The sequence below is a fragment of the Leptothrix sp. (in: b-proteobacteria) genome (assembly GCF_965250675.1).
Lineage (GTDB): Bacteria > Pseudomonadota > Gammaproteobacteria > Burkholderiales > Burkholderiaceae_C > Sphaerotilus.
Window position 1 is genome coordinate 1 of the sequence record NZ_CBDFPH010000010.1, and the last position, 55365, is coordinate 55365.

Sequence of the window (55365 nt, forward strand, 5' to 3'; positions counted from 1 at the left end):
AGCGCATCGCGCTCAAGCGCCTCGCCGCGCGCGTGCTCGAAGCCCAGAACGGCGCAGCCAATGCGCCGGTGATCATCTCGGCCGACAAGGGCGTCAAGTACGAGGCCGTGGTGCAGGTGATGGACACGCTGCAGCGCGCCGGCGTGCAACGCGTCGGCCTGTCGGTGCGCACCACCGGGAGCTGAGGCGGATGCCCATGCAAGACGTGATGCGCCGCCCGCCCGCGCCTGAAGGCATGCGCACCGGCGCCGTGCTGGCGCTGATCATTCACGCCGGTCTGGTGATCGCGCTCGCCTACGGCGTGGCCTGGCGCCGCCATGAGGTCACGACCGTCTCGGCCGAGCTGTGGGCTGCCGTGCCGCAAATCGCCGCACCCGCGCCCACCCCGGCAGAGCCGCCGCCACAGCCTCCCGTGCCTGTGAGCAAACCCGTGCCCGTGGTGCCGCCCAAGCCCGCCGCCGTGACGCCCAAACCGGTCACGCCGCCCGCACCACCGCCCAAACCCGCACCACCGCCAGCGCCCAAGCCAGCCCCCGCGCCCGAACCCGCCCGGCGCGATGCCGACATCGCCCTCGAAAAGGCCAAGAAGAAAGCCGACGAGAAAAAGCGCCAGGCCGAGGAAGACGCCGCCGAGCGCAAGGCCCTCGAAGAGCGCGAGGCCAAGAAGGCCGCCGCCAAGAAAGCCCAGGCCAGGGCCGAGGAAAAAGAGAAAGAACGCGCCAAGGAGAAGGCGGCCGAGAAGGCCAAGGAAAAAGCCGACCAGAAAAAGCTTGCCGACAAGAAGGACGCCGAGCGCAAGAAGGCCGAGCGCGATGCGGCGGACAAGGCCGCAGAGAAGGCCGCCGAAAGAGCCGCCGAGAAAGCCGAAAAGGCCGACAGCGCCCGCACCGCCCGCCAGCGCGAAGCCAATCTGGAGCGCCTCAAGGGCCAGCTGGGTGGCGCCGGCAGCGGCTCGGGCGAGGCCGCCGGCAACGGTCCGGCGCAGTCCAGCGGCCGCGCGGCGCAGTCGGCCGCGCCATCGGCGGGCTACGAAGGCCGCATCCGGGCGCGCATCCTGCCCAACATCGTCTACACCGGCCGCCTCAGCAGTTCGGCGGTGGCCGAGGTCGAGGTGCGCGTGGCCAACGACGGCACCATCGTCGGCAGCCGCCTGCTCAAGTCCAGCGGCACGGCCGACTGGGATCAGGCGGTGCTGCGCGCCATCGAGCGCACCGAAATCCTGCCGCGCGACATCGACGGCCGCGTGCCGGCGGTGATGGTGCTGAGCTTCGACCCCAGCAAACGCTGAGCAACTTGTCACACTTGCGCCCGGGCGACGGCGTCCAGGCGGGTGGCTCCGCCTGATCGGACTCAAGCCGGCAAAGTCGGCTCCGATATGACTTGCAAACCCGGCACACCGCCGGGTGTCTCTGCAAGCGAGTCCGATGAAGCACCCCGACAGCCCCCAGATGGCAATCGACGTTGACGCGTTGCGGCCGGGCATGTTCGTGCAACTGGAGCTGGGCTGGCTGCAACACCCGTTTGCGCGCAACCGCTTCAAGTTGGAGAACGCCCAGCAGATCGCCCGGCTGCGCCAGCTGGGCGTGCGCGAGGTAATGGTCTGGCCCGGCCTGAGCGATGTGCAGGCCTTCGAGCCCACCACCATTGCCGCCTTCGACGACATCGACCTCGCCTGCGAAGCCGAACTGCATCAGCCCGCCGCCGCTGAAGCCCCCCTTCCGCCAGCGCCGCCCCAGCTCACCCGCCGCGCCGCGCTGCTGGTCCAGCGCGACAGCTTTCAGCGCAGCGAACGCGCCCACGCCCACGCCACCCGCCAGTGGCTGAACGTGACGCGCGACGCCGTCAGCCAGCCCAAGCAGGCCTTTGCTGCCGCGCAGACGCTGGCCAGCAGCTTCGTGACTGAAATGCAGGGCGATGACGACGTGACCTTGCGTGTGCTGACCGAGGCTGCCGGCACCGCTGCATCACAGCACGCCGTCAACGTGACCGTGCTGGCGCTGATTGCTGGCGCGCAAGCTGCAATTGCCCCCTGAGCAGTTTCAGGCCGTGGCGGTGGGCGCGCTGATGCACGACATCGGCAAGCTGATGCTGACCGACCCTCTGCGCAACGTCGACCCTGCCAACAGCGCGCTGGTGCTGCGCGAGCGGCACGAGCACGTCACCCAGGGCGTGCGGCTCGGCATGAGCATGGGCATGGATGCGCAGGTGCTGCGCGTCATCGCCCAGCATCATGAGCTGCACGACGGCTCGGGCCTGCCGCGCGGCCTCAAGGGCGAAGAGATCACGCTACCGGCGCGTATCGTCTCGCTGGTCAACCTGTACGACCGGCTGTGCAACCCGCACCCCGGCCAACTCGCCCGCACGCCCCACGAGGCTCAGGCTTGGCTGTTTGCGCAACGGCGCGGCCAGTTCGACGCTACCGTCATGACCGCCTTCATCAAGCTGATGGGGGTGTATCCGCCCGGCTCGGTGGTGGAACTCAGCGACGGGCGCTACGCCCTGGTGGTGGCGGTCAACGGCGATCACGCCCTCAAGCCCAGTGTGCTGGTGCACGACCCGCGCGTGCCGCGCGAAGAGGCGCTGCTGCTGCATCTGCACCTGCAGACCACGCCCGGCATCCGGCGCAGCGTGCACGCCCAGCACCTGCCACGCGCCACGCTGGACTATCTGGCGCCCCGCGAACGCGTGCTGTGCTACTTCGCCCACGGCTTGCAGGGAGCGGCGCATGACCACGCCGCTTGAAACGCCCCTGATCACCGCGCTGCAGCCAATGCTGGACGCGCTGCTGGAGGCAGCCTGCCTGATCGAGGCACCCACGCTGCGCGTGCTGGCCGTCAACCCCGCCGCCTGCACGCTCTGGGGCCTCAGTGCGGTCGAATTGCTGAGCCGCAGCGCCGAAGACCTGGCTGCCACGCCCGAAGACCAGTTGTTCTGGTGGCAGGCGCACGACGCCGGGCTGCATTCGGACACGCTGATCCTGCACAGCGACGGCACGGTGCGCGAGGTCGAGCGCCGCATCAGCGCCCTCACCCTGACCAACGGCCAGCGCGCCTGGCTGCTCTGCCTCTCCAGCCTGGAGCCGCAGCGACGCGCCGAAGCCGAACTGCAGCGCCTGACCACCGAGCTGGGCGCCACGCTCGAATCGACCCACGACGCCATCCTGACCACCGACCTGAGCGGCGCCGTGCGCAGCTACAACGGCGCCTTTGCGCGGCTGTGGGAACTGGCACTGAACGATGGCACGGCAGCCCTGCCCGAAGCCGACATGCTGGAAACGCTGGCGCAGGCCATGGCCGATCCGGCCAATTACCGCAGCCAGCTCGGCCAACGCCAGGCCGAGTTGCAGCAATCGAGCATCGAATCCCATGCGGTGCGCCCCCATTCGCAGTGGCCCACACCGACCAAGCCACGCTTTGCCACCGACCGCCTGCAACTCGCTGACGGCCGCACGCTGGAGCGTCGCCTGGTGCCGCAGTACGGTCGCGGCGGCGCCGTGGGCTGGTTGCAGATCTGGCGCGACCTGACCGAGCAGTTGGCCGATCAGGCCCGGCTGCAGATCGCCGCCCAGGTGTTCGAGGCCAGCCTGGACGGCCTGATCGTCACCGACGCCCAGCACCGCATCGTCGCGGCCAACCCGGCTGCTGCGCGCCTGGCCGGCCGCAGCGCAGTGGCTCTGGCGAGTGAAACGCTGCAACACCTGCTGGCAGAAACCGACGCCTCCGGCCCCTGGCCGGAACTGCTGGTGCGCGTGCAGGAGGATGCCCACTGGCAAGGCCCGCTCACGCTGCAAGGCACCGAAGGCCCGACGCCGGTGCAGGCCACGCTGATCGAATCGCAGGGTGGCACCGCCGGCAGCGGCTGTATCGTGGTGCTGCGCGACCTGCGCGAGCGCATCGCCCAGCAGCAGCAGTTGCGGGAGTTCGCGCTCAAGGACACGCTCACGGGCCTGGCCAACCGGACCCGGCTCGAACAGGTGGTCAAGCAGCAGATCCAGCATGCGTCCGCCCACGGCCAAGGCCTGGGCGTGCTGCTGATCGGGCTGGACCGCTTCCGCAGCATCAACGACAGCCTGGGCCACGAAGGCGGCGATCAGGTGCTGATCGAAATGGCGCGCCGCCTGAACGCGACACTGCGCACTGGCGACACCCTGGCACGCGTGGGCGGCGACAGCTTCGTCGTGCTGCTGCAGGACGCCGAGGCCGAAACCGCCGAGCGCACCGTGCGCCGCCTGCTGACCGCACTCAACCAGACGCTGGACGTCTGCGGCGTGCGGCTCGACCTGAGCGCCAGCGCCGGCATCGCCCTCTACCCCGCCGACGGCCGTGACAGCGACGAACTGCTGATGAACGCCGGCCGCGCCATGCAACGCGTCAAGCAACGCAACGGCAGCGAGCTGCGCTTCTGCTTCTACCAGCCGCGCATGAGCGTGGACATGCTGTCGCGCCTCAAACTCGACCACGCCATGCGCCTGGCGCTGCGCCAGAACAGCTTCCGGCTGCACTATCAGCCACAGATCAACCTGAAAAGCGGGCGCGTGACTGGCGCCGAAGCGCTGTGCCGCTGGTATGACGCCGAGTTGGGCGAGATCTCGCCAAGCCGGTTCATTCCGCTGGCCGAGGAAACCGGCCTGATCGTCGAACTCGGCCACTGGGTGCTGGCCGAAGCCGTGCGGCAGGCCGCACAGTGGCGTGAGCAGGGACACCCTCTGCCGGTGTCGGTCAACGTGTCGATGCTGCAGTTCCAGCAGGGCGACTTTGTTGCACGGGTCGAATTGCAACTGCGCCAGCACCGCCTGCCGGCGCACCTGCTGGAGTTGGAGTTGACCGAGAGCATTCTGATCGGCGACCTGGACGAAATCCTGCTGCAGTTGCAGGAACTCGCCGCGATGGGCGTGCGGCTGGCGATCGATGATTTCGGCACCGGCTACTCCAGCCTGCGCTACCTCAAGCGTCTGCCCATCCACCGCCTCAAGATCGATCGCAGCTTCGTGCAACGCCTGCCCGAAGACCGCAGCGACGCCGCGATCACGCAAACCATCGTCGACCTGGCGCGCTCGCTTCAACTCACGGTCGTGGCCGAGGGCGTCGAGACGCCGGCACAGCACGAGCATCTGGCCGGTATCGGCTGCGACGAATTCCAGGGCTTCCTGTGCGCCCCCGCCCTGCCCGCCGCGCAGTTCAACGAATGGAGGGGCACGCAGTCGTGGCAGCAGATGCTGGCCTGAACCGATCTGCACATGACGCACCGCAGGGTATGTAAAAATACAGGTAGTGCGCCTGTGGCGAAATAGGTAGACGCAAGGGACTTAAAATCCCTCGACGCAAGTCGTACCGGTTCGATTCCGGTCGGGCGCACCAGCCCAGGCATTCACAACCCCCCACGACCACGCAAGCCCCTAGAGAAATCAACGCTCTAGGGGCTTTTTTTCGTTCACGTCCAGTCACGAAGCGCCACGACTGCGCGGCTTATCATGTGGGCAATCCGTAGGGCAAAACGCCTACCCTCAAGCCGAGCCGGGGGATACCCACATGCTGATCGATGCCGATTGCCGTAATGCCACCTGCCCACCCGAAAAGCGGTGCGTCCGCCTGACCGATTCCGGCGGGCTGTTCCTGGAAATCACGCCCAACGGATCGAAGCGCTGGTTCTGGCGCTACGTCATCGGCGGCAAGACCCGCGCCATGCCGCTGGGCAGCTACTGCAAGCCGGCCAGCAAGGACGTGGTGGTAAGCCTGAAGGCCGCCCGCACAGCCCGCGATGACGCCCGGAAGGTTCGCCAGTCCGGCACCGACCCGCTACAGCAACGCCAGGTCGAGAAGCTGGCCGCCAGCACCAGCAACGCCACCACCTTCGAGGCTGTCGCCCGCGAGTTCCACGGCACCAAGCGCAGCGCGTGGAGCGACAACCACGCCGCCCATTGGCTGCGCGCCGTCGAGAAAGACCTGTTCCCCTGGCTGGGCACGCTGCCGCTGTCGGACGTGTCGGCCCCCGTGCTGCTGGATGCCCTGCGCCGCGTCATCAAGCGGGGGGCCGTGCGCAGCGCCCACGACCTGCGCGAGTGCGCCGGGCAGGTGTTCCGCTATGGGATCGCCACGGGCCGGTGTGAGCGCAACCCGGCCACCGACCTGATTGGCGCCCTACCGCCGTTCGTCGAGAAGCACATGGCCGCCGTGCTGGAGCCGGTGCAGGCCGGCGCACTGCTGCGCGACATCGACGCCTACGCTGGCCAGCCCGTCACCCGCGCTGCGCTGGCGCTGTCTGCCCTGGTGTTCCAGCGGCCCGGCAACATCCGAGCGATGGAGTGGGCAGAGGTCGACACCCAGGCCGCGCTGTGGACCATTCCGGCCGACAAGATGAAGCGCACCGTCCACGGCAAGGTCAACGGCCGGCCGCACCTGGTGCCGCTGGCGCCGCAGGCCCTGGCGATCCTGGAAGACCTGCGCCCGCTGACCGGGCATGGCGTGTTCGTGTTCCCGTCCCTGCTGACCGGCGAGCGCTGCATGAGCGAGAACACCATTCGCGCCGCCCTGCGCCGCATGGGCTACACCAACGACGAGATGACCGCCCACGGCTTCCGGGCGATGGCGCGCACCCTGATCGTCGAGCGCCTGCCGGGCATCAGCTCCGACGTGATCGAAGCCCAGCTCGCGCACGGCAAGTCCGGCCCGCTTGGCATGGCCTACGACCGCGCCGAATTCATGGAGCAGCGCCGGCTGATGATGCAGACGTGGGCGGACTACCTCGACCGGCTGCGCGAGGGGGCCCAGGTGCTGCCGTTCAAGGAGAAGGCAGCGTGAGCGAGATCCCGAATCCCCCTGATTACCTCGCTCCACTGGCTGAGTGGGAGGCCTATCGGTCGCTGCTGATTGAGCAGTTCAAGAACGACCCTGGATTGACTGGCGCGCTGGCTGACGCGGATGGCGTAATCGAGAGCATCAAGGGTGCCTGACAATCCCCCCTGCCGCGCCTAGGCTGATCCCCGAACCCCAGGCGCCCCACCTGGCTGGCGCGGCATCTTCGGTGGGGTTGCATTGGGGAATGCATGGCGCCACCACACTTCACGACGAATCCACTCGCCGACGGCTGCGGGCGCTACTGGGCACATTCCGCGCACCTACCGATTGAGGAAGTGGTCACCTACTGGTGTGAGGCATCGGGCTTCACGTCGAACCACTGCCGTGCAGGCAAGCGCGCGGCGATTTGTGCTGCCATTGATGCGGGTCGAGTTGGCTTTGCGCGAACAGACGGGAAACCCTTTGCCGATCCTGCGCACGAACTGGCGGCGCGCGGGGTGTTGCTTGTGGAGCGGGCGTCGTTTGATGCGTGGGCCGCTGATGAGTTCGGCGAGGCATCGCCGGCACCACAGCCGGCCCGCGCCACCATCGAAGCCCAGGCCGCAGAGCTTGACCGCCTGCGCGCTGCGCTGGCCGCGACGAATGCCGAGCTGGAGGCGCTGAAGGCCGCCCAGGTGCTTGCTGCTGGTGACACGCCCGGCCGCCGATGGACTGTCGACGCCCTGGCTGAACTGGCGCAATACCGAGAGCAGCACGGCACGAAGGCCGCCGCCGAGTGGGCGGCCATCACCGAACAGCGCGTTCGTCAGTTGCTCCCGGGCGAGGCTGCGCGCCCCGCCGCGCCGACTGCGAATAACCCATTCCCCGCCCGCAACAGGTAGCGCAAGGGCTTGCGGCCCTCTTGCGCAAGCCCTTGCGCCATGGAGGCTCCGCCATAGAGCGCCCAGGCCGCAACCCCCCTATTGCGGTTGACCGCAACCCGGCTTGCGTCGTGACAGTGCCCCCACTTTCAACAAGTGGAGTCCGCACATGCACCCCGAAGCCGTCGCCACCGCGCCAGTCCGTCGCCTGCACATCCAACCTGCCGAGGCCATTCAAGACCCTGACGCGCTGTTGAACCTGCGCACCGCGTCGGCGTTGACCGGCCTGAGCGAATCCAGCCTGTACCGTCGCGCCACTGCCGGCGAGCTGAAGTTGATCCGGCTCGGTGCCCGCTGCACCCGTGTCCGCGCTGGCGAGCTGCGCCGCTTCCTGGCTTCGCTGGGCTGAGGTGCAGGCCATGCAGATCACCACCCCAGAAACAAGAAAGGGCCGCCGCGTTACCAGCGCGACGACCCCCATGCAGACCGACGACGATCCTATCCCGGATCGTGCCCCGCTGCACGTCACGCCGCGTCACCGCCGCCTGCTGCTGGCGCTGCTGGACGGCCCACAAGCCCGCGAAGACGTTGATGCCATCGTCGGTGCCAGTAACGGCCCGGACGAGGTGCTGCGCGCCCGCAAGCGGTTCGGCCTGACGATCCCATGCGAGCGCCGCGCCGGCTTCGACCGCGACCGCCACCGCGTCGAGTTCGGTATCTACAGCCTGACGACCACCGACCGTGCGAAGGTGCGGGAGCTGCTGGCGGGGGCCGCGCAATGAGCGAGCACACCCCCCGGCCTGTCGACCTGGTTGAACTGCGCGACCGCATCGCCATTGCCGCGATGCAGGCCATCCTGGCCGGCGAGCGGTATCCGATGCCCAGCCAAATGCAAGCGTGCGCGATGCTGGCCTATGAGGCTGCAGACGCCATGCTCAGGGAGAGGGCCGCGCATGAACACGCTTGACACCACTGCCTGCCTGCGTGGAAACTCGCGCTGCCGCTGCACATCAGCGGTGCGGGATTGGCGTCCCGGTGTCTGGCGCAGTAGCCGCGCCTCAACGCGGCTTTTTCACATCCTCTCGGACGTGCTGTGCAGCATGGTCAGCTTCTATGGCGGGCCGTGTGGGGGAGCCGCAAGGCTCGCCGGTCCAGACCCGGTACGCCAACCCTGCACGGTCCGCCACCCCCATTGGCGTGGGGGCGGCGGGTTCAAACCCTGTCGTCTGGAGCCCATCATGGCTGACACCCCCACCGCGCCCGCATCGGGCCGCGCGATCCTGCGCCTTCCCGCGCAACCTTCCCCCCGTCCTTCCGTCCCCAGCGAGTACGCCCGCGCCTTCATGCTGCGCCTGGCTCGCACGCTGGCAGAGCGCAACGCCACCCGCCGCGCCCTGCGCCGTGCCGAGCTGCGCGCCCGTGCCTATGCCGCCATCGCTGCTGATCGTCTGAATCGTGGGGGTGCAGCATGACCACCACCGAACGCGACCTGCTGGCCGAACTGAAGGCCGCCCACACCATCATCCGCAACGCCCTGGCCGTGATGACGACCGAGCAGAAAGTGCGCTGGGGCGTGCTCAACGACCGTGACGGCGTGAGCGGCGAGGGTGTCACCCGCGCCAATGAGCGCCTGGTGCTGATCGAGCGGATCGAGCAAGGCGGTGCAGCATGAGAAAGCACACCCCCCTGATGAAGACCCTGCGCCAGTGGCAGCCGCTCAACACCGAGTTGGCCAACCTGGCGGCTGACGGCTCGCTCGAGCTGATGACGCTCAGTGCCGCAGAGCTGGCCAGCGTGCGCGCTCAGGCGTTCGACCTAGTGCAGGCGTTGGACGCATGGAGCGCCACGCACCGCCCGCAGGCCGCAACCAGCGCCAGCAGCACCCCCACCCTGAATACCGAAAGCGTCTGACATGACCGACAAGAAACAGGCCGGGAACACCCCGGCCGAGGCCGCTGCATTGCCTGCCGCAGTCCAAAACCTGCGCAACACCATCATCGACATGGAGGCGATGGCGACAAGCGCCTTGGACGAAATCGCCGCGCTGGCCAACATGATGTTGGATCGCCTAGAAACGCCTGCTGGCTACCGTCATCCCGAGGTCATCGCCTTGGCGCTTGAAGCGATTTGGAGCCGCGCACAGATGGCCAGCAGCGCTGTCAACTATGAGGCCGAGCAAGCAGGCGCGAACGACACCAACACCCGCTTTCATCGCCGGCTCGATGCCCGATGCAAGTACCGCGAGGAAGAGGATGCGCAGGCGAAGAAGGCGGTGCAGGCATGAGCGCCACCGACAACGCCACGCAGGCCGCGCCGCCCACTGCCAAGCTCTGCAACTTCGGCATCGCCGCCGCCCTGTCCGTTGACACGACCGACACCACCGACAACTTGGTGTTCGATGCCATCTGCCTAATGAACGCCGGCATGGCCGCGCTCGATGCGCTGGTTGACGAAGTGGCAGCCGACAACCGCCCCTACGACTCGCTGATGTGGTCAGCGGTCTACCTGCTGCGGCAGGCGCACGCCATCATCAATGTGGCAGCGAGCACCAGCAGCACGAAGAAGGAGGTGCAGGCATGAGCGCCGCCTGCCAAGAGGCTGCGCGCCGCATCGTAGAGGCCAGCGAGAACCCAATGGCGCCGCTGGTGGCGTTGGTCGGCCCATCGCGCGCACGCCACATGATGTTCACCCGGATCGATGCCGAGGAGCACCTAGGCCGGATCGATGCCGACGAAGCCCGAGAGCAACGCGCACGCATTGATGAGCTGATCGCAGCGTTTGGGAAGGGGGGCCGAGCATGACCGCCCCCTACGCCCTGGCGCACGCCCTGGCCTACGCAGGTATGGGCCTGCCTGTGCTGCCACTCAAGCCCGGCGACAAGGCGCCAGCCACCGCGCACGGCTTCAAGGACGCCACCACCGACCCCGCCACCATCAGCGCCTGGTTCACAGCGGCGCCCAGCGCCGGCGTGGGCATCCACCCAGGCGGCGCTGGCCTGCTGGTGCTGGACGTCGACGACAAGGACGGCAAGGACGGGTCCGGCGAGCTGGTCAACATCGAGGCCATGCACGACGAGCTGCCGCCCACGCTGGTGCAGCGCACGCCATCCGGCGGCCGGCACCTGGTGTTCTGGTTGCCCGAGGGCCTGGCCATCAGCAACCGCAACCTGTCGCCATGCATCGACGTGCGCAGCGCGGCCGGCTACATCGCGGCGGAGCCCACCCGCCTGCCGCATGGCACGTACCTGTTCGACGACTGGGACGTGCTGGCCGGCGAGATGCCCGACATTGCCCAAGCGCCCGCGTGGCTGGTGGAACTGCTGACCGCTGGTGCTGGTGAACGTCAGCGCAGCGATGCGCCCGCGCCCGCCACCCAGACGCAGCAGGTCGACCCGCGCACGGTGGCCGAACTGCGCAGCGCGCTGAATGCGCTGGATGCGGACGACTATCAGGCCTGGATCGACAACGGACACCGCCTGAAGGGGCTGGGCAACGTGGGCCGCGAGCTGTGGATGACCTGGAGCCAGCAGAGCAGCAAGTACAGCCCCATCGAGGCCGCAGACAAGTGGCGCGGCTTCACTCCCAGCAGCACGGGCTATGCGGCCGTGTTCAAGGCCGCTCAGGCTGCGGGCTGGGTCAATCCGGCCAGCAAGGGCGGGCAGTTGGTGGCGGCTGATGAGGCCGGCGTCTACCGCCACCTGTACGCGGCGACTGCAGCGCGGCAAGCTGGCCAGCGTGACGCAATCCCCTACTACGCTGATGGCGGAGGCGTGGAGTACTTGCCAGAAGAAGGGCCGCACCCGCTGGCGCAGTTCGTTGACCTGGCCGCCGAACCCGCCGCGCCGCGCTGGGTGATCCCTGGATTCATCGGGCACGGCCTGGTCATCATTGCCGGCGCGCATGGTGCGGGCAAGACCACCGCGTTGTTGCCGTTGGCGCTGGTGGCTGCAGGGCTGCACCCGCCCGCTGATCCGCTGGCGCCGCTGCACTGGCGCCGCGTGGTCTACGTCACTGAGGACGTTGAGCAGGCCCGCCGCATCCTGGCTGGTGTCCTGAGCCACGGCCACCACTACAAGCCGCCGATTGACCTGGTGCGCGACCGCCTGCGCCTGGTCGAGGCCCGCCGCCTGCCGCCGCCCGATGTGGTCGAGGTGGCGCCGGCTTATGACGCGCTCGCCCGCATCGTCGACGGCGTGGACATCAAGCCGCTGGTGGTGCTGGACACGAAAAGCGCCGTGCTCGACCTGGACGAGGAGAACAGCAACAGCGAGGCCAGCGCCGCCGTGGCGCTGCTGAAACAGCAGTTCGCACAGATGCCGGTGTGGCTGGTGGGACACGTGGCCAAGGCCAGCTTGAGCCGCACGGAGGTCGTGAGCCTGTCGGCGCGCGGTGCGAGCGCGTGGGAGGCAGACGCCAATCAGGTGCTCTACCTGGTCACGGAGGGCGAGCAACGCTATCTGGTGCGCGGCAAGACCCGGTTTGAAGCGCGCTGGCCAGAACTGGAGATCAAGACCTTCACGGCCATGACGACCGCCCGCAACGAGTTCGGCGGCGTGGAGCCGGTGACGCTGCGCTGGACGCACCCGGCGCCGCCCGAGGTGCCGCGCTTCGAGGCCCGCGCAGAGGCGCAGGAACAGGCCCGCAAGGACGCTGCGGCAGAGCTGAGGGACGAGATACGCCACCACGTGCAAATCGCTTGGCAGGGCGGGAACCCGCTCAACCGAGCCGGCGTCAAGGCGAAGGTGAACCGCCGCGCCAGTGAGGTGGTGGACACCATCGAGAACCTGTTGTCGGAGATGTGGTTGTTCGAGGTGAGCGTGCCCCTGAAAGAGCGCGCCAACAGGAACCGCACCGCCTTCCTGGTCAACCTGACGACCGAGGAACACGACGCTGTGAGGGGTGGCGCACCCCTGCCGCCTGAGCTTCTGGTGATCCCGGCGACGTGGAAAAAGCAGCCTGTTGTTGACGTTCCCGAGCCGGGGCCGAAAACCGTCCCCGAGGTGGAAATTGACGCCGCCACCTGACCGCCACACATGGCGTTCCCGACATGGCGTTCCCCTTAAGGAAAAAAACATGGGAACGACCGGCGGGGGCTTTGATTGCCCCCCGCCGCTTCGTCCATTCCCGAGGGAGTGGGAACGCCCCGGAACGACCGGGAACGACCGGGAACGCCACCCCCAAACGGAGCGCCTGACATGACCCCCCACCGCCGCGACCTGGTGCAACTGCTGACCCGCCCCAAGAGCTGCGCCACCTGCGCCCACCGCACCCCGCACCAGACCTGCGGCGAGCCATCGGCGGCGGGCCTATGCCCACCTGACCGCTATCCGCTGTGCTGGTGCTGCCATGTGCCCGAGGGCGGCGCGCAGTGCCCGGCGTGGACGCTGAAGGCATCCCAAACAGACAAGCAAGGAATCCCATCATGACCAAGAACTTCGACTTCAACCCCGCCAGCATCGACCTGGTGAACGCCGCCGCGCGCGACATGCTCAACCTGGCAGAGCCTGACGGCGGCTTCTCTATGCCGGTCCTCGTATGGATGATGGTTCGCACCTGCACCACGGGCAAACAGGTGGGTGGCATCGTGCTGTACCCCGAAGAGCTGACCGAGACCCGCGAGCGGCTGGGCAAGCTGCTGGATGTGGCCACCGCAGGCGGCTGGCGCGGCATGGACTTGCTCGACACCCTGATGAGCAAGGGCGTGGCATCCGACCGCCTGGAAGCCCTGGCACGCAAGGCCGGCGCCTACTGCGACAACTGCCCCGAACTGCTGCACGAGCTGTTCACGGAGTTGTTCGGCCCGGACGCAGCGCAGCACGTGGAGCGACGCCCCAGCAACCGACCACAGCCTGAGGTGCTGCGACCCGTCAAGCCCGTGGTGACGCTGCGCAGGCCGATGGCCGGGCACTTCAAGAAGGCCATGGCAGACGACGGAGAAGAGCACTACGTCATGACCCCTGAGGCGACGCTGCTCACAGTCGCCCAGCACGGCTATGACCCTGCCGAGGCGCGCGACTGCCGCGACGGCGGCGACGCTGCCCGCAAGATGGTGTCAGCGGTGCTCAAGGCCGCAGACGAAGCCGGCTACAGCCGCACCAAGGCCCTGCGCATGATCTTGACCCAAGGCCCCTACGGTGTGGAGACGATGGCCGCTATCGAGCACCTGACGGGCGAATGCGGCGTGGATGTGATCGTGCGCGGTCTGCGGGCGGTGGGCGTCAAGTTCGGGGGGCTGTGAGCATGACCAGCCCCTTTGCCAGCTTCGGCGCGCTGCTGCTGGCCGCGCTTGAGTCCGAAGCCCAGTTCACGCCAGCCGAGTGCGCCCTGATCCGCCCCGTCCTGGCGCCCGACCGCTGGCACGGCATGTTGCACGCCCTGGCCGGCTCGCCTGACCCGCCTGAGCCTGTCAGCCCCGGCCCTGTGCTGCGGCACGTCTGGGCTGATGAACGACCTGAGATTTCAACCACCCACCCGGAAGCCCCCTATGAAAATGCACCACTTCACCAAGTCAACCACTCGCGGAGTCAGTGAGCTGCCACACGACAACATCATCAATATGAACGGCTTGATGCTCGACGACTTCAAGAAGATTCACGGCGGCGACTTCTGCGCGTTGCCGGACAAGTGGCACCCGGCGAAACCGGGCTTTAGGCCCTACCGGCTGGGCGATGGAACTATCGTGGGCGTGCGCGATGAATCGGCCTGAAACCCGCGCCGCTGCTGGGCTGGCGCCAGAGCCTGCCCCCCCCCTGAGAGCAGCGAAGTTACGGCCAAAGTTACGCGCGCAACCCGCACTGAGCCGACGTAACCAGTGATCCACCCCCATGCCCCAGCGCAGTGATGCACGGGGCTTTTCTCATTGGGCGACTGGGTTGCGGAACAACCGGAACACCTGCGGGCCGTTTCCGAACGCGGCGGTTTCTACGCAAAGTACGCACCCTGGCGACCTGGATGTGATCCGCTGAGAAATGCTGAGGTACGGGCCGCCGGGTTTCCGTAGTTTCCGAAGGGGTGCCGAGAACTTGTCAAAACTTGTCATCGCCGCCGCTGGGTTTCCGGCGTTTCCGACACCCTGGCGCCTGGTCACGAAAAGTCACGTCACAAAGTCCGCACCCTGCCGGATTGGTTCGCCAAAACGGGCGAGCGGATCTCGGCGACGCCTGCCCAGGTCGAGACCATGAGCGAGTTGTTCGCCCTGCACGACCAGCAGCGCCGGCTGTGCAGCCGGGTCGAGTACGTGCGGGCGAGGGAGTGGGCGCGGAGGGGGTAGCGCACCCGATCCTGTGGGTATTCCGTGGGGTAATTTCTAGCCATCCAGAACCGGACCCAGCATTTATGCGGGTTTCCGGCTGGTGTTCGATTCCGGTCGGGCACCAGAATCGCACAAGTCCCAAGTGAATCAAGCACTTGGGACTTTTTGTTGCCTGAACGCGCACAAGCGCAGCAGAAAACAAAAAAGCCACCCAAGCAAGTTGGGTGGCTTTTTATATGGAGCGGGATAAGAGACTCGAACTCTCGACCTATACCTTGGCAAGGTATCGCTCTACCAACTGAGCTAATCCCGCAGGAATATTTTTTTATCCTGAGTCAAACCACCAACGTAGTTTTTGGAGGCGCGGAGTGGAGTCGAACCACCCTAAACGGATTTGCAATCCGCTGCATAACCGCTTTGCTACCGCGCCACCGGTATTTCCGGCGATTCAATCAACAGAAAGCTTTGTCAAACTTTCTTCACTAAAACTGGAGCGGGATAAGAGACTCGAACTCTCGACCTATACCTTGGCAAGGTATCGCTCTACCAACTGAGCTAATCCCGCATTGACTCCTGCAGAAAGCAACTTGTAAATTGATTTTTTACCGAGAACAAGAGTATAGGCTACTTCCGTTCTCGTGCGCAAGTGTCAATCGCAATTTCAGTGCTTCGTCGCCTCGACCACGACCGGGGTCTCGACGGCTTTGGGCGCTTCAGGCTTGGGTTCCTCTTCGGGCAAGGGCTGCGGCGGACTCACCAGCGCGATCTCCAGCACCTTGTCGATCCACTTGACGGGAATGATCTCAAGGTGGCTTTTGACGTTCTCAGGAATGTCCTGCAAGTCCTTGGCGTTCTCTTCCGGGATCAGCACGGTCTTGATGCCACCCCGGTGCGCCGCCAGCAACTTCTCTTTCAGGCCACCGATTTCGGTAACCTGGCCGCGCAGGGTAATTTCGCCGGTCATGGCCACATCAGCACGCACGGGAATACCCGTCAGCGCCGACACGAACGCCGTGGTCATCGCCGCACCTGCGCTTGGACCGTCCTTGGGCGTGGCACCGTCAGGCACGTGGATGTGGATGTCGCGCTTCTCGAACATCTCGTCCTTGATGCCCAGGCGGGCCGCACGGCTGCGCACCACCGTACGGGCTGCCTCGACCGACTCCTTCATCACATCACCCAGCGAACCGGTGCGAATGATGTTGCCCTTGCCGGGCATCACGGTTGCTTCGATCGTGAGCAGGTCACCACCGACTTCGGTCCATGCCAACCCGTTAACTTGGCCAACTTGGTTCTGTTTCTCGGCCTCACCGTAGCTGTACTTGCGCACACCCAGGAAATCGTTGAGGTTCTCGGCCGAGATCACCACCTGGCCTTCGTACTTCTTGAGCGCCAAGCCCTTGACCACCTTGCGGCAGATCTTGGAGATCTCGCGCTCCAGCGAGCGCACACCCGCTTCGCGTGTGTAGTAGCGGATGATGCCGCGGATGGCGTCCTCGGTGACGTCCATCTCGCTGTCGAGCACGCCGTTGTTCTTGCGCTGCTTGGGCATCAGGTAGCGCTGCGCGATGGAGACCTTCTCGTCCTCGGTGTAGCCCGACAGGCGGATCACTTCCATACGGTCCAGCAGCGCCGGCGGAATGTTGAGCGAGTTCGATGTCGCCACGAACATCACGTCCGACAGGTCGAAATCGACCTCGGCATAGTGGTCGGCGAAGGTGTGGTTCTGCTCGGGGTCGAGCACCTCCAGCAGCGCCGATGACGGGTCGCCGCGGAAGTCCATGCCGAGCTTGTCGATCTCGTCGAGCAGAAACAGCGGGTTGCGCACGCCGACCTTGCTCAGGCTCTGCAGCACCTTGCCCGGCATCGAGCCGATGTAGGTGCGGCGGTGGCCGCGGATCTCGGCTTCGTCGCGCATGCCACCCAGCGCCATGCGCACGAACTTGCGGCCCGTGGCGCGCGCCATGCTCTGGCCGAGCGAGGTCTTGCCGACACCCGGAGGGCCGACCAGGCACAGGATCGGCGCCTTGACCTTGTCCACGCGCTGCTGCACCGCAAGATATTCAAGGATGCGTTCCTTGACCTTGTCGAGGCCGTAGTGGTCTTCGTTGAGCACCTCCTCGGCCAGCGGCAGGTCGTGCTTGACCTTGCTCTTCTTGGCCCAGGGCAGGTTGATCAGCGTGTCGATGTAGTTGCGCACCACCGTGGCTTCTGCCGACATCGGCGACATCAGCTTGAGCTTCTTGAGCTCGTTCTCGGCCTTCTTGCGCGCTTCCTTGGACATGCGGGCGCCGACGATCTTCTTCTCGAGGTCTTCGAGATCAGCACCCTCTTCGCCTTCGCCCAGCTCTTTCTGGATCGCCTTGACCTGCTCGTTGAGGTAGTACTCGCGCTGGCTCTTCTCCATCTGGCGCTTGACGCGACCACGGATGCGCTTCTCGACCTGCAGGATGTCGACTTCGTGCTCCAGCAACTCCAGCAGCTTTTCCAGCCGGGTCGCGATCGGCACCATGTCCAGGATCGCCTGCTTGCTCTCGAGCTTGAGCGGCAGGTGCGCGGCGATGGTGTCGGCCAGGCGGCCAGCATCATCGATGCCGGCGATCGAGGTCAGGATCTCGGGCGGAATCTTCTTGTTGAGCTTGACGTACTGGTCAAACTGCTGCGTCACGGCGCGGCGCAGGGCTTCGATCTCGGACGAAGCCACGTCGGGCAGCGGCACAGGCGAGACTTCGGCGGTGAAGAACTCGCCGCTGTCGTCGATGCTGCGCGTGTTGGCGCGCTGCAGACCTTCGACCAGCACCTTGACGGTGCCGTCAGGCAGCTTAAGCATCTGCAGGATGCTGGAGACGCAGCCGGTCTCGAACATGTCCTCAGGCTTGGGCTCGTCCTTGCCGGCGGCCTTCTGCGCCACCAGCATGATCTGGCGGCCGGCTTCCATGGCCGCTTCAAGCGCCTTGATGGACTTGGGCCGTCCCACGAACAGCGGGATGACCATGTGCGGAAACACCACCACGTCGCGCAAGGGCAACAGCGGCAGGGTGATCGGATCAGGGGGGAGGACGGGGTGACCGGACATCGGAAAACCTCTCTTTCTGCGCTCCATGTAGGAGCACGGTGCGGAAATGCAAGAGCAGCGACGCGCGTCAGATCAATCTAAGTCCTTCGGCGCGGCTGCCGGGCGGATGGTTTTGACACCATCCGCCGCCCGCACTCAGGCGCTGGCCTTGGCCTGCTCGCGGTAAACCAGCAGGGGCTTGGTGTTTTCTTCGATGGTGTGCTCGTCGACCACGACCTTGGCCACGCCGTCGAGCGTGGGCAGATCGAACATCGTGTCCATCAGCGCCTGCTCGACGATCGAGCGCAGACCGCGCGCGCCGGTCTTGCGCTTGAGCGCCTTGCGAGCAATCGCCGACAGCGCCGAAGGCCGCATCTCCAGCTCGACGCCGTCCATGCCCAGCAGCTTCTGGTACTGCTTGACCAGCGCGTTCTTGGGCTCGGTGAGGATCTGCACCATCGCGTCCTCGGTCAGCTCGCCCAGGGTAGCGACCACCGGCAGGCGGCCGACCAGCTCGGGGATGATGCCGAACTTGATCAGGTCTTCCGGCTCGATCTGGCGGAACACCTCGCCGATGCTGCGCTCCTGCTTGCTCTTGACCGAAGCGCCGAAACCGATGCCCGATTTCTCGGAGCGGTTGGCAATCACCTTCTCCAGGCCGTCGAACGCACCACCGCAGATGAACAGGATGTTGGTCGTATCGATCTGCAGGAAGTCCTGGTTCGGGTGCTTGCGCCCGCCCTGAGGCGGCACTGATGCCATCGTGCCTTCGACCAGTTTCAGCAGCGCCTGCTGCACGCCTTCGCCCGAGACGTCGCGGGTGATCGACGGGTTGTCGGCCTTGCGCGAGATCTTGTCGATCTCGTCGATGTAGACGATGCCGCGCTGAGCGCGCTCGACCTCGTAGTTGCAGTTCTGCAGCAGCTTCTGGATGATGTTCTCGACGTCCTCGCCCACGTAGCCGGCTTCGGTCAGCGTGGTGGCGTCGGCGATCACGAACGGCACGTTCAGCAGACGCGCCAGCGTCTGCGCCAGCAGCGTCTTGCCGGAGCCGGTCGGGCCGATCAGCAGGATGTTGCTCTTGGCCAGTTCCACGCCTTCGCCCTTGGGCGTGTCGCCGATGTGCTTGAGGCGCTTGTAGTGGTTGTAGACCGCCACCGCCAGCGTGCGCTTGGCGGTGTCCTGACCGATCACGTACTGGTCAAGAATGGTCTTGATCTCGGACGGGATCGGCAGATCACTGCGCGTGACCTTGGCGCCAGCGGCATCCACGGGCACTTCATCGCGAATGATGTCGTTGCACAGCTCGATGCATTCATCGCAGATGAAGACCGAGGGGCCGGCGATCAGCTTCTTGACCTCATGCTGGCTCTTGCCACAGAACGAGCAGTACAGAATCTTTTCGCCGGAAGAGCCTTTTTTCTCGGGCATGGGGTGCGACCTGGAATCAGAGAGAGAAATGTAAGTTCAGGACGCCGGCCAGACATTGCGCCAACGCCTGCCGGATCAGGAACGTTTGCTGATCACCTGGTCGATCAGGCCGTAGCTTTGCGCTTCGGTCGCCGACATGAAGTAATCGCGTTCGGTGTCGTTCTGGATTTTTTCGAGCGGCTGCTTGGTGCGCTCGGCCAGGATGCGGTTGAGCTGCTCGCGGGTCTTGAGGATCTCGCGGGCATGGATCTCGATGTCGGTCGCCTGGCCCTGCGTGCCGCCCAGCGGCTGGTGGATCATGATCTTGGAGTTGGGCAGCGAGAAGCGCTTGCCTTCGGCGCCTGCGGCCAGCAGGAATGCGCCCATGCTGGCGGCCAGGCCCATGCACAGCGTCGACACCTGCGGCTTGATGAACTGCATGGTGTCGTAGATCGACATGCCCGCGCTCACGCTGCCGCCCGGCGAGTTGATGTAGAACGAGATGTCCTTGTCCGGGTTCTCGCTTTCGAGGAACAGCAACTGCGCGACCACCAGATTGGCGGTGGCGTCATTGACCGGGCCGACGAGGAAGATCACCCGCTCGCGCAGCAGGCGCGAGTAGATGTCATAGGCGCGCTCACCGCGGCCGGATTGCTCGATGACGATGGGCACCATGCCCAGGTTTTGCGTGTCGAGTGCGCTCATGCGTGTAAGTCTTCTCTGGCTGATGGATCGGTATGGCGGCGGTCCCAGCCACAAAACCAGCGAGGACCTCCACTTCAAAGTGGTTCTGATTATGGCGCCTGCCCAAACCGGTGCATGCCCGCCAAATACACCCTGAATGTGACAAGGGGCGCCTTGTAGCGCCCCTTGCGTGATGTCGGCGATGCGCCCAGACCCGATTCGATCGGGCCTGCCGCGATCAGGCGCCCATCAGTTCGTCGAAAGGCAGCACCTTGTCGGTGACCTTGGCGCCGCCGAGCACGAACTCGGAAACGTTGTTCTCGATCACGACCGCCTCGACTTCGGCCAGACGCTGCTGGTCACCGAAGTACCAGCGCACCACCTCTTCCGGCTTCTCGTAGCTCTGGGCCAGTTCGTCGACGTGGGCCTTGAGCTGGTCCGGCGTAGCCGTCAGCGCGTTGGCACGCACCAGTTCAGCCATCGTCAGGCCCAGGCGCACGCGGCGCTCGGCTTGCGGCTGGAACACTTCGGTCGGGATCGGAGCCTTGTCGGCGTCCTTGATGCCGCGCTGCTTGAGGTCGTTGCGAGCGTTCTCGACCAGACGGCCGAGTTCGTTGTCCACCAGCGCCTTGGGCAGGTCGAAGGTGGCCAGCGTTTCCAGCGCGTTCATCACGGCCTGCTTGTTGCGGGCAGCGACGCGGAACTTGACTTCACGCTCGAGGTTCTTCTTGATGTCGGCGCGCAGGCCATCGACCGTCGCGTCAGCGATGCCAAGCGACTGGGCAAACGCCTCGTCGACTGCGGGCAGCGTCTGCGCTTCGATCTTGGTGAGCGTCACCAGGAAGTCGGCTTCCTTGCCGGCCACGTCAGCGCCGTGGTAGTCGTCAGGGAACTTGAGCGGGAAGGTCTTGGACTCGCCAGCCTTCATGCCGCGCACGGCGCGCTCGAACTCTTCGAGCATGCGGCCTTCGCCCAGGATGAACTGGAACGCTTCGGCCTTGCCGCCGGCGAAGGTTTCGCCGTCGATCTTGCCTTCGAAGTCGATGGTGACGCGGTCGTCGTCGACGGCGGCCTCGCCCTGGGCGCGGTCAGTAAACGTGCGACGCTGCTTGCGCAGGATGTCGAGCGTGCGGTCGATGGCAGCGTCGGTCACTTCGGTGGCCACGCGCTCGATCTCCAGGCCGCTCAGTTCACCCAGGCTCACGTCCGGGTAGACCTCGAAGGTCGCGTCGAAGTTGACCTGGCCTTCAGCCGAGCTCTCTTTTTCAGAGATGTTCGGCGTGCCGGCCACGCGCAGCTTGGCTTCCATGGCCGCCTGGGCAAATGCCTGGCCGACCTTGTCGTTCATGACTTCGTACTGAACCGAATAGCCGTAGCGCTGTGCGACCACGCCCATGGGCACCTTGCCGGGGCGGAAGCCGTCGGCCTTGGTGGTGCGAGCCAGCTTCTTCAGGCGTGCCTCGACTTCGTTCTTGATCTCATCGGCCGACAGCGTCAGCGTGATCCGGCGCTCGAGCTTGTCGAGGGTCTCCACAGTAACAGCCATTCTTGGTGCTCTTTCGGTTGCTTTGATCTGATGCGCCTCGGCTGAGGCGCGATGTTCTGGTGCGCGGGGCCGGACTCGAACCGGCACGCCCGTGAAGGCGTCAGGACCTAAACCTGGTGCGTCTACCAATTTCGCCACCCGCGCGGAAGTCCTGGGGCTGGGCCGTGAACGCACTGGGAAAGTGCATCCACGACAAGCCGTCAACCCAACATTCTAGCGGGCCGCCGCATTCGGCTCACGCCGAACCCGGAACCAAGCCGCATACATGGCCGGCAGCGCCAGCAGCGTGAGTGCCGTGGCTACGATCAGCCCGCCCATGATCGCCACCGCCATCGGCCCCCAGAACACGCTGCGCGACAGCGGCACCATGGCCAGCACGGCAGCCGCAGCCGTCAGCACGATGGGCCGGAAACGCCGCACTGCCGACTCGACGATCGCGTCCCACGCCGTCACGCCGCGCGCGCGTTCCTGCTCGATCTGGTCGATCAGGATCACCGAGTTGCGCATGATCATGCCCATCAGCGCGATCACGCCCAGCAGCGCCACGAAGCCGAACGGCCGGTTCAGCAACAGCAGCGCGCCCGCCACACCGGCAATGCCGAGCGGGCCGGTCAGGAACACCAGCAGCGAGCGGCTGAAGCTCTGCAGCTGCAGCATCAGCAGCGTGAAGATCAGGAACAGCATCACCGGCACGCCGGCGGCAATCGAGCCCTGGCCCTTGCTGCTCTCGGCCACCGCACCGGCAATCTCGATGTCGTAGCCCGGCGGCATGCGCTCGCGCAGCTTGGACAACGCGGGCCACACCTCCGCGGTGACGGTCGGGCCCTGCAGGCCTTCGGCCACGTCGCCCTGCACGGTGACCGCAAACTTGCGGCCCTCGCGCCACATCACGCCCGGCTCGAAGCGGTAGCCGATCCTGGCGATCTGCGTCAGTGGCACCGGCTTGCCGCTGGCCGTGGGCACGTAGGCCGAGCCGAGGTCGGTGATGGCGTCGCGCTCATTGGGCGGCTGGCGCAGCACGATGTCGATGAGCTTGTCGCCCTCGCGGTACTGGCCTATGTTGGTGCCGCTCAGCAGGGTGCGGCTGGCCTGGGCGATGCCCTGGCTCGTCACACCCAGCGCGCGAGCCTTGTCCTGGTCGATCTCCAGGCGCAGCACCTTGATGGACTCGTTCCAGTTGTCGTTCACGCCGCGCATGTTCGGGCTGGCGCGCAACAGGTCCTTGGCCTGGTCGGACCACTGCCGCACGATCTGCGCGTCCGGCCCGACCACGCGGAACTGCACCGGATACGGCACCGGCGGCCCGTTGGGCAGCAGCTTGACGCGGCCGCGCACCTCGGGGAACTCCTCGGCCAGCAGGGCCGGCAGGCGTTTGCGCAGGGTCTCGCGCTCGGCCAGCGACTTCGGCAGCACGATGGCCTGGCTGACGTTGCTCTGCGGGAAGATCTGGTCCAGCGGCAGGTAGAAGCGCGGCACACCCGAGCCGACCCAGATCGTCACGCTCTGCACGCCAGCCTCCTGCAGCAGGCGCGCCTCGAAGCGCTTGGCCGCCGCCTCGCTCTCCTGAATGGTCGAACCTTCGGGCAACCACAGTTCGACCAGCACCTCAGGCCGGCTCGAATCCGGGAAGAACTGCTGCTGAACCTTGCCCATGCCGGCCAGGCCGAGCACGAAGACGCCGATCGTCAGCCCGATGGTGATCCAGCGGTGCGCCACGCACCAGTTCACCATGCGCCGGAAGCGCTGGTAGAACGGCGTGTCGAACAGCTCGTGCGCCTGCCCGTCCGGGCCCACCGCATGCGGCTTGACGCGCAGGAACCGCGCGCCCAGGTACGGCACGAAGTAGACCGACACCACCCACGAGATCAACAGCGCCGCCGACGTCACGGCAAAGATCGCGAAGGTGTATTCCCCCACGGTCGACTTGGCCATGCCGATGGGCAGGAAGCCCGCTGCGGTGATTAGCGTGCCCGTCAGCATGGGCATGGCCGTCACGTCGTAGGCGTAGGTGGCGGCGTAGAGCTTGTCGTGGCCCTCTTCGAGCTTGCGCACCATCATCTCGACCGCAATGATGGCGTCGTCCACCAGCAGCCCCAGCGCGATGATCAGCGAGCCCAGCGAAATCTTGTGCAGCCCCACGCCCCAATACAGCATGGTGACGAAGGTGATGGCCAGCACCACCGGAATCGTGATGCCCACCACCAGGCCGGGCCAGATGTCGATGCGGAAGCCGAAGCGTCCGGGCCGGGTGTGCAGCCCCAGGCTGATGAAGCTCACCGCCAGCACCACCACCACCGCCTCGATCAGCACCTGCACGAACTCGCCGACCGACTTCTGCACCGCGTCCGGCTGGTTCTGGATCTGGCCCAGTTCCACGCCCACGGGCAGGTCGGCGCGGATCTTGGCGGCCTCCACCTGCAGTGCCTGGCCCAGCGCGATGATGTCGCCGCCCTTGCCCATCGACACGCCCAGCGCCAGCACCGGCTTGCCCTGATGGCGCACGGAAATGGCCGGCGGGTCGACGTAGCCGCGCCGGATCTGCGCGATGTCACCCAGCTTGAGCTGACTCGCCGCGCCCGTGGCCGGGTTGACCGCCCGGATCGGCAGCCGCGCCAACTCATCGACCGTGTTGAACTGCCCGCCCACGCGCAGTTGCAGGTTCTGGCTGCCGCCATTGAGCACGCCCGCGCCTTCGACCGCGTTCTGCGCGCCGATCTGCGCAATCACCTGGTTCAGGTCCAACCCGAGCGAGGCCAGCCGCTGGCCCGGAATCTCGATGAAGAGCTTTTCGGCCTGCGCGCCGAAGACCTCGACCTTGGCGACCGACGGCACGCGCAGCAGTCGGCCGCGCACGCTGTCAGCAAACTCGCGCAGCTCTTCCGGGCTGAAGCCGTCGGCCGACAGCGAGAAGATCGTGCCGTACACGTCGCCGAACTCGTCGTTGTAGAACGGCCCGATCACGCCGGCCGGCAGCGTGCTGCGCATATCACCAATCTTCTTGCGCACCTGGTACCAGACCTGCGCCACCTCGCCCGGCGGCGAACTGTCCCTGATCTGGAAAATCGTCACCGACTCGCCCGGCTTGGTGTAGCTGCGCACGATGTCGGCGTAGGGCACTTCCTGCAGGGTTTTCTCGATCTTGTCGGTCACCTGCTCGGCCATCTGCTGCGCCGTGGCGCCCGGCCACTGCGCCTGCACCACCATGGCGCGGAAGGTGAAAGGCGGGTCTTCGTCCTGGCCGAGCTGGAAGTAGGACACGAAGCCCAGCACCGTCAGCACGATCAGCAGATAGCGCGTCAGCGCCGGGTGTTCGAGCGCCCAGCGCGAGATGTTGAAGCCCGAGCGCGGCGCGGTGTCATGGGTGTGGATCTGCATGGCGGAGGCTCCTGCCGGCTCAGCGTGAAGCGGCCGGGGCCGTAGGCATCGTGGCCGCTGTGGCAGAAGCGCCCGGGCGCACCGGCTCCACATAGCGCTTGACCTTGAGGCCCGGCGTCAGCACGTGCAGGCCGGCGCTCACGACTTCCTGCCCCGGCTGCAGGCCGGCGCTGATGAGCACGCGATTGGCGTCGGCACCGCCCACCACCACCGGCTGTGGCTGCACCGTCATGGTGGCCGCGTCCAGCAGCCAGACCACGGCGCGCCCGCCCTGCTCGCCCACTGCCGCCAGCGGCAGCGCGATCTGCTCGCTGCGCGCTGCGCCGGGCAGCATCACCGTGGCGGTCTGGCCGAGGCGAACTTCAGCCTTGCCCAGATCGGCCTTGACCTGGAAGGTGCGCCCAGCCGGATCGGCTGCCGCAGCGACCTCGCGCACCGTGGCCGCGATGTCGCGCTCATCGCCCCACAGCCGCACCTTGATCGCGCCCGGCTTGCCTTGCAGCGCGCGCACCGCGGCCAGGCGGTCTTCGGGCACCTGGAACACCACGTCGCGCGGGCCATCGTGCGCCAGTCGCAGCACCGGCGTGCCGGAACTCAGCACCGCGCCCGGCTCGGCCTCGACCGCCGTGACCACGCCGGCCGCTTCGGCCAGCAACTGGCTGTACTGCGCCTGGTTGCCCTGCACACCAGCCTGCGCACGCGCCTGCGCCAGCGTGGCCTGCGCGGCTTTCTGGGCCGATTCGCGCCGCTCCAGTTCGGCCGCGCCGATGAAGCCTTGCTCGTGCAATTCGCGGTTGCGCTTCAGATCGGCGTTGGCCTGGTCGAGGTTGACCTGCGCGGCATTGACCGCCGCCTGCGCCGCATCGTTGCCCAGCCGCAGATCGGTGGCGTCCAGCTGCGCCAGCAACTGGCCAGCCTTGACGCTCTGGCCCACATCCACCAGCCGCTTGAGCAGCTTGCCACCGACCCGGAAACCAAGCCGCGACTCGGTGCGCGCCTTGATCTCCGCCGCGTACTCCTGCGTGCTGGCGCCCGCCTGGGCGCCCACGCTGAGCGTGCGCACCGCGCGCACCGGCTCCGGCGCAGGCTCGCTGCGGCTGCAGGCGACAAGCGCGACCAGCAGGCTGAGAGTGAGTGGGGCAAGTGCGCGCATGAGACCTCGGCTGAAAAATGAGAAATCAGATAATGACTGACCGGTCAGTAATATACGAGACCGCTTCCGCGCTTGTCAAACCCCAACGGGATAATCGCGCCCATGTCGGTTGATCACTACGAAAACTTCCCCGTCGCCTCGTGGCTCTGCCCGCCACGACTGCGTCCGGCCATTGCCGCCATCTACTGGTACGCCCGCACGGCGGATGACTTGGCCGATGAGGGCGACGCCCCGCCCGCCCAGCGCCTGCAGGACCTGGCCGACTTCCGCGCCGACCTGCTTGCGGTGGCGGGCGGCCAGCCGCCCTCGCCGCGCTGGCCGGGCGTGTTCGGCCCGCTGGCGCCGGTGCTGCGGCAGTACGCGCTGCCGCTGGATTTGCTGCTGGCGCTGCTGTCGGCCTTCGAGCAGGACGTCACCCGCCACCGCTACGCCGACCGCGCCGACCTGCTCGACTACTGCGCCCGCTCGGCCAGCCCGGTCGGCCGGCTGCTGCTGCACCTCTACGGCGTGCACGACGCCGCCGTGCTGGCGCAGTCGGACGCCATCTGCAGCGCGCTGCAGCTGATCAACTTCTGGCAGGACCTGAGCGTCGATCTGCCGCGCGACCGGCTCTACATCCCCTTGAGCGACTGCGCCGCCGCCGGCGTCGACCCGGCGCACCTGCTGGCCGGCCACGATACGCCCGCCGCCCGTTCGCTGGTGCTGCAGCAGGCGCGCTGGGCGCGCGAGCTGATGAACCAGGGCGCGCCGCTGGTGCACCGCCTGCCGGGCCGCATCGGCTGGGAACTGCGTCTGGTGGTGCAAGGCGGGCTGGGCGTGCTCGGGCAGATCGATGCGCTGCAGGGCGCATCCCTGATCCGGCGCCCGCGTCTGCGCAGTTGGCACGCCCCGGCGGTGCTTTGGCGCGCGCTGCGTATGTAAAGACAGGCTGCCTACCCACGACAATCACCCCATGACTCCAGAACAATATGTGCAGGAAAAAGCCGCCGGCAGCGGCTCGAGCTTCTACTACGCGTTTCTCTTTCTGCCGCCGCCGCGCCGGGCCGCCATCACCGCCTTCTACGCCTTCTGCCGCGAGGTCGATGACGTGGTCGACGAGGTCTCCGACGCCAGCATCGCCGCCACCAAGCTCGCCTGGTGGCGCGCCGAAGTCGGCCGCGCCTATGCCGGCCAGTCGCAGCACCCGGTGATGCAGGCGCTGATGCCGCACGCCGCCCTCTACGACATCCGCGCCGAGCACCTGCTGGCCGTGATCGAAGGCTGCGAGATGGACTTGCAGCAGAGCCGCTACCTCGACTTCGCGGGCCTCACGCGCTACTGCCACCTGGTGGCCGGCGTGGTGGGCGAAGTGGCGTCGGGCATCTTCGGCCGCAGCGATGCAAAAACCATCGCCTACGCCCACAAGCTCGGGCAGGCGCTGCAGCTCACCAACATCATCCGCGACGTGGGCGACGACGCCCGGCGCGGCCGCATCTACCTGCCTGTGAACGAGCTCAAGCAGTTCGACGTCAAGGCGCAGGAAGTGCTCAACCGCGGCTACAGCGAGCGCTTCACCGCGCTGATGCGCTTCCAGGCCGAGCGGGCGCACCAGGCGTACGACGAGGCGTTGGCGCTGCTGCCCGAGGCCGACCGCCGCGCCCAGAAACCCGGCCTGATGATGGCCAACATCTACCGCGCGCTGCTGCGCGAGGTCGAGGCCAGCAACTTCCAGGTGCTGCACCAGCGCATCTCGCTCACGCCGGTGCGCAAGCTCTGGATCGCGATGCAGACCAACTGGCGTGGCCGCTGAGGTGAGGTTAGCCGTCATCGGCGCCGGCTGGGCCGGGCTGGCGGCGGCGGTGCACGCCACCGAACGCGGCGCGCAGGTCACGCTGATCGACATGGCACCGCAGGCCGGTGGCCGGGCGCGCAGCCTGGGTTCGCCCGCTGAAGCGCATCGGCTCGACAACGGCCAGCACATCCTCATCGGCGCCTACACCGACACGCTGGCGCTGATGCGCCAGGTCGGCGCCAACCCCAACGCGCTACTGCAGCGCAGCCCGCTGGCGCTGCTCGACCAGAACGGCCTCGGCCTGCGCCTGCCCACCGGCCCGGCCATGCCGGCATTCGCACGCGGCGTACTGGCGCTGCGGCACTGGGCGCTGGGCGAGCGCCTCGCGCTGCTAACAGCAGCGGGCGGCTGGCTGCTGCGTGGCTTCAAATGCGATGCGGGCTGGAGCGTCGACCACCTCTGCCGCCGCCTGCCACTGCGCGTGCGGCGCGAGCTGATCGACCCGCTGTGCGTGGCAGCGCTCAACACGCCGGCCGCGGAGGCCAGCGCCAGCGTGTTTCTGCGCGTGCTGAAAGACGCGCTCTTTGCCGGCCCCGGCAGCAGTGACCTGCTGATTCCACGCGTGCCACTGGCCGAGCTGTTGCCCGAGCCGGCGATGCGCTGGCTGGCGGCGCACGGTGCGCAGGTTCAACTCGGGCGCCGCGTGCAGACCCTGCAGCGGCAAGGCCCAAACTGGCGGGTCGATGGCGAGTTGTTCGACCACGTCATCCTGGCCTGCAGCGCCCGCGAGGCGGCACGGCTGACGGCCACCGTCGCGCCGGACTGGTCGGCCCAGGCCGCTGCCTTGCGTTATGAGCCGATCGTGACCGCCTACGTGCACGCCCCCGGCGCCCGGCTGGCCGCGCCGATGGTGGCGCTGGCGGAAAGTGCGCAGTCACCGGAGCAGACACCGGCGCAATTCGCCTTCGACCACGGCGCGCTCGGCGGGCTGGACGGCCGCTTTGCGCTGGTCATCAGCGGCGCGGCCGACTGGGTCGAGCACGGCGCGGACATCACCGCGGCGGCCTTGCTGGCGCAGGCGCATGAAGTGCTGCGTTGGCCGGCTGGCGCTGCGCCGGCAGCCATCAAGCTTGAACAGCTGGTGACCGAAAAACGCGCCACCTTTGCCTGTACACCCAATTTGCAGCGGCCAGCCGCGCAGGTGGCGCCGCAGTTGGGAGCGGCGGGCGACTACATCGCCGGGCCGTATCCCGCCACGCTCGAAGGCGCGGTGCGCAGCGGGCGGGCCGCGTCAGGCCATCTGGTCGATCATCACCTGACCAAAACCCGAGCATGACACCTGGGTCGCGCCCTCCATCAGGCGGGCGAAGTCGTAGGTGACTTTCTTGCTGGCGATCGATTTCTCCAGCGAGCGGATGATCAGGTCGGCCGCCTCGACCCAGCCCATGTGGCGCAACATCATCTCGGCCGACAGGATCTCGGAGCCGGGGTTGACGTAGTCCTTGCCGGCGTACTTGGGCGCCGTGCCGTGGGTGGCTTCGAAGCAGGCGATCGAGTCGCTCAGGTTGGCGCCCGGGGCGATGCCGATGCCGCCCACCTGTGCGGCCAGCGCGTCGGAGATGTAGTCACCGTTGAGGTTGAGCGTGGCCACCACCGAGTACTCGGCCGGGCGCAGCAGGATCTGCTGCAGGAAAGCATCGGCGATGACGTCCTTGATGACGATGTCGCGGCCCGACTTGGGGCTCTTGAACCGGCACCACGGGCCGCCGTCGATCGGCTCGGCGCCGAACTCGCGCTGAGCCAGCGCGTAGGCCCAGTCGCGGAAGCCCCCTTCGGTGTACTTCATGATGTTGCCCTTGTGCACGATGGTCACGCTGGGCTTGTGGTTGTCGATGGCGTACTGGATCGCCTTGCGCATCAGGCGCTCGGTGCCCTCGATCGAGACCGGCTTGACGCCGATGCCCGAGGTCTCCGGGAAGCGGATCTTGGTGACGCCCATTTCCTCTTGCAGGAACTTGATCAGCTTGCGGGCCTTGTCACTCTTGGCCTCGTATTCGATGCCGGCGTAGATGTCCTCGGAGTTCTCGCGGAAGATGACCATATTGGTCTTCTCGGGCTCCTTCACCGGCGAGGGCACGCCCTTGAAATACTGCACCGGGCGCAGGCAGACGTAGAGGTCCAACTCCTGGCGCAGCGCAACGTTCAATGAGCGGATGCCGCCACCGACCGGCGTGGTCAGCGGGCCCTTGATCGACACGACGTAGTCCTTGAGCACCTGCAGCGTCTCGGCCGGCAGCCAGACGTCGGGGCCGTAGACCTGGGTGGCCTTCTCGCCGGCGAAGATTTCCATCCAGTGGATCTGGCGCTGGCCGGCGTAGGCCTTGGCCACGGCGGCGTCGACCACCTTGATCATCACCGGGGTGATGTCCAGGCCGATGCCGTCGCCCTCGATGTACGGAATGATCGGGTTGTGCGGCACGTTGAGCGAGAAGTCCGCATTGACGGTGATCTTCGCGCCGCCTGCTGGCACCTGGATATGCTGGTACATGGATCGAGCTCCGGACATCACATGGGTTTGGGGGAAACCTCTAATTTTAGGTGGCTGCCCCTGCCGCCTGGTTGACGCTGTTCAGCTGGCACACCAGGCGTACAGCGGCACACCAACCGAATGCCACAGCGTCCAGCCGACGATGGCGGCCATCGACGCCCCCGCCAGACGCAACGCCACGCCGTTGAAGGCGGCGCTCGTGCCAGCCGCATCAGCGCCCGCCAGGCGGGGCAACCAGCGCAGCCAGACGTAAGGGCCGATCAGCAGGCCCAGGCTGCTGGTGACGGCAAACGCCAGCATCACCGCGCCGCCCTGCACCGGGCCGGAGGCGACCGCCGCCACCAGCAAGGCCGCGTGCAGCAGGCCGCAGGGAATGGCGGGCCAGAGCAGGCCGATGCCGGCGGCCTTGAACTCGCCCGGCACGCGCCGCTTTACCACCTGCACCCGCGCCAGCCCCGCACCCAGTGGCGCCGGGCGACCCAGGCCTTCCAGCCACGCCTGCAACGCCAGCGGCAAGCGGCCACTGGCGAGCATCCACAGGCCGAGCCCGAGCAGGCCAAGTTGCAGCAGCAGCCAAAACGGCCGGATCCAGCCGGCGGCATCACCCATCCAGCGCAGCGCTTCCATCGCCGTCGCGACCACCGCCCCGGCCAGCGTGTAGCCCACCAGCCGCCCCAGCAGCAGCGCGGCCAGCGTGCGCCGGGGCTGGGCTGGCCCGCGGGTCGACGAATGGGCGCGCACCACCGCCGCGCAGCCGGCGCCGCACATGCCGGCGCAGTGCGGCAGGCCCGCCAGGCCCATGACGGCGGCGGTGAAAAGCAACGCGTTACTCATGGGTGCAGAAGGATTGCGGAGGCTGTGACGCGTCAGATGATGCGCGAAAACCGCTCGCGGGCCTGATCGGCGCGCAGGTGGCGGTCAAACACCATCGCCACCGAGCGCACGAAGTACCAGCCCAGCGGTGTGAGCGCAAAGCCGTCGTCGTTGAGGGTCAGCAGGCCGGATTCGGCCAAGTCCTGCAGCTCTTCCAGCTCGGCCGCGAAGTAGCGACGCACGTCGATCAGGTGCGCCAGCGACACCGACTCGAACGACAGCCGGCCGTGGCACATGATGGCCATGATCACCGCGCGGCGCACCACGTCGTCGCGCGTGAGGCTCAGGCCGCGCACCACCGGCAACTCGTCGCGCAGCAGCAGGTCGTAGTACTCGTCGAGCGTCTTGGCGTTCTGGCTGTAGGTGGCGCCGACGCGGCCGATGGCCGACACGCCCAGCGCCACCAGATCGCAGTCCGGCTGCGTGCTGTAGCCCTGGAAATTACGGTGCAACCGCCCCTGCCGCTTGGCCAGCGCCAGCGGATCGTCGGGCAGCGCGAAGTGGTCCATGCCGATGTACTGGTAGCCATGGCCGATGAAGCCGCTGATGGCCTGGCCCAGCATCGCGACGCGGTCGCCGCCCGAGGGCAACTGCTCGATCACGATGCGCCGCTGCGGCTTGAAGCGCTGCGGCAGGTGGGCATAGCCGTAGAGCGCGATGCGGTCGGGGCGGAGTGCCGCCACCTGCTCGACCGTGCGCGCAAAGCTCTCGGCCGTCTGCAGCGGCAGGCCGTAGATCAGGTCGACGTTGATGGACGCAAAGCCGAGTTCGCGCGCATCGGCCATCAGTGCCTGGACTTGCGCGAGCGGCTGTTCGCGGTGCACGGCGCGCTGCACGTCGGGATCGAAGTCCTGCACGCCGAAGGACACGCGGTTGAAGCCGATGTCGATCAGGTGCTGCAGGCGCGCGCGCGTCACGGTGCGCGGGTCGACCTCGACCGAGCATTCGGCCTGCGGCAACAGCTGGAAATGGCGGCGCAGATCCCGCATCAGGCGGTCGAGTTCCTCGTCGCTCAAAAAGGTGGGCGTGCCGCCGCCCAGGTGCAGCTGGGACACCGGCGTGTTCACGCCCAGATCGCGCGCGACCAGGCTCATCTCGCGGGACAGCGCATCCAGGTAGCCGGTGGCGCGGTCATGGTCGCGCGTGACGACCTTGTTGCAGGCACAGTAGTAGCAAACCGATTCGCAAAACGGAATGTGCACATAGACCGACACCGGTGCGCCCGACCCTGCCACGCCACCGGTGCCGCGCTGGCTCAGCGCCCGGCGATAGTGATCGGCCGTGAAGGCCTCGACGAATCTGTCGGCGGTCGGGTAAGAGGTGTAACGCGGCCCGGGCCGGTCCATGCGGCGCAAAAGATCGTCCGTCAGCCCTTCCGGCGTGGTTTTGACACCCACACCGGTATGGTTTTGAACCGAAAGTGCGTTACCGCACAGAGGAGCAGACAGACTTGATGTTGAACTCAGATTCATCAACTGCACTTTGCCGTTCGCGTCACACATCAACTTGACTTGACTCAATCCTGTCGCAGGCAAGCTGTAAAAAAATCACACTCTGTTGATCCATTCCAGACGATGTGTGTCACAACACACCACTCGCTCCTTTTTTGCGCACCAGGGAGTGCCTGCACTTCAACCCTAATAATCATCAGGACCATGCAAGATACCCATCACACTGCCCGCCTTGACGCCCTCAAGGTCGCCTGCTCGGCCTGCAATCTGCGCGAGCTCTGCCTGCCGGTCGGGCTGTCGGAAGAAGAAGTCCACTCGCTCGATGAGATGGTCAACTCGCGCCGCGCCGTCAAGCGCGGTGAGGCGCTCTTCCACGCCGGCGAGCCGTTCACCGCGCTCTACGCCGTACGCACCGGCTTCTTCAAGACGCTGGTGACCGCCGCCGACGGCCGCGAGCAGGTCACCGGCTTCCAGATGGCGGGCGAACTCATCGGCCTGGACGGCATCAGCACCGACCGCCACGCCTGCAACGCCGTGGCGCTGGAGGACTCGCAGGTCTGCATGATTCCGTACACCCAGCTGGAGACGCTGTCGCGCGAGTTCACGCTGCTGCAGCACCAGTTCCACAAGATCATGAGCCGCGAGATCGTGCGTGACCACGGCGTGATGCTGCTGCTGGGCAGCATGCGCGCCGAGGAGCGCCTGGCGGCCTTCCTGCTCAACCTGACCCAGCGCCTGCAGGCGCGAGGCTTCTCGGCCAGTGCGCTGGTGCTGCGCATGACGCGCGAGGAAATCGGCAGCTACCTGGGCCTGAAGCTCGAAACCGTGAGCCGCACCTTCTCGAAGTTCCAGGATGAGGGCATCCTGGAGGTCAAGCAGCGCGACATCCGCATCCTGCACCAGGACTTGCTGCAGCAGATCGTCAACGGCGCGAGTTACTGAGTCTGCCCCTGACCTTGCCATTGATCTCGGGCTAACGCGACCGGTTGAGCAAGCCTGGCTCGCGCAGCAATAACTGTGTGAGCCCGCCCGCCACGCTGATCACGGCCCAGAAAATGAAAAACGCGCTGGTGTAGATGGCCGACCGCGGCCACTCAAGAGGCCCGCCGCCCAGCCAGTGCAGGTCGTGCGGATCGACCATCGCGAAGACCAGCATCTCGGTCACGCCCGCCATCAGGAAGGCCGGCCACAGCACCGCCCACAGCCGGCGGGAAAACTCCGACAACGGGTGGCCTGTCGGCGCCTCGATGTAGTCGGTGGCCACCGATTCGGCTGCATCGGCGCTGCCCTGCGGGTCAGGCCGGCTCATAGACCGCCCGTGGCTGCGTGATTGCGAGCCTTCATGGCGGGCTGCTGTGACGCACGCCCCTGCAGGTCGTCGGCCGGACGCTGCGGGATCACGGTGGGCTCCATCGACAGCACCGGGTCCGGGTGGTTGATCACCAAGATCGCTGTCACCACGCATGCCAGGATCACCGACAACGGGCCGCTGATGACCAGCCACACCATCGGCTCACGCCACCAGGGTCGCGACAGAGACGGGGAAACCGACGGGGACAAGGGGGAAACAGCAGCCATCTTGATTACTCCGGTCAACCCGCGCGGTCAGCGCGGCACCATGAAGGTTGATTTCTCGCGCAGCACCAGCGGGGCGCTGCCCTCGGCAGGATTCAGGCGCTGGATGTCGAACTCGATGTTGTGCGCGCCGGTGCCGGCACGCTGCGCCACCTCGGGCGGCACCTGCACGGCCAGCGTCACCCAGCGGGCCTCGGCGGCGCCCACCTCGACGTCCGTTGCGCTGGCCAATGTCAGCTCGGGCAGCCCTTGCACCGTGATGCGGAAACGTTCGGTCGACTCCGCCGCATTCATGATCTGCAGGCGATAGACGTTCTCGATGCGTCCGTCATCGACGATGCGTGCCAGCGAGGCCCGGTCACGCACCACATCGACCTTGAACGGCGTGCGCAGCCACAGGCTCGCGCCCACGCCCAGCACGATCAGGCCCAGGATGGCGGCGTAGATCAGCACGCGCGGACGCACGGCGCGCTTGAGCATCTGCGCGCGACTCCAGCCGTTGTTCAGGCTGTTTTCGGTGGCGTAGCGGATCAGGCCGCGCGGGTACTGCATCTTGTCCATCACGCCGTCGCACACATCGATGCAGGCGGCGCAGCCGATGCATTCGTACTGCAGGCCCTGGCGGATGTCGATGCCGGTGGGGCACACCTGCACGCATAGGCCGCAGTCGATGCAGTCGCCCAGGCCGGCGGCGCGGGCGTCGATCTTGCGGCTGCGGGTGCCGCGCGGATCGCCCCGGGCGGCGTCGTAGCTGATGATGAGCGTGTCACGGTCGAACATCGCGCTCTGGAAGCGCGCGTACGGGCACATGTACTTGCAAACCTGCTCGCGCATGTAGCCGGCGTTGCCGTAGGTGGCGAAGCCGTAGAACAGCACCCAGAACCACTCCCATGGGCCGAAACCGAGCGTGAACGCCTCGGCCCACAGCGTGTGGATCGGCGTGAAGTAGCCGACGAAGGTGAAGCCGGTCCACAGCGCAAACGTCATCCAGGCAACCTGCTTGCCGCCTTTGCGCAACCACTTGTTGAGCGTCCACGGGCCGGCATCGAGCTTCATGCGCTGCATGCGGTCGCCCTCCAGCCGGTGCTCGATCCACAGGAAGATCTCGGTGTAGACCGTCTGCGGGCAGGCATAGCCGCACCACAGCCGCCCGGCGATGGCCGTGAACAGGAACAGCGCGTAGGCCGAGATCACCAGCAGCCCGGTCAGGTAGATGAAGTCCTGCGGGTAAAGCACCAGGTCGAAGATGTAGAAGCGCCGGGTGCCCAGGTCGAACAACACCGCCTGCCGCTGGTTCCACATCAGCCACGGCAGGCCGTAGAACACCAGTTGCGTGAACCACACCAGCGCCCAGCGCCACTTGGCAAACAGCCCGTTCACCGCACGAGGGTAGATCTTCCTGGTCTTCTCGTAGAGCGAGACCAGCACAGGCTCGCCCGGTGCGGCGACGGGAGGTTTGTCGAGGGACGCAGACACGGTGTGGAGACCCGCTGAAGTTACTTCGTGTTGAGCGCCGTCTGTGCTGCCGGCTTGCGCGACAGGCTCCAGACGTAGGCGGCCAGCACGCGGATCTGCTCGGGCGTCAGGCGCGTGGCGTGCTGAGGCATGACGTTGACCTTGCCGTTGTTGATCATGGCGATGATGGTCTCCTCACCCCAGCCGTGCAGCCAGACCTTGTCGGTCAGGTTGGGCGCGCCCAAGGCCTGGGTGCCCTTGCCGTCGGCGCCGTGGCAGGCCGCGCAGGCCGCAAACTTGGACTTGCCCAACTGCGCCTGGATGCTGTTGTGCGCACTGCCCGACAGGCTCAGCACGTAGTGGGCCACGTTCCTGACGTCCTCGGCGCTGCCCACGGCGGCGGCCATCGGCGGCATCATGCCCTGGCGGCCTTCGGCGATGGTCTTGGCGATGTAGGCGTCACCGCCGTCGCCGCCCATCCAGTCGCCGTCGGTCAGGTTGGGGAAGCCCTTGCTGCCGCGCGCGTCCGAGCCGTGGCAGGTGGCGCAGTTGTTGACGAACAGGCGCTCGCCAATGCCCATGGCGCCGGTGTCGGCGGCCAGCGCCTCGACCTTCATGCCGGCGTAGCGGCCGTAGACCGCCTTCATCGCCTGCTCGGCCTTGGCCTGTTCCAGGGCGTGCTGGCCGGCGCTGCTCCACTTGAGCGCGCCCTCCGAACTGCCGAGGCCCGGATAGAGCGCAATGTAGATGCCCGCAAACACGATGGTCAGCACGAACAGGCCCATCCACCAGCGCGGCAGCGGGTTGTTGAGCTCCTTGAGGTCCTCGTCCCAGACGTGGCCCGTGGTGTTGTCGCTGGACATGACCTTGCGCCGGCTGGCGATGATCAGCAGCGCCAGACAGGCCAGCAGGCCGAGGATGGTGACGGCGGCAATGAAGAGCGACCAGCCGCTGTTGGAGAAATCACTCATGGCGGCCTCCGGAGGAGTTCTGTGGCTTCTGTTGCAGGCGGTCATCCAGGAAAGGAAGATCGGCTGCTTCATCGAAACGATGCCGGTTGCTGCGCCGATAGGCCCAGACAACGATGGCCAGGAATGCGGCGAATGACAGCAAGGTCACTGCGCTGCGCAGGATGTTCAGGTCCAGGTCCAGGTCCATGTCTGCCTCACTTGCCCGCGGTGCCCAGCACCTGCAGATAGGCCACGACCGCATCCATCTCGTTCTTGCCCTTGAGCTCGTCGGCGGCCTTGGCGATTTCGTCGTCGCTGTACGGCACGCCCACGGTGCGCAGCGCGCGCATCTTGGGCGCCACGTCGGCCGGGTTGAGCACGTTGGTGTTCAGCCAGGAGTAGGCCGGCATGTTCGACTCGGGCACCAGGTCGCGCGGGTTGTTCAGGTGCACGCGGTGCCATTCGTCGCTGTACTTGCCACCGACGCGGTGCAGGTCGGGACCGGTGCGCTTGCTGCCCCACTGGAAGGGGTGGTCGTAGACGAACTCGCCCGCCTGCGAATAGTTGCCGTAGCGCAGCGTCTCGGCCCGGAAGGGGCGGATCATCTGCGAGTGGCAGTTGTAGCAACCCTCGCGGAGGTAGACGTCGCGCCCGGTCAGCTGCAGCGGCGTGTAGGGCAGCAGCCCCTGGACCGGCTGCGTGGTCGAGCGCTGGAAGAACAGCGGCACGATCTCGACGATGCCGCCCACCGCCACGGTGAGCAGGATCAGCACGATCATCAGAAAGTTGCTGGTCTCGATCTTCTCGTGACCCCCAAGGGTCTGTTTGTTGTCAGCCATCTTGTTTCTCCTCGCGTTTCAGGCGTGGGCCGGGGTGAACGGAATCGCCACCGCTTCCGGCTTGCCGATGCGCACCGTCATCACCACGTTCCAGGCCATGATCAGCATGCCGCCCAGGTAGAGCACGCCGCCCAGCAGACGGATGACGTAGAACGGATAGGTCGCCTTGACGCTCTCGACGAAGCTGTAGACCAGCGTGCCGTCGGGGTTGATCGCGCGCCACATCAGGCCCTGCATGACGCCGGCAATCCACATCGCGGCGATGTAGAGCACGATGCCGATGGTGGCCACCCAGAAGTGGGTCTCGATCGCCCGGACGCTGTACATCCTGGTGCGGCCGAACATGCGCGGAATCAGGTGATAGAGCGCACCCATCGACACCAGGCCCACCCAGCCGAGCGCGCCGGAGTGCACGTGGCCCACCGTCCAGTCGGTGTAGTGGCTCAGGGCGTTGACGGTCTTGATGGACATCATCGGGCCCTCGAACGTGCTCATGCCGTAGAACGACAGGCTGACGATCAGGAACTTCAGGATCGGGTCTTCACGCAGTTTGTGCCACGCGCCGCTCAGGGTCATGATGCCGTTGATCATGCCGCCCCAGCTCGGCGCCAGCAGCACCAGCGAGAAGACCATGCCCACGCTCTGCGCCCAGTCCGGCAGGGCGGTGTAGTGCAGGTGATGCGGACCCGCCCACATGTAGGTGAAGATCAGCGCCCAGAAGTGGACGATGGACAGGCGATAGCTGTAGACCGGGCGCTCGGCCTGCTTGGGGATGTAGTAGTACATGATCCCCAGGAAGCCGGCGGTCAGGAAGAAGCCCACCGCGTTGTGGCCATACCACCACTGCACCATGGCGTCCTGCACGCCGGCGTAGGCCGAGTAGCTCTTGGTGAAGCTGACCGGAATGGCCGCGCTGTTGACGATGTGCAGCAGCGCCACGGTCAGGATGAAGGCACCGAAGAACCAGTTCGCCACGTAGATGTGGCGAACCTTGCGCATGCCCACCGTGCCGAAGAAGACGATGGCGTAGGACACCCACACCACGGCGATCAGCAGGTCGATCGGCCACTCCAGTTCAGCGTATTCCTTGCCCTGGGTGTAGCCCATCGGCAGCGAGATGGCGGCCAGCACGATCACCAGCTGCCAGCCCCAGAAGGTGAACTGGGCCAGCGCCGGCAGAAAGAGCCGCGTCTGGCAGGTGCGTTGCACCACGTGATAGCTGGTCGCAAACAGCGTGCAGCCACCGAAGGCGAAGATCACCGCATTGGTGTGCAGCGGTCGCAGGCGCCCGTAGCTGAGCCACGGAATGCCGAAGTTCAGTTCGGGCCACGCCAGCTGCGCGGCAATCACCACGCCCACCAGCATGCCCACCACGCCCCACAGCACGGCGGCCAGCGAGAACTGCCTCACCACCGTGTCGCTGTAGACCGCCCCTGCAGTCCGTTGATTCAAAGCCATCGCTTACTCCTTCAAAACGCTTCATTCCGTCCACCCGAATTTTTGGGGCACGGCTCCGGATCACACTTGATCCGTATCAATACGTCGACTTTCATTGACTTTGGCCCCCGTTGGCGCCGCCGGGTTGGTGTCGCCGCGCAACATGCGCTCGCCCTCGCGCTCGATGTCATCGAACTGGCCGCTGCGCAACGCCCACGCGAACAGGCCCATGATCACGAACACCAGCACCACCGACAGCGGCACCAGCAGAAAAAGGATATCCATCGGGTTTGCGCCTTTCAGGCCGGCCGCGTCAGCCGCAGCGCGTTGAGCACCACCAGCAGCGAGCTCAGCGCCATGCCCAGCCCGGCCGCCCACGGCGGCAGCCAGCCCAGCAGCGCCAGCGGCACGCAGGCCAGGTTGTAGAGCAGCGCCCAGGCCAGGTTCTGGCGCACGATGCGCACGGTGCGCCGGGCGGTGTGCAGCAACTCGGCCACGTCACCAATGCGGTCGGACAGCACGATCACGTCCGAGCGCGCCTGCGCCAGCGCTGCGGCGCTGCCCAGCGCGATCGAGACATCGGCACGCGCCAGCACCGGCGCGTCGTTGATGCCGTCGCCCACCATCGCCACCACCTGGCCGCCCTGCTGCAGAGCGGCCAGCGCGGCCAGCTTGTCCTGTGGCGTGCAGGCGGCGCGGTGATCGTCCATGCCCAGCCGGCCCGCCATCAGCGCCACGCTGGCGGGCTGATCGCCCGACAGCAGATGCAGCGTCAGCCCCGACTGGCGCAGCGCCGCCACGCCGGTGGCTGCGTCAGGGCGCAGGGTTTCGTCGAAATCGAAGCGCAGGCGCGCTTGCCATACGACGGATTGGCCGGTTTCGCTGGTTTCGGCGTGGCGCTCGGCCAGCCATACAGCGGGGCCGGCGGGCTGATCGGTGGCGGTTGAGGTCGCGGTCACGCCACACCACGCCGCACTGCCGAGCCGCCAGTGGCTGACGGCGCCTGCCGTGTCCGTCCAGGCCGCCTGCAAGCCGTGGCCGGAATGCTCTTCGACCCCACTCCAGGCGCCGTCGGCCTCTGCGCCCTCACCTTTCGCCAAGGCCTGCGCCAACGGGTGGCGCGAATGCGCCGCCAGACTCACGGCCAGAGCCTGCAGCACCGAGGCCGCCATATCTGATGGGGCAAGCCGCACCACGCCCGCCAACTGCAGGCGGTCCTGCGTGAGCGTGCCGGTCTTGTCGAACAGGACATGCCGCACCCGTGTCAGCACCTCCAGCGCGTCCAGCCGCTGCACCAGCACCCCGCGCCGCGCCAGCTGGCCGGCCGCAGCCAGCAAAGCGACCGGCGCGCCCAGCGACAGCGCGCACGGGCAGGTGACGATCAGCACCGACACGGCCACCCAGACCGCGCGCGAAGGGTCGATCACATGCCAGACCGCGTAGCTCACGCCCGCCAGCACCAGCACCGCCCACAGGAACGGCCCGGCCAGCCGGTCGGCCGAGCGCATGAAGGTCGGCCGCTCGGTCAGCGCCCGCTCGACCAGCGTCACGATGCGCTGGTAGCGCGTCTGCGCGCCCAGTTCGCGCACCCGTATCAGCACCGGCGCGCCCAGGTTGAGACAGCCGGCGCTGACCTCGTCGCCCGGGCCGCATTCCACCGGGCGCGATTCGCCGCTCAGCATGGCCTCGTCGACCTGAGTGCGGCCTTCGAGCACCACGCCGTCCGCTGCGAACGCCTGGCCCACATGCACCCGCACCCGGTCGCCCACCGCCAGCTCGGCCACGGTGACGAGGCTGGCCGCGCCCTGCGCATCAATGCGCTCGACCGCGTCCGGCAGGCGCCGCATCACCGCATCCAGCGACTGCGCCGCGCGGCGCCGCGCCCGGCTCTCCAGCACGCGGGCACCCAGCAGGAAAGTGACGAACATGCTGAGCGAGTCGAAATAGACCTCGCCGCCGCGCGCGGCCTGGGCCGACTCGAAGCTGGTAGCCGAGCTGGCGATGAAGGTCACGGCAATGCCCAGCGCCACCGGCACATCCATGCCGATACGGCCCTCGCGCAGGCTGCGCCACGCGCCGCTGAAGAACGGCCCGGCGGCGAACAGCAGCACCGGCACGCTCAGGATCCAGCTGGCCCAGCGCAGCAGCGCGGCCATGTCGGCGCTCAGCGTGCCAGGGTCGGCCACATACGCGGGCGTGGCGTACATCATGATCTGCATCATGCAGAAGCCGGCCACGAACACGCGCCACAGGGCCTGGCGCGATTCGCGCTCGGCCAGCGCCACGGCTTGCGCGCCGGTATCCGGAAACGCGCCATAGCCGGCACACTGAATGGCGGCAATCAGGTCCGAGGCGCGCGTTTGCGCCGGGTCCCAGCGCACCAGGGCGCGCTGCGCGGCGCCCTGCACCTCGGCATGCTCGACGCCCGGCACGCGCTGCAGGGCGTCTTCGATCAGGCCGGCGCACGCCGCGCAGTGCAGCCCGCTCAACAGCAGACGCGACTGGCCCACGCGCCGCCCGTCGGCGTCAACCTGCCATTGCGTGTAGTCGGCCAGCGTCTGCGGTGCGTCAATGGCGGCGGCCTGAGTCGGCGTCAGGGCGACGGCGGCCACAGCGGCAGCAGCGGGGGAAGCAAGGGTGGCGGGCATGGGGAAATCATCGCGAAGCGTGCGCTATTCTTGCTGCGGCAGATGACTGAACAACATGACTCAAATCAATATTGACCCCTTCTTCCCGCGCCGTAGCCTGCGCTGTGGGCTGGCCGCGACAGGATTTGCCCGTCGAGCGATCCTGGGCGCACTGGCGCTGCTGCTGGCCGGTGCGACGGGCTGGGCCGCCGCGCAGGACGCGCCGCAGAAGCTGCGCAGCATCCGCCTCAACGCCGGCATGCACCTGATCAACGCCGAGGTGGCGCAGAACGGCGCCGAGCGTCAGACCGGCCTCATGAACCGCCCGGTGATGGCCACCAACGACGGCATGCTGTTCGTGTTCGAGGCGCAGGAAGTGCACTGCTTCTGGATGAAGAACACGCTGCTGCCGCTGTCGATCGCGTTTCTGGCCGACGACGGCAGCATCGTCAACATCGCCGACATGCAGCCGCACAGCGAGGCCTCGCACTGCCCCAAAAAAGCGGTGCGCTACGCGCTGGAGATGAACCAGGGCTGGTTTGCCAAGCGCGGCCTGGGCGCGGGCAGCAAGATCGGCGGCGGGCCGTTCAAGCCCTGACGCGCCCAAGGCGGCCCGGCCGGCTCAGTGCGCCCGCGCGGCCAGCCGGGCCTTGAGATCGGGGAGCATGGCCAGCGCGATCTCGCGCCCGGCGGCAATCGAGCGCTTGCGGGCGGCGAAGTCGGCGCTGGAGACGCCGTTGAGCCGGGGGCGCAGCACCACGTCGGCCTCGCGCAACTCGAAGTTGTTGATGCTGCGGCCCATGATGGAGAACGTCTGCAGCAGCATGCGCATGGCGTCGCCGGTGTTCTTGCCGTCGGGCGGATCGGTGATGTCGACCGCGATGACGAAATCAGCCCCCATCTGCTTGGCATAGCGCACCGGCACCGGCGCGACCAGGCCACCGTCCACGTACTCGCGCCCACCGATCTTGACCGGCTGGAATACCGCCGGCACGGCACTCGAAGCCCGCACCGCCTGACCCGCGTCGCCACGCCGGAACAGGATCGGCTGACCATCGTCCAGGTCGGTGGCGACGATGCCCAGCGGCAGTGCCATCTGCTCGATGGTCTTGCCACCGGTGGACTTGCGCACAAAGCGCGCCAGCGCGTCGCCGCGAATGGCACCGCGCAGCGGAAAGGCCCAATCGGTCAGGGTGGCCTCGTCCATGCCGGCGGCCATCACACCCAGCTGGCGGCCGCTGTGGCCCGAAGCGTAGAGCGCCGCCACCAGGCTGCCGGCCGAGGTACCCACCACCAGATCGGGCTTGATGCCGTTTTCCTCCAGCACCTGGATCACGCCGATGTGCGCAAAGCCGCGCGCCGCACCACCCCCCAGCGCCAGGCCGATGCGCGGCGGCTTGGGCACAGGCTTGGGGGCTGGCGGCACCACGACCACCGGAGCGACAGGCGGCTCGGCATCGACCTCGGCGTCCGGCGGCGCCTCTGGCCTGACGGCAGGCGGAGGCGCGGAGGCCGGAGTGGACACGGGGACAGGCACGGGCAGCGGCAAAACCGAGCAGGCACTCAGCGCAACGGCCAACCCCAAGGTCAGCCACGCTCGCGCCGCAGCCGTTTTGAGGAGCAGGGTAAGGGGTGATTTCAAAGTCTTTTTAGCTGTCATTTGATATAAGTTTCAGACAATTCTGTATTTATGGTTATTTAGACCCGCTTCTAACATGCGGGCCGCTGACGATACCGAGCCTGGTGCGTCCCCGCCCAGTCTCTCCTGTTCCCATGAAAATCCGCGATCTCGACCTGTCCGACAGCCCCCTCAATGCCGAACACCTGGCGCTGGGCCTGCCGCCGCTGGAAAACGAGTTTTCCCACCCCTCGCAACACCCGGTGCTGCGGATGGCGATGTGGTCGGTGATTTTCCTACTCGGCGGCGTGCTCCTTTATCTGGGCATGCGGCTGTTCAATCAGAGCAACGGCCAGAGCGGCTTCGAGGTCATCTCGCAGACCCTGCAGGGCCAGGCCTTCTGGAGCGCCGTGGCCGTGGGGCTGCTGGCGCAGACGGTGGATGGCGCCCTCGGCATGGCCTATGGCATCACCTCCACCAGCTTTCTGCTCGCGGCCGGCACGTCACCCGCCGTGGCCAGCGCCAGCGTGCACATTGCCGAAGTCTTCACGACCGGCATCTCGGGCGTCTCGCACATCAAGCTGGGCAACGTCGACCGCAAGCTGTTCCTGCGGCTGCTGATTCCGGGCATGCTCGGCGCGGTATCGGGCGCCTGGGTGGTGTCGAGCATCGATGGCACGGTCATCAAGCCCTACGTGGCGGGCTACCTGCTGATCATGGGCCTCTACATCATCAGCAAGGTGTTTCGCACCATCAAGACCAACGGCGGCGAGCCGCGCCACGTGGCCAAGCTCGGGCTGGTGGGCGGCTTTGTCGATGCGGTCGGCGGCGGTGGCTGGGGGCCGGTCGTGACGACCACGCTGGTCGGCAAGGGCCACAATCCACGCACCACCATCGGCTCGGTCAACCTGGCCGAGTTTTTCCTGACCTTCGTGAGCGCCATGGTGTTTGCCGTGCTGGTGGACGAAGGTCCGTGGCCCACCGTGGCGGGGCTGGTGGTCGGCGGCCTGTTTGCCGCACCGTTTGCTGCCGTGCTGACCCGGATGCTGCCCACGCGGGGCCTGTTGATCCTGGTGGGCACCGTGATTTCGTTGATCAGTTTCTTCAACATCTACAAAGCACTGCATTGACCGCCTTGGCGCCCTGAGCGGCGCCGGTCCAGGCTCTGCACCCTGTCGAGAGAACGCACCATGTACCAATACACCGATTTCGACCGCCAGTTCGTCCACGCCCGCGCCGCGCAGTTCCGCGACCAGCTGGAGCGCCACCTGGCGGGCCACCTGCCCGACGAGGACTTCCGCGCCCTGCGCCTGCAGAACGGCTGGTACGTGCAGCGCCATGCGCCGATGCTGCGGGTGGCCGTGCCCTATGGCGAGATCAGCAGCCGCCAGATCCGTGCGCTGGCGGCCATCGCCCGCAGCCATGACCGCGGCTACGCCCACTTCACCACGCGCCAGAACGTCCAGTTCAACTGGATTCCCCTGCCCCAGTCGGCCGACGTGATGGACCTGCTGGCCGACGTCGACATGCACGGCATCCAGACCAGCGGCAACTGCATCCGCAACATCACCAGCGACGCGCTGGCCGGCGTGGCGGCCGACGAGCTGATCGACCCGCGCCCCTACTGCGAAATCATGCGCCAGTGGAGCACGCTGCACCCGGAGTTCGCCCACCTGCCGCGCAAGTTCAAGATCGCCGTCAGCGGCGCCACCGAAGACCGCGCCGCCACCGGCTGGCACGACATCGGCCTGGTGCTCAAGCGCAATGACGCTAGCGAGATCGGCTTCGAGGTGCGCGTGGGCGGCGGCATGGGCCGCACGCCGATCATCGGTACCGTCATCAGCGACTTCGTGCCCTGGCAGCAGATCCTGATCTTCATCGAGGCGGTGGTGCGGGTCTACAACCGCTACGGCCGCCGCGACAACGCCTACAAGGCGCGCATCAAGATCCTGGTGAAGGCCGAGGGCCAGAAGTTCTTCGACGCCGTCGAGGCCGAGTACCGCAACATCATCGAGCGCGACGAGGACGGTAGCGCCCACGCCATTCCGCAGGCCGAGTTCGACCGTGTCGCCGCCTGCTTCGTGCGCCCCGCGGGCGTGCAGGCGCAGGCCGAGCCGGCGCCGCTGGCCGAAGACGCACCGCTGGCCTATCGCCGCTGGATCACGCGCAACGTGCACGCCCACCAGGTGGCCGGCTACCGCGCCGTGACGCTGTCGGTCAAGCGCGCGGGCCAGGCGCCCGGTGACGCCACCGACGCCCAGATGGACGCCGCCGCCGACCTGGCCGACCGCTACAGCCATGGCGAGTTGCGCGTCACCCACGACCAGAACCTGCTGCTGCCCTGGGTGCTGGCCGCCGACCTGCCCGCGCTGTACGAGGCCGCCAAGGCGGCCGGCTACGCCACGCCCAACATCGGCCTGATCACCGACATGATTGCCTGCCCGGGCGGCGACTTCTGCGCGCTGGCCAACGCCCGCTCCATCCCGGTGGCCGAAGAGCTGACCGAGCGCTTTGCCGATCTGGACGAGGTGTTCGACATCGGCGAGATCGACCTGCACATCAGCGGCTGCATCAACTCCTGCGGCCACCACCACAGCGGCCACATCGGTATCCTGGGCGTCGACAAGGACGGCACCGAGTGGTACCAGGTCACGCTGGGCGGCTCTGACGGCTCGGCCCACGCCACCACCGCCGTGCCGGGCAAGGTCATCGGCCCGTCGTTTGCGGCGAGCGAGATCACCGACGCGGTCGAGGCCATCGTCGACACCTACCGCGAGCAGCGCACCGCCGGCGAGAAGTTCATCGACGCCGTCAAGCGCCTGGGCCTGGAACCGTTCAAGGCTGCCGCCAATGCACAACGCACTGCCACGGCCCGCGAAGCCACCCGCAGCAGCGACGCCGCCACCGCCTGATTTCCGGAAGTTTGAGCACCATGAAGTTCATCGACATCCCCAAAGACCCCTGGCACACCGTCGGCGGTGAAGACGGCCCCTCGCCCCACCCCATCGCCCGCCCGAACCAGCTGCTGACGCTGGAGCAGTGGCACGCCGTGCGCGACACCTGGCCGGCGGGCCTGCCCACCGGGCTGATTCTGGGCAATGCCGACGAGGTGGAGGCGCTGGAAGTCGACCTGCCGCGCCTGAGCCTGATCGTGCTGGACTTCCCCAAGTGGGTCGACGGCCGCGCCTACAGCCAGGCGCGCATCCTGCGCTCGCGTTACCGCTTTGCCGGCGAGATCCGCGCCACCGGCGCGGTGCTGGTCGACATGCTGCCGCTGCTGCAGCGCACCGGCTTCGACGCCGTGGTGCTGCGCCACGACCAGTCGCGGGAAGCGGCGGAGCGGGCGCTGACTTTCTTCGCCGGCCACTACCAGGGCGACGCGCTGGACAACCACCCGCTGTTCGCACGGCCCGCCGACCAGGCGCTGAACCGCCAGCCGGAATTCGTCAACGCAGGGGCAGCGATATGACCGCAATCAGCCTGTACGCCCGCAAGACCGCCGGCTTCGATGAACGCCTGGCCGCCACGCTGCAGACGCTGCGCGAGGCGGCCACAGCGCATCCCGGCACCATCGTCCAGGCCACCAGCCTGGGCGCCGAGGACATGGTCGTCACCGACCTGATCGCCCGGCACCAGCTGCCCATCGCCCTCGGCACGCTGGAGACCGGCGCGCTGCACGCCGAGACAGTGGCCCTGATCGGCCGCATCGAGGAACGCTACAAGCTGCCCGTGGAGGTCTACCGCCCGCAGGCCGACGCCGTGATCGAGTTCGTCCGCAAGAACGGCGAGAAGGCCATGTACGAAAGCCTCGCGCTGCGCAAGGGCTGCTGCGGCATCCGCAAGCTGGAGCCGCTGTCGCGCATGCTGAGCGCCCGCACCGCGTGGATCACCGGCCTGCGCCGCGAGCAGAGCAACAACCGGGGCGAGATGCAGCGCATCGAGGCCGATCCCGTTCCGAATGGCGCCGACCGCACCAAGATCAACCCGCTGATCGACTGGACCTGGGCCGACGTGTGGCACTACATCCAGACGTTTGACGTGCCCTACAACCCGCTGCACGACCAGTTCATGCCCAGCATCGGCTGCGCGCCCTGCACCCGCGAGATCGCGGTGGGCGAGGACTTCCGTGCCGGCCGCTGGTGGTGGGAGGACGAAAAGGCCAAGGAATGCGGCCTGCACGTCCACCAGCCCGCCGCCTGAGCCCGCCCCGGCTCGCACGCGACAATCACGCACCTTTTGCGGTGCAACATGAACGCCCTGAACACCATGACCCAACACACCCCTGAAGTGGATCACCGCCACCTCGACGCGCTGGAAGAAGAAGCGATCTTCATCCTGCGCGAAGTGGCCGGCGCCTTCGAGCGCCCCGGCCTGCTGTTCTCCAGCGGCAAGGACTCCTGCGTCGTGCTGCACCTGGCCGAGAAGGCCTTCAAGCGCCGCCTCAGCACCCCCGGCGAGCGCCCGCGCTTTGCCGGCAAGCTGCCGTTTCCGCTGGTGCACGTCGACACCGGCCACAACTTCCCGGAAGTGATCCAGTTCCGCGACGAGCGCATTGCCGAGATGGGCGAGCGCCTGATCGTCGGCCACCTGGAAGACAGCATCAAGCGCGGCACGATCCGCCTGGCGCACCCGCTGGAGTCGCGCAACGGCCACCAGACCGTGACGCTGCTGGAGACCATCGAAGACAACCGCTTCGATTGCCTGATCGGCGGCGCCCGCCGTGACGAGGAAAAGGCCCGCGCCAAGGAACGCATATTCAGCCACCGCGACAGCTTCGGCCAGTGGCAGCCGAAGGAACAGCGCCCGGAACTGTGGAACCTGTTCAACACCCGCATCAAGCCGGGTGAGAACTTCCGCACCTTCCCGATCAGCAACTGGACCGAGTTGGACGTGTGGCTCTACATCGAGCGCGAGAAGATCCCGCTGCCCAACATCTACTACACGCACAAGCGCGAGATCTACCGCCGCAAGGGCCTGCTGGTGCCGGTGACCGAGGTGACGCCGCCGGGCGGTGACGACGTGGTCGAGACCATTGACGTGCGCTTTCGCACCGTCGGCGACATGACCTGCACCTGCCCGGTAGAGAGTGATGCCGCCACCAACGCCGACATCGTCGCCGAGACGCTGCAGGTCACCGTGAGCGAGCGCGGCGCCACGCGCATGGACGACCGTACGTCCGAGGCCTCGATGGAGCGCCGCAAGAAGGAAGGGTATTTCTGATGAGCACTGAACACATCAACGCCGGTGAAGAACTGGCCCACAAGGCCCTGCGCTTCCTGACCGCCGGCAGCGTCGACGACGGCAAGAGCACGCTGATCGGACGGCTCCTGTTCGACAGCCGCGGCATCCTGGCCGACAAGCTCGACGCGCTGGAGAAGCGTGCCGCCGGCGCGCCGATCGACCTGTCGCTGCTGACCGACGGCCTGGAGGCCGAGCGCGAGCAGGGCATCACCATCGACGTGGCCTACCAGTACTTCGCGACCAAGACACGCAAGTTCATCATCGCCGACGCCCCCGGCCACGAGCAGTACACCCGCAACATGGTGACGGCTGCCGCCGGCTCAGACGCCGCCGTGGTGCTGGTCGACATCACCAAGCTCGACACCAGCGTGGCCGAAGTGGTGCTGCTGCCGCAGACGCGCCGCCACAGCCTGCTGGCGCGGCTGCTGCGGGTGCCGAGCATCGTCTTCGCGATCAACAAGCTCGACGCGATCGATGCGCAAAGCGAAGCGGCCTTCCAGGCCGTGTCAACCGCGCTGGAAAAATTCGCAGTCGAAGCCGGCATCACCGTGCGCGGCATCGTGCCGGTGTCGGCGCTGCGCGGCGACAACGTCGCCACGCCGTCGGCCAACTGGGACTGGTACACCGGCCCGACGTTGCTGCAGATCCTCGAAACCTTGCCGGTGACGGATGAGGCGCATGACGGCAACCTGCTCGTTCCGGTCCAGTACGTCGCACGCGACGAAGGCGAAGCGAACGGACAAGCCGCCTCCGGCGGCGTGGGCCACCAGCACCGCGTCATGTGGGGCCGCATCGCCCACGGCGCGGTCAAGGCCGGCGACACCGTGCAGATCTTCCCGAGTGGCGAGACCGCCATCGTCGCTGCCGTGCGCCACGCCGGCAGCGAGGTCAACGGCTGCGAGGCCGGCCAGTCCGCCGGCATCGTGCTGGACCGCCAGGTGGACGTGTCGCGCGGCGACTGGATCTTCACGCCCGGCAGCGCCCCGACCACGCAGGAATTCAAGGCCACGCTGGCCTGGCTGGACACCGAGCCGGCCGTGGTCGGCCGCAAGTACTGGGTGCGCCACGGCAACCGCTGGGTGCAGGCACGCATCACCCGCATCGACCATCGGCTGGACATCAACACGCTGGAAGAGGTCGAGGCGCAGCAACTGGGCGTCAACGAGATCGGCCACGTGCAGATCCAGACCCAGCAGGCGCTACCGGTCGAGGCCTATGCCGCCAACCGCGTCGGCGGTGCGCTGATCGTGGTCGACCCGACCACCAACCGCACCAGCGGCGCGCTGCTGGTGGCCGCCTGAAGCCAGCGCTCCCATGGGACGTGTCGTCTTCATCGGCGCCGGGCCGGGCGCGGCGGACCTGATCACCGTGCGCGGCCTGAACCGGCTGCGTGAGGCCGAGGTCGTGCTGTTCGACGCCCTGACCGACCCCGCGCTGCGCGAGGCCGCGCCCACCGCCCGCTGGGTCGATGTGGGCAAGCGCGGCTTCAGCGCCGAATCGACCGGCCAGGCGCGCATCAACGCGCTGCTGGTCGAGGCAGCGCAGGGCGCCGAGCGCGTCGTGCGCCTCAAGGGCGGCGACCCGAGCGTGTTCGGCCGGCTTGAAGAAGAGCTGCAGGCGCTGGCCGCGGCGGGCATCGAATCCGAAGTCGTGCCCGGCATCACCGCCGCCGTGGCCGCCGCTGCATTGACACAACGGCCGCTGACGCGCCGGGGTGTCGGCCGCAGCGTGGCCTTCAGCACCGCCATGACCCAGACCGGCGATCTGGAAGCACGCCGCAGCGCCGACACCGAGGTCTTCTACATGGCAGGACGCCAGTTGGGCACGCTGTCGCAGCGCTTGCTGGATGTCGGCTGGGACGCCACCACGGCCGTGCTGGTGGTGTCGCGCGCCGGCTGGCCGGATCAACGCATGAGCACGCACAGCGTCGGCACGCTGGGCGAAGCCGCCGCACAACACGGCGGCCGGCCCACCTTGGTCACGGTCGGCGCAGGGGCAAAGCCCATCTCGGGCGGCCCGAACCCCTAAAATCCGTGGTTTGCGCTCGCCGAACCCGTCGGCGTGGGCCACCTTTCCAACCCCGTTTGAGTTCCCTGTCATGACCCACGTCGTTACCGAATCGTGCATCCAGTGCAAGTACACCGACTGCGTCGATGTCTGCCCGGTGGATTGCTTCCGCGAAGGCCCGAATTTCCTGGTCATCGATCCCGATGAATGCATCGACTGCGCCGTCTGCATTCCGGAATGCCCCGTCAACGCCATCCTCCCCGAGGAAGACGTGCCCGCTGACCAGCTGAAGTTCATCAAGATCAACGTCGAGCTGTCGCAGAAGTGGCCCAGCATCACCAAGCGCAAGCCCGCGCTGCCGGATGCCGAGGTCTGGAAAGACCGCAAGGACAAGCTCGGCGAACTGATTCGCTGATCAGCGCGTTCAGCCCGGCCGCCCTCATGTCGACCACGCCAGTTGCACCGCTGGAAGTCGACGCGCTCGTGATCGGCGCGGGCCCGGTCGGGCTGTTCCAGATCTTCCAGCTCGGACTGCTGGGGCTGCAATGCCATGTGGTGGACGCCCTGCCGCAAGCCGGCGGGCAATGCCTGGCGCTCTACCCCGACAAGCCGATCTACGACATTCCGGCCGTGCCGGTCTGCACCGGCGCCGAGTTGACGGCAGGACTGCTGCGCCAGGTGGCGCCGTTCGAGCCGCAGTTTCACTTCAACCGTGAGGTGAGCGCACTGCAGGCGCTGGACGATGGCCGCTTTCTGGTCGAAAGCGGCGAAGGCACCAACTCCCTGCGCTGGATTGCGCGCTGCGTTTTCATTGCCGCCGGTGTCGGTGCCTTCCAGCCACGCCGGCTCAAGCTGGCAGGCGCAGAGGCGCAACTTCAAGCGCTGGAAGGCGGGCAGATCCTTTATCACGCACCCGAGGTCTGGGCTGTCAGCGGCGCGCACGTCGTGGTGCAGGGTGGCGATGACCGGGCGCTGGCCTGGGCTGTCGAGCTCGGTCAGCGCATCGCCTCGGCGCAGCCTGATGCACCGGCCAGCGTCACGCTGCTGCATCGGCGCGATGTGTACACCGCCGAGCCGGCGCGGATCGAGCAGTTGCTGACGCTCGAACGTGCGGGCGCAGTGCAACGCTGCGTCGGCCAGCCGACCGGCTTGCAATGCGACAGTGCTGGCCGGCTCATCGCGCTGGACGGTGTCGACATCAACGGCCAGCCGCAGACCCTGCCCACGGATCTTCTGTGCGTGAGCCTGGGCCTGAGCCCACGCCTGGGGCCGATCACGCAATGGGGGCTGGCGCTGGAGCAGAAACACCTGGCGGTGGACACCGCGCGCTTCGAGACCAGCGTGCCCGGCATTTACGCGGTGGGTGACATCAACACCTATCCAGGCAAGAAGAAGCTCATCGTCTGCGGCTTTCATGAAGCCACGCTGGCAGCACACGCGGCCATTGCCCGGCTGGAGCCGGCGCAGCCGCATCCGTTGCAATACACCACCAGCAGCGCACTGCTGCAGCAGCGGCTGGGCGTACGCACTGCATCAGCCTCCTCCTGAACGGGATCGCATGACTCCGGCTGCGGCCGCCCCCGAGACGCCTACCCGGCCGACCGCCATGCGCTACTCCAGCGCTCATGCGCTCTGGCTGGGCCTGTGCCTGTTGGCCACGCTGCTGGCGCTGAGCGCCGGGCTGGCGATCTGGCAGCGGCGCGAGTTGGCTGACCACGCCACCCTCCAGACCGATCTCATCGCCCGACTGGCGGCCGAGCGTGCCGCGCGCTATCTGGAGTTGATGCAGTCTGCCGCAAGGCCCGATCTTCACTGGGACGGCCTGGCCACCCAAATCACAGCCGACCTGCACGGTCCGCAACAAAGCGCCACGCTGCTCACCCCCAACGGGCAAGTGCTGATGGCCACCGCGCTCGCGTCGACTCCAGCAGGCCAGCAACTCGACGCTCAACACCCACTGCGCCACATCGGCCTGCTCGCGACGCCCACCGTCCCGGACCTGCAAAGGGCAGCAGATGACAACGCCATTCGCGCCTGGCGCCAAGTCGACGCCACCGGGTTGACGGTCGTGGTGGAACAACCGCAGTCCGCCCTCACCCACCTCTGGCTGCACGATCTGAACGGGCTGTTGCTGGGCACGTTGCTGCTCGGTGGGTTGATCGTGGCCGGCACCTGGGGCGCATGGCGCAGCCTGCGCGAGCACGAGCACCTGTCCGGCGAACTGGCCCGGGCCAGCGCCCGGCTGCAGGACAACGAACACGAGTTGCGCGTGTTGATTGAGGCTGCCCCCGCACCCATGTTCATGCTCGACGCCCGGGGCCACTACGCACTCGTCAATCGCGCCTTCGAGGATTTCTTCGGCGTGCGGCGCCATGAACTGCTGGAGACCCACACGGCGCCTTCGCAGGCACTGCGCCGGCTGGCATTTCATTCCGAGCGCGATGCGCAACTCTGGGCTGGCGCGGGCGCGGGTCGCAGCCACTATCTGGACGAACTGCCGGTCGCCGACGGCGCGCGGCGTGAAGTCCTGGTGGCCAAGGTCGCCATTCCCGGCGACCTTGGCAGCACGCGTGCCGTGATCGGCAGCATCACCGACGTCACCGAACTGCGCCAGGCCGAGCGCCACACCCGCCTGGCGATGGAAGCGGCCGAGCACGCCAACGACATCAAGAACGAATTCATCGCTAACATGAGCCACGGCCTGCGCACGCCGCTGCAGGCCGTGCTGGGCTTCTCGGAACTGGGACGCGAACGGGCCGATGAAAATCGGCACTTGGCCGATATGTTCGACGGTATCCACGACGCCGGCCAGCGCATGCTGCGACTGGTGGATGATCTGCTGGACCTCGCGCTGCTGGAGAACAGCCTCGGCTCCATCCGACCCGAAACGGCCGACTCGGTCGCGCTGGTGCGAGATCTGCTCAAGATGCTGGCCCCGGTCGACCCCACACACGCCCTGCGCCTGCACCTCACACAGGACACCGGCCTGTGCCAGATCGATCCCCAACGCTTCCAGCAGGCACTGCGCAACGTGCTGGACAACGCCCTGAGCCACACCCCACCGGGCCAGACCGTCGACATCAGCCTGCAGACCTTGCCCAAAGGCGACGTGCACTGGCGCATCCGCGACCATGGCCCAGGTCTGGCAGACAGTGAACTGCCGCTGCTGTTCGACCCCTTCTTCGACGGCCGCCGCCGGCACCCCGACACCAGCAGCCTCGGCCTGAGCATCAGCCACAAGATCGTCCAAGCCCACGGCGGACGCCTCTGGGCCGACCACCATCCCGACGGTGGCACCGTCTTCAACCTTGTCTTCCCCGCCCCTGAGAAAAGAAATTGAACAAAGTACTTGCGCTGCGAACAAAACATCGCATATAATTTTTTTCTCAGCAGAAGACAGCTGTTCCTCGATAGCTCAGTTGGTAGAGCGCCGGACTGTTAATCCGTAGGTCCCTGGTTCGAGCCCAGGTCGAGGAGCCAAAACACTAAGTAAAACAACGCCCTAGACGCGCAAGCATCTAGGGCGTTTTTTCGTCTGGTCCGTTTCTGGTCAGCGAGTCTTGTCGGTCTGCGCCGGTCTGTCGGCCCACTTCAAGCCCTGCCCCAACAAATTCTTGACGGATTTAGTCGGGTGAAGGGGCGCTGAGTGAGCAATGAACTTGGCGGCGTGAGCCGTGTTGATGATCAGGCGCTGCTGGTGTGGCTGCAGGCTGCTGCGGTCGCACCGGGTAAGGCGCTGCACCTGGCGCTGCTGCTGGTCGGCCAGTACAGAAGCTCGCAGACCTGCCATGTGCACCTCACGCGTCCCATGCTGACCCGTGCGGGCCTGAGCCGGGACGCCTGCTACGACGGCTTGCGTCGACTCGAAACGCTGGGCCTGATCGCCGTGCAGCGCGTGCCCGGGCATTCACCGCATGTGCAGTTGGTGATCGATGCGGTGGCGCCGGGCGCAGGCTGAAGCTGCGAGCCTCTGCCGGCGCGAACAAACCGATGTCATCCACTGTCATCGGAGTTGCCATGTCCATCGCGCCAAAGCCCGCCCAACATCAGCCTCAAGCCGGTGTCGCGTTGCCACCCAATCTGTCGCCCGACAGCGCTGCCCTCATCGAAGATTTACCGGACGACGTCTATATGCTGTCGGGCGAGGACGGCTTCGACATCGTCTTGTCACCGCAGGAGCCCGACCACCAGCGGCTGTGGCGCCACATGGTTGAGCAGCGCGTCCCTGCTGCCTGCGACCTGGCAGAGCGCCTGCTGGCCGTGTTGCGGCACGGCGGTATCAGCGTCATCCGGCTCACCGAGCCCACGCGCCAGGCCTTGGTGCGCGACGCTCGGGACGACGAGGTGCAACTCGACGCGCTCATCAAGGCCAAGTTAGCTGCCGTCCATGTGCGCCACTTCCTGGCCAGTGAAATCATTCTGGTGCTCAGCGAAGGGCCGGGTGACTCGTTGCCGGGCTGAGGTCAGGTCGAAGGATGCCCCCTCGACCGGGACCGGAAGCTGCAATCCACCTCTGCGCCTGATGCACAAATGATCCACGGAAGGTTTACAAGGCGCATGCAGCGAGGCTGCATGCGCTTCTTGAAGTGCGGTGTCAATCTGGGCACGGGGGTGTAATGGGGGTGGGAATGACACCAGCCGCGCACCCGCCATGAGGCAGGGACTACTTCGCCTCGGGTCGCAGGGGCACTGGCGGTCCAGTGCTGTCAATGGATCAGAAAACCCGATCACCAGCCTCGCAGCGGTTGCGGGCGTTCAATGCATGATCATGAACAGTCGCTATCGGCCGATTCTGTTGAAAAACCCGATGGCAAAACGTATCGTTCAGGCAACCGATTTGGAAGA

57 protein-coding genes and 6 tRNA genes are annotated in these 55365 nt (G+C 67.0%); 40 read left to right on the forward strand and 23 right to left on the reverse strand.

Going from position 1 to position 55365, the window contains the following annotated elements:
- From AC5IG3_RS14125 to AC5IG3_RS14230, 22 genes are all read left to right on the forward strand, one after another.
- Positions 1 to 185 (forward strand): ExbD/TolR family protein (locus AC5IG3_RS14125; protein WP_491906940.1); only part of this gene is annotated, 185 nt, incomplete at its 5' end.
- 5 nt (positions 186 to 190) lie between these two features.
- On the forward strand, positions 191 to 1288 hold the full coding sequence (gene tolA / locus AC5IG3_RS14130) for a cell envelope integrity protein TolA (protein ID WP_491906941.1): 1098 nt from the start codon (positions 191 to 193) through the stop codon (positions 1286 to 1288).
- A gap of 160 nt (positions 1289 to 1448) precedes the next feature.
- On the forward strand, positions 1449 to 2033 hold the full coding sequence (locus AC5IG3_RS14135) for a DUF3391 domain-containing protein (protein WP_491906942.1): 585 nt from the start codon (positions 1449 to 1451) through the stop codon (positions 2031 to 2033).
- Complete coding sequence (locus AC5IG3_RS14140) at positions 2023 to 2742, forward strand: HD-GYP domain-containing protein (RefSeq protein WP_491906943.1); 720 nt, start codon at positions 2023 to 2025, stop codon at positions 2740 to 2742. The genes AC5IG3_RS14135 and AC5IG3_RS14140 overlap by 11 nt, the downstream gene beginning before the upstream one ends.
- A complete protein-coding gene (locus AC5IG3_RS14145) occupies positions 2726 to 5224 on the forward strand; it encodes a sensor domain-containing protein (protein WP_491906944.1) in 2499 nt (832 codons plus the stop codon). Before AC5IG3_RS14140 ends, AC5IG3_RS14145 begins: the two co-directional genes overlap by 17 nt.
- 48 nt (positions 5225 to 5272) lie before the next feature.
- Positions 5273 to 5357, forward strand: a tRNA-Leu gene (locus AC5IG3_RS14150).
- A 171-nt stretch (positions 5358 to 5528) separates the two neighbouring features.
- The gene (locus AC5IG3_RS14155; protein WP_491906945.1) at positions 5529 to 6797 is read left to right on the forward strand and encodes a tyrosine-type recombinase/integrase; all 1269 of its coding nucleotides are present in this window, start codon (positions 5529 to 5531) and stop codon (positions 6795 to 6797) included.
- Positions 6794 to 6949 (forward strand): hypothetical protein, encoded by a 156-nt coding sequence (locus AC5IG3_RS14160; protein ID WP_491906946.1) that lies wholly within the window; start codon positions 6794 to 6796, stop codon positions 6947 to 6949. The genes AC5IG3_RS14155 and AC5IG3_RS14160 overlap by 4 nt, the downstream gene beginning before the upstream one ends.
- 93 nt (positions 6950 to 7042) lie before the next feature.
- Complete coding sequence (locus tag AC5IG3_RS14165; RefSeq protein ID WP_491906947.1) at positions 7043 to 7675, forward strand: hypothetical protein; 633 nt, start codon at positions 7043 to 7045, stop codon at positions 7673 to 7675.
- A 148-nt stretch (positions 7676 to 7823) separates the two neighbouring features.
- Positions 7824 to 8063 (forward strand): helix-turn-helix transcriptional regulator, encoded by a 240-nt coding sequence (locus AC5IG3_RS14170; RefSeq protein ID WP_491906948.1) that lies wholly within the window; start codon positions 7824 to 7826, stop codon positions 8061 to 8063.
- Positions 8064 to 8133: 70 nt separating this feature from the next.
- Positions 8134 to 8436, forward strand: coding sequence for a hypothetical protein (locus AC5IG3_RS14175; RefSeq protein ID WP_491906949.1), 303 nt, complete (start codon positions 8134 to 8136; stop codon positions 8434 to 8436).
- Positions 8433 to 8621 (forward strand): hypothetical protein, encoded by a 189-nt coding sequence (locus AC5IG3_RS14180; RefSeq protein ID WP_491906950.1) that lies wholly within the window; start codon positions 8433 to 8435, stop codon positions 8619 to 8621. The genes AC5IG3_RS14175 and AC5IG3_RS14180 overlap by 4 nt, the downstream gene beginning before the upstream one ends.
- Before the next feature lie 271 nt (positions 8622 to 8892).
- Positions 8893 to 9126, forward strand: coding sequence for a hypothetical protein (locus AC5IG3_RS14185; RefSeq protein ID WP_491906951.1), 234 nt, complete (start codon positions 8893 to 8895; stop codon positions 9124 to 9126).
- Complete coding sequence (locus AC5IG3_RS14190; RefSeq protein ID WP_491906952.1) at positions 9123 to 9326, forward strand: hypothetical protein; 204 nt, start codon at positions 9123 to 9125, stop codon at positions 9324 to 9326. The genes AC5IG3_RS14185 and AC5IG3_RS14190 overlap by 4 nt, the downstream gene beginning before the upstream one ends.
- Positions 9323 to 9565, forward strand: coding sequence for a hypothetical protein (locus AC5IG3_RS14195; protein WP_491906953.1), 243 nt, complete (start codon positions 9323 to 9325; stop codon positions 9563 to 9565). Before AC5IG3_RS14190 ends, AC5IG3_RS14195 begins: the two co-directional genes overlap by 4 nt.
- 1 nt (position 9566) lies before the next feature.
- Positions 9567 to 9938: a hypothetical protein gene (locus AC5IG3_RS14200; RefSeq protein WP_491906954.1), complete on the forward strand. Its 372-nt coding sequence runs from the start codon at positions 9567 to 9569 to the stop codon at positions 9936 to 9938.
- Positions 9935 to 10234 carry a hypothetical protein gene (locus AC5IG3_RS14205; RefSeq protein WP_491906955.1) on the forward strand — a complete coding sequence of 100 codons (300 nt, stop codon included), beginning with the start codon at positions 9935 to 9937 and terminating at the stop codon, positions 10232 to 10234. The genes AC5IG3_RS14200 and AC5IG3_RS14205 overlap by 4 nt, the downstream gene beginning before the upstream one ends.
- A complete protein-coding gene (locus AC5IG3_RS14210; protein ID WP_491906956.1) occupies positions 10231 to 10455 on the forward strand; it encodes a hypothetical protein in 225 nt (74 codons plus the stop codon). Before AC5IG3_RS14205 ends, AC5IG3_RS14210 begins: the two co-directional genes overlap by 4 nt.
- Positions 10452 to 12677 (forward strand): bifunctional DNA primase/polymerase, encoded by a 2226-nt coding sequence (locus AC5IG3_RS14215; RefSeq protein WP_491906957.1) that lies wholly within the window; start codon positions 10452 to 10454, stop codon positions 12675 to 12677. The genes AC5IG3_RS14210 and AC5IG3_RS14215 overlap by 4 nt, the downstream gene beginning before the upstream one ends.
- A 171-nt stretch (positions 12678 to 12848) precedes the next feature.
- Positions 12849 to 13079, forward strand: a complete 231-nt coding sequence (locus AC5IG3_RS14220) for a hypothetical protein (RefSeq protein ID WP_491906958.1) — start codon at positions 12849 to 12851, stop codon at positions 13077 to 13079.
- A complete protein-coding gene (locus tag AC5IG3_RS14225) occupies positions 13076 to 13891 on the forward strand; it encodes a hypothetical protein (RefSeq protein WP_491906959.1) in 816 nt (271 codons plus the stop codon). Before AC5IG3_RS14220 ends, AC5IG3_RS14225 begins: the two co-directional genes overlap by 4 nt.
- 246 nt (positions 13892 to 14137) lie before the next feature.
- Positions 14138 to 14359: a hypothetical protein gene (locus AC5IG3_RS14230; RefSeq protein ID WP_491906960.1), complete on the forward strand. Its 222-nt coding sequence runs from the start codon at positions 14138 to 14140 to the stop codon at positions 14357 to 14359.
- A 783-nt stretch (positions 14360 to 15142) separates the two neighbouring features.
- Here AC5IG3_RS14230 and AC5IG3_RS14235 read toward each other — a convergent pair.
- The 10 genes from AC5IG3_RS14235 to AC5IG3_RS14280 form a co-directional block, all read right to left on the reverse strand.
- A tRNA-Gly gene (locus AC5IG3_RS14235) sits at positions 15143 to 15218 on the reverse strand.
- Positions 15219 to 15261: 43 nt separating this feature from the next.
- Positions 15262 to 15335: transfer RNA gene (locus AC5IG3_RS14240), tRNA-Cys, on the reverse strand.
- Between the two features lie 59 nt (positions 15336 to 15394).
- Positions 15395 to 15470, reverse strand: a tRNA-Gly gene (locus tag AC5IG3_RS14245).
- Between the two features lie 96 nt (positions 15471 to 15566).
- On the reverse strand, positions 15567 to 17981 hold the full coding sequence (gene lon, locus AC5IG3_RS14250; protein WP_491906961.1) for an endopeptidase La: 2415 nt from the start codon (positions 17979 to 17981) through the stop codon (positions 15567 to 15569).
- Positions 17982 to 18116: 135 nt separating this feature from the next.
- Positions 18117 to 19391: an ATP-dependent Clp protease ATP-binding subunit ClpX gene (gene clpX / locus AC5IG3_RS14255; protein WP_491906962.1), complete on the reverse strand. Its 1275-nt coding sequence runs from the start codon at positions 19389 to 19391 to the stop codon at positions 18117 to 18119.
- Positions 19392 to 19466: 75 nt separating this feature from the next.
- A complete protein-coding gene (gene clpP, locus AC5IG3_RS14260) occupies positions 19467 to 20075 on the reverse strand; it encodes an ATP-dependent Clp endopeptidase proteolytic subunit ClpP (RefSeq protein WP_491906963.1) in 609 nt (202 codons plus the stop codon).
- 217 nt (positions 20076 to 20292) lie between these two features.
- Positions 20293 to 21600 (reverse strand): trigger factor, encoded by a 1308-nt coding sequence (gene tig / locus AC5IG3_RS14265; protein ID WP_491906964.1) that lies wholly within the window; start codon positions 21598 to 21600, stop codon positions 20293 to 20295.
- A 57-nt stretch (positions 21601 to 21657) separates the two neighbouring features.
- Positions 21658 to 21744 (reverse strand) — tRNA-Leu (locus AC5IG3_RS14270).
- 69 nt (positions 21745 to 21813) lie between these two features.
- Positions 21814 to 24975 (reverse strand): efflux RND transporter permease subunit, encoded by a 3162-nt coding sequence (locus tag AC5IG3_RS14275; protein ID WP_491906965.1) that lies wholly within the window; start codon positions 24973 to 24975, stop codon positions 21814 to 21816.
- A gap of 19 nt (positions 24976 to 24994) precedes the next feature.
- A complete protein-coding gene (locus AC5IG3_RS14280) occupies positions 24995 to 26128 on the reverse strand; it encodes an efflux RND transporter periplasmic adaptor subunit (protein WP_491906966.1) in 1134 nt (377 codons plus the stop codon).
- 102 nt (positions 26129 to 26230) lie between these two features.
- Between AC5IG3_RS14280 and hpnC the strand changes: the two genes are divergently transcribed.
- The 3 genes from hpnC to hpnE are packed head-to-tail and all read left to right on the forward strand — an operon-like array spanning position 26231 to position 29235.
- Positions 26231 to 27049 (forward strand): squalene synthase HpnC, encoded by an 819-nt coding sequence (hpnC, locus tag AC5IG3_RS14285; RefSeq protein ID WP_491906967.1) that lies wholly within the window; start codon positions 26231 to 26233, stop codon positions 27047 to 27049.
- A 31-nt stretch (positions 27050 to 27080) separates the two neighbouring features.
- Entirely contained in the window at positions 27081 to 27917 is an 837-nt protein-coding gene (hpnD, locus tag AC5IG3_RS14290; RefSeq protein ID WP_491906968.1) for a presqualene diphosphate synthase HpnD, read from the forward strand.
- 1 nt (position 27918) lies between these two features.
- Positions 27919 to 29235: a hydroxysqualene dehydroxylase HpnE gene (gene hpnE / locus AC5IG3_RS14295; protein WP_491906969.1), complete on the forward strand. Its 1317-nt coding sequence runs from the start codon at positions 27919 to 27921 to the stop codon at positions 29233 to 29235.
- Here the strand turns inward: hpnE and icd are convergent.
- The 3 genes from icd to hemN form a co-directional block, all read right to left on the reverse strand.
- Complete coding sequence (icd, locus tag AC5IG3_RS14300; RefSeq protein ID WP_491906970.1) at positions 29191 to 30447, reverse strand: NADP-dependent isocitrate dehydrogenase; 1257 nt, start codon at positions 30445 to 30447, stop codon at positions 29191 to 29193. The genes hpnE and icd overlap by 45 nt on opposite strands.
- An 81-nt stretch (positions 30448 to 30528) precedes the next feature.
- Complete coding sequence (locus tag AC5IG3_RS14305; RefSeq protein WP_491906971.1) at positions 30529 to 31281, reverse strand: sulfite exporter TauE/SafE family protein; 753 nt, start codon at positions 31279 to 31281, stop codon at positions 30529 to 30531.
- A gap of 32 nt (positions 31282 to 31313) precedes the next feature.
- A complete protein-coding gene (gene hemN, locus AC5IG3_RS14310; RefSeq protein ID WP_491906972.1) occupies positions 31314 to 32792 on the reverse strand; it encodes an oxygen-independent coproporphyrinogen III oxidase in 1479 nt (492 codons plus the stop codon).
- Between the two features lie 183 nt (positions 32793 to 32975).
- Here hemN and fnr point away from each other — a divergent pair, with 183 nt between their 5' ends.
- On the forward strand, positions 32976 to 33713 hold the full coding sequence (fnr, locus tag AC5IG3_RS14315; protein WP_491906973.1) for a fumarate/nitrate reduction transcriptional regulator Fnr: 738 nt from the start codon (positions 32976 to 32978) through the stop codon (positions 33711 to 33713).
- A gap of 31 nt (positions 33714 to 33744) precedes the next feature.
- On the opposite strand, the gene AC5IG3_RS14320 is transcribed toward fnr, so the two are convergent.
- From AC5IG3_RS14320 to AC5IG3_RS14360, 9 genes are read right to left on the reverse strand one after another with little or no spacing between them, the layout of a single operon-like run.
- The gene (locus tag AC5IG3_RS14320) at positions 33745 to 34080 is read right to left on the reverse strand and encodes a hypothetical protein (protein WP_491906974.1); all 336 of its coding nucleotides are present in this window, start codon (positions 34078 to 34080) and stop codon (positions 33745 to 33747) included.
- On the reverse strand, positions 34077 to 34349 hold the full coding sequence (locus tag AC5IG3_RS14325) for a hypothetical protein (RefSeq protein WP_491906975.1): 273 nt from the start codon (positions 34347 to 34349) through the stop codon (positions 34077 to 34079). Before AC5IG3_RS14325 ends, AC5IG3_RS14320 begins: the two co-directional genes overlap by 4 nt.
- Positions 34350 to 34376: 27 nt before the next feature.
- Complete coding sequence (gene ccoG, locus AC5IG3_RS14330) at positions 34377 to 35822, reverse strand: cytochrome c oxidase accessory protein CcoG (RefSeq protein ID WP_491906976.1); 1446 nt, start codon at positions 35820 to 35822, stop codon at positions 34377 to 34379.
- Between the two features lie 20 nt (positions 35823 to 35842).
- A complete protein-coding gene (gene ccoP / locus AC5IG3_RS14335; protein ID WP_491906977.1) occupies positions 35843 to 36772 on the reverse strand; it encodes a cytochrome-c oxidase, cbb3-type subunit III in 930 nt (309 codons plus the stop codon).
- A complete protein-coding gene (locus AC5IG3_RS14340) occupies positions 36765 to 36959 on the reverse strand; it encodes a cbb3-type cytochrome oxidase subunit 3 (protein ID WP_491906978.1) in 195 nt (64 codons plus the stop codon). The genes ccoP and AC5IG3_RS14340 overlap by 8 nt, the downstream gene beginning before the upstream one ends.
- Before the next feature lie 7 nt (positions 36960 to 36966).
- A complete protein-coding gene (ccoO, locus tag AC5IG3_RS14345; protein WP_491906979.1) occupies positions 36967 to 37590 on the reverse strand; it encodes a cytochrome-c oxidase, cbb3-type subunit II in 624 nt (207 codons plus the stop codon).
- Between the two features lie 18 nt (positions 37591 to 37608).
- The gene (ccoN, locus tag AC5IG3_RS14350) at positions 37609 to 39048 is read right to left on the reverse strand and encodes a cytochrome-c oxidase, cbb3-type subunit I (protein WP_491906980.1); all 1440 of its coding nucleotides are present in this window, start codon (positions 39046 to 39048) and stop codon (positions 37609 to 37611) included.
- 60 nt (positions 39049 to 39108) lie between these two features.
- Positions 39109 to 39312, reverse strand: a complete 204-nt coding sequence (gene ccoS / locus AC5IG3_RS14355; RefSeq protein WP_491906981.1) for a cbb3-type cytochrome oxidase assembly protein CcoS — start codon at positions 39310 to 39312, stop codon at positions 39109 to 39111.
- Between the two features lie 14 nt (positions 39313 to 39326).
- A complete protein-coding gene (locus tag AC5IG3_RS14360) occupies positions 39327 to 41675 on the reverse strand; it encodes a heavy metal translocating P-type ATPase (protein WP_491906982.1) in 2349 nt (782 codons plus the stop codon).
- A gap of 55 nt (positions 41676 to 41730) precedes the next feature.
- On the opposite strand from AC5IG3_RS14360, the gene AC5IG3_RS14365 reads away from it, so the two are divergent.
- Positions 41731 to 42252, forward strand: a complete 522-nt coding sequence (locus tag AC5IG3_RS14365) for a DUF192 domain-containing protein (protein ID WP_491906983.1) — start codon at positions 41731 to 41733, stop codon at positions 42250 to 42252.
- A 24-nt stretch (positions 42253 to 42276) separates the two neighbouring features.
- On the opposite strand, the gene AC5IG3_RS14370 is transcribed toward AC5IG3_RS14365, so the two are convergent.
- Positions 42277 to 43179 (reverse strand): patatin-like phospholipase family protein, encoded by a 903-nt coding sequence (locus AC5IG3_RS14370; protein ID WP_491906984.1) that lies wholly within the window; start codon positions 43177 to 43179, stop codon positions 42277 to 42279.
- Positions 43180 to 43427: 248 nt separating this feature from the next.
- On the opposite strand from AC5IG3_RS14370, the gene AC5IG3_RS14375 reads away from it, so the two are divergent.
- The 13 genes from AC5IG3_RS14375 to AC5IG3_RS14435 all read left to right on the forward strand — a co-directional run bounded on the left by AC5IG3_RS14375 (position 43428) and on the right by AC5IG3_RS14435 (position 54981).
- Positions 43428 to 44402, forward strand: coding sequence for a sulfite exporter TauE/SafE family protein (locus AC5IG3_RS14375; RefSeq protein WP_491906985.1), 975 nt, complete (start codon positions 43428 to 43430; stop codon positions 44400 to 44402).
- Positions 44403 to 44462: 60 nt separating this feature from the next.
- Positions 44463 to 46184, forward strand: coding sequence for a nitrite/sulfite reductase (locus AC5IG3_RS14380; RefSeq protein ID WP_491906986.1), 1722 nt, complete (start codon positions 44463 to 44465; stop codon positions 46182 to 46184).
- Between the two features lie 20 nt (positions 46185 to 46204).
- The gene (locus tag AC5IG3_RS14385) at positions 46205 to 46741 is read left to right on the forward strand and encodes a DUF934 domain-containing protein (protein ID WP_491906987.1); all 537 of its coding nucleotides are present in this window, start codon (positions 46205 to 46207) and stop codon (positions 46739 to 46741) included.
- A complete protein-coding gene (locus AC5IG3_RS14390) occupies positions 46738 to 47472 on the forward strand; it encodes a phosphoadenylyl-sulfate reductase (protein WP_491906988.1) in 735 nt (244 codons plus the stop codon). Before AC5IG3_RS14385 ends, AC5IG3_RS14390 begins: the two co-directional genes overlap by 4 nt.
- Before the next feature lie 48 nt (positions 47473 to 47520).
- On the forward strand, positions 47521 to 48492 hold the full coding sequence (gene cysD / locus AC5IG3_RS14395; protein ID WP_491906989.1) for a sulfate adenylyltransferase subunit CysD: 972 nt from the start codon (positions 47521 to 47523) through the stop codon (positions 48490 to 48492).
- Positions 48492 to 49814, forward strand: a complete 1323-nt coding sequence (locus AC5IG3_RS14400; protein WP_491906990.1) for a sulfate adenylyltransferase subunit 1 — start codon at positions 48492 to 48494, stop codon at positions 49812 to 49814. Before cysD ends, AC5IG3_RS14400 begins: the two co-directional genes overlap by 1 nt.
- A gap of 13 nt (positions 49815 to 49827) precedes the next feature.
- Positions 49828 to 50541 carry a uroporphyrinogen-III C-methyltransferase gene (cobA, locus tag AC5IG3_RS14405; RefSeq protein WP_491906991.1) on the forward strand — a complete coding sequence of 238 codons (714 nt, stop codon included), beginning with the start codon at positions 49828 to 49830 and terminating at the stop codon, positions 50539 to 50541.
- Positions 50542 to 50611: 70 nt separating this feature from the next.
- Positions 50612 to 50935, forward strand: coding sequence for a ferredoxin FdxA (gene fdxA / locus AC5IG3_RS14410; protein ID WP_491906992.1), 324 nt, complete (start codon positions 50612 to 50614; stop codon positions 50933 to 50935).
- A gap of 26 nt (positions 50936 to 50961) precedes the next feature.
- On the forward strand, positions 50962 to 52068 hold the full coding sequence (locus AC5IG3_RS14415; protein ID WP_491906993.1) for an NAD(P)/FAD-dependent oxidoreductase: 1107 nt from the start codon (positions 50962 to 50964) through the stop codon (positions 52066 to 52068).
- Positions 52069 to 52078: 10 nt separating this feature from the next.
- Positions 52079 to 53860, forward strand: a complete 1782-nt coding sequence (locus AC5IG3_RS14420) for a PAS domain-containing sensor histidine kinase (RefSeq protein WP_491906994.1) — start codon at positions 52079 to 52081, stop codon at positions 53858 to 53860.
- A gap of 64 nt (positions 53861 to 53924) precedes the next feature.
- Positions 53925 to 54000, forward strand: a tRNA-Asn gene (locus AC5IG3_RS14425).
- Positions 54001 to 54166: 166 nt separating this feature from the next.
- Complete coding sequence (locus AC5IG3_RS14430; RefSeq protein WP_491906995.1) at positions 54167 to 54478, forward strand: hypothetical protein; 312 nt, start codon at positions 54167 to 54169, stop codon at positions 54476 to 54478.
- Between the two features lie 32 nt (positions 54479 to 54510).
- Positions 54511 to 54981: a hypothetical protein gene (locus AC5IG3_RS14435; RefSeq protein ID WP_491906996.1), complete on the forward strand. Its 471-nt coding sequence runs from the start codon at positions 54511 to 54513 to the stop codon at positions 54979 to 54981.
- Positions 54982 to 55365 lie beyond the last annotated feature (384 nt).

Bases quoted from the DNA above. Each gene is read 5' to 3' on its own strand.
- tolA (WP_491906941.1), top strand. From the start codon at position 191: ATGCCCATGCAAGACGTGATGCGCCGCCCGCCCGCGCCTGAAGGCATG.
- AC5IG3_RS14135 (WP_491906942.1), top strand. From the start codon at position 1,449: ATGGCAATCGACGTTGACGCGTTGCGGCCGGGCATGTTCGTGCAACTG.
- AC5IG3_RS14145 (WP_491906944.1), top strand. From the start codon at position 2,726: ATGACCACGCCGCTTGAAACGCCCCTGATCACCGCGCTGCAGCCAATG.
- AC5IG3_RS14155 (WP_491906945.1), top strand. From the start codon at position 5,529: ATGCTGATCGATGCCGATTGCCGTAATGCCACCTGCCCACCCGAAAAG.
- AC5IG3_RS14165 (WP_491906947.1), top strand. From the start codon at position 7,043: ATGGCGCCACCACACTTCACGACGAATCCACTCGCCGACGGCTGCGGG.
- AC5IG3_RS14170 (WP_491906948.1), top strand. From the start codon at position 7,824: ATGCACCCCGAAGCCGTCGCCACCGCGCCAGTCCGTCGCCTGCACATC.
- AC5IG3_RS14175 (WP_491906949.1), top strand. From the start codon at position 8,134: ATGCAGACCGACGACGATCCTATCCCGGATCGTGCCCCGCTGCACGTC.
- AC5IG3_RS14180 (WP_491906950.1), top strand. From the start codon at position 8,433: ATGAGCGAGCACACCCCCCGGCCTGTCGACCTGGTTGAACTGCGCGAC.
- AC5IG3_RS14185 (WP_491906951.1), top strand. From the start codon at position 8,893: ATGGCTGACACCCCCACCGCGCCCGCATCGGGCCGCGCGATCCTGCGC.
- AC5IG3_RS14190 (WP_491906952.1), top strand. From the start codon at position 9,123: ATGACCACCACCGAACGCGACCTGCTGGCCGAACTGAAGGCCGCCCAC.
- AC5IG3_RS14195 (WP_491906953.1), top strand. From the start codon at position 9,323: ATGAGAAAGCACACCCCCCTGATGAAGACCCTGCGCCAGTGGCAGCCG.
- AC5IG3_RS14200 (WP_491906954.1), top strand. From the start codon at position 9,567: ATGACCGACAAGAAACAGGCCGGGAACACCCCGGCCGAGGCCGCTGCA.
- AC5IG3_RS14205 (WP_491906955.1), top strand. From the start codon at position 9,935: ATGAGCGCCACCGACAACGCCACGCAGGCCGCGCCGCCCACTGCCAAG.
- AC5IG3_RS14210 (WP_491906956.1), top strand. From the start codon at position 10,231: ATGAGCGCCGCCTGCCAAGAGGCTGCGCGCCGCATCGTAGAGGCCAGC.
- AC5IG3_RS14215 (WP_491906957.1), top strand. From the start codon at position 10,452: ATGACCGCCCCCTACGCCCTGGCGCACGCCCTGGCCTACGCAGGTATG.
- AC5IG3_RS14220 (WP_491906958.1), top strand. From the start codon at position 12,849: ATGACCCCCCACCGCCGCGACCTGGTGCAACTGCTGACCCGCCCCAAG.
- AC5IG3_RS14225 (WP_491906959.1), top strand. From the start codon at position 13,076: ATGACCAAGAACTTCGACTTCAACCCCGCCAGCATCGACCTGGTGAAC.
- AC5IG3_RS14230 (WP_491906960.1), top strand. From the start codon at position 14,138: ATGAAAATGCACCACTTCACCAAGTCAACCACTCGCGGAGTCAGTGAG.
- lon (WP_491906961.1), bottom strand. From the start codon at position 17,981: ATGTCCGGTCACCCCGTCCTCCCCCCTGATCCGATCACCCTGCCGCTG.
- clpX (WP_491906962.1), bottom strand. From the start codon at position 19,391: ATGCCCGAGAAAAAAGGCTCTTCCGGCGAAAAGATTCTGTACTGCTCG.
- clpP (WP_491906963.1), bottom strand. From the start codon at position 20,075: ATGAGCGCACTCGACACGCAAAACCTGGGCATGGTGCCCATCGTCATC.
- tig (WP_491906964.1), bottom strand. From the start codon at position 21,600: ATGGCTGTTACTGTGGAGACCCTCGACAAGCTCGAGCGCCGGATCACG.
- AC5IG3_RS14275 (WP_491906965.1), bottom strand. From the start codon at position 24,975: ATGCAGATCCACACCCATGACACCGCGCCGCGCTCGGGCTTCAACATC.
- AC5IG3_RS14280 (WP_491906966.1), bottom strand. From the start codon at position 26,128: ATGCGCGCACTTGCCCCACTCACTCTCAGCCTGCTGGTCGCGCTTGTC.
- hpnC (WP_491906967.1), top strand. From the start codon at position 26,231: ATGTCGGTTGATCACTACGAAAACTTCCCCGTCGCCTCGTGGCTCTGC.
- hpnD (WP_491906968.1), top strand. From the start codon at position 27,081: ATGACTCCAGAACAATATGTGCAGGAAAAAGCCGCCGGCAGCGGCTCG.
- icd (WP_491906970.1), bottom strand. From the start codon at position 30,447: ATGTACCAGCATATCCAGGTGCCAGCAGGCGGCGCGAAGATCACCGTC.
- AC5IG3_RS14305 (WP_491906971.1), bottom strand. From the start codon at position 31,281: ATGAGTAACGCGTTGCTTTTCACCGCCGCCGTCATGGGCCTGGCGGGC.
- hemN (WP_491906972.1), bottom strand. From the start codon at position 32,792: ATGAATCTGAGTTCAACATCAAGTCTGTCTGCTCCTCTGTGCGGTAAC.
- fnr (WP_491906973.1), top strand. From the start codon at position 32,976: ATGCAAGATACCCATCACACTGCCCGCCTTGACGCCCTCAAGGTCGCC.
- AC5IG3_RS14320 (WP_491906974.1), bottom strand. From the start codon at position 34,080: ATGAGCCGGCCTGACCCGCAGGGCAGCGCCGATGCAGCCGAATCGGTG.
- AC5IG3_RS14325 (WP_491906975.1), bottom strand. From the start codon at position 34,349: ATGGCTGCTGTTTCCCCCTTGTCCCCGTCGGTTTCCCCGTCTCTGTCG.
- ccoP (WP_491906977.1), bottom strand. From the start codon at position 36,772: ATGAGTGATTTCTCCAACAGCGGCTGGTCGCTCTTCATTGCCGCCGTC.
- AC5IG3_RS14340 (WP_491906978.1), bottom strand. From the start codon at position 36,959: ATGGACCTGGACCTGGACCTGAACATCCTGCGCAGCGCAGTGACCTTG.
- ccoO (WP_491906979.1), bottom strand. From the start codon at position 37,590: ATGGCTGACAACAAACAGACCCTTGGGGGTCACGAGAAGATCGAGACC.
- ccoN (WP_491906980.1), bottom strand. From the start codon at position 39,048: ATGGCTTTGAATCAACGGACTGCAGGGGCGGTCTACAGCGACACGGTG.
- ccoS (WP_491906981.1), bottom strand. From the start codon at position 39,312: ATGGATATCCTTTTTCTGCTGGTGCCGCTGTCGGTGGTGCTGGTGTTC.
- AC5IG3_RS14360 (WP_491906982.1), bottom strand. From the start codon at position 41,675: ATGCCCGCCACCCTTGCTTCCCCCGCTGCTGCCGCTGTGGCCGCCGTC.
- AC5IG3_RS14365 (WP_491906983.1), top strand. From the start codon at position 41,731: ATGACTCAAATCAATATTGACCCCTTCTTCCCGCGCCGTAGCCTGCGC.
- AC5IG3_RS14375 (WP_491906985.1), top strand. From the start codon at position 43,428: ATGAAAATCCGCGATCTCGACCTGTCCGACAGCCCCCTCAATGCCGAA.
- AC5IG3_RS14380 (WP_491906986.1), top strand. From the start codon at position 44,463: ATGTACCAATACACCGATTTCGACCGCCAGTTCGTCCACGCCCGCGCC.
- AC5IG3_RS14385 (WP_491906987.1), top strand. From the start codon at position 46,205: ATGAAGTTCATCGACATCCCCAAAGACCCCTGGCACACCGTCGGCGGT.
- AC5IG3_RS14390 (WP_491906988.1), top strand. From the start codon at position 46,738: ATGACCGCAATCAGCCTGTACGCCCGCAAGACCGCCGGCTTCGATGAA.
- cysD (WP_491906989.1), top strand. From the start codon at position 47,521: ATGAACGCCCTGAACACCATGACCCAACACACCCCTGAAGTGGATCAC.
- AC5IG3_RS14400 (WP_491906990.1), top strand. From the start codon at position 48,492: ATGAGCACTGAACACATCAACGCCGGTGAAGAACTGGCCCACAAGGCC.
- cobA (WP_491906991.1), top strand. From the start codon at position 49,828: ATGGGACGTGTCGTCTTCATCGGCGCCGGGCCGGGCGCGGCGGACCTG.
- fdxA (WP_491906992.1), top strand. From the start codon at position 50,612: ATGACCCACGTCGTTACCGAATCGTGCATCCAGTGCAAGTACACCGAC.
- AC5IG3_RS14415 (WP_491906993.1), top strand. From the start codon at position 50,962: ATGTCGACCACGCCAGTTGCACCGCTGGAAGTCGACGCGCTCGTGATC.
- AC5IG3_RS14420 (WP_491906994.1), top strand. From the start codon at position 52,079: ATGACTCCGGCTGCGGCCGCCCCCGAGACGCCTACCCGGCCGACCGCC.
- AC5IG3_RS14435 (WP_491906996.1), top strand. From the start codon at position 54,511: ATGTCATCCACTGTCATCGGAGTTGCCATGTCCATCGCGCCAAAGCCC.